This window comes from Azospirillum lipoferum 4B (assembly GCF_000283655.1).
Taxonomy (GTDB): Bacteria; Pseudomonadota; Alphaproteobacteria; order Azospirillales; family Azospirillaceae; genus Azospirillum; species Azospirillum lipoferum_C.
In genome coordinates this window covers 458,000-515,316 of record NC_016623.1, presented here as the reverse complement: position 1 = coordinate 515,316, position 57,317 = coordinate 458,000, and the positions used below count along the sequence as shown (strand labels likewise).

Here is a 57,317-nt window from a genome sequence, read left to right as displayed (position 1 = left end):
GCCTTGCCCTTCAGCCCTTCCAGCACCGCATGGGCGAAGATGCCGTTGCGGCCGTCATAGCTGTCCAGCGCCTCCTCCTGCTCCGACGAGGCGGCCAGCAGGTAGCGCTGCCCCATGTCCTGGTACAGCTTGTCGACCGTGCCCGCCGACACCGCGCCCGAATGGCAGGTGTCGAGCATCACCAGCACGTTGCGCGCCGAAATGGCGCTGACCAGCCGGTTCAGCTCCTTCTCCGACAGCCCCTGCTCGCCAATCGCCTGCGGCGTGGCGGCGGTCACGTTCTGGGTGATGAAGTGATAGAGCTTGACCGACGGGTCCTTCGGCGACGGCACGATCACGCCATGGCCGGCGAGGTAGAGGACGACGGTGTCCTCCTCCCGCGCGACGGCGGCGATGTCCTCCAGCCCGGCGATCACGGCGTCGCGGCTTGCCTCCTCGTCATAGAGCGCCTTCGACAGCGCCAGCGACTGTTCCCGGTCGTAGTCGGCGGGAACCCGGCCGCTCAGCGTCTCGGCGAAGGAGGAGGCGTCGGCGCGGGCGAAGCTCAGCTGCGTGCCCTCCGGCCGGTATTTGTCGATGCCGACGACGAAGGCGATCAGCCGCGGCTTGCCCGGTGCGGCGCGCTCGGTCTTGTCGGCCGCCGTCGTCGCGTCGGCGGTGGCCGCCGGCTTGGGCAGCACGAAATCGACCAGCGGCGACCGCTCATAGATCGCGTCGCTGCCGTTGAAGGCGCGGATCTGCACCCGGTTGCTGCCGGGATCCAGACGGACGGTGCTGACGCGCTCCTCCGTCGGCGGCTGGTCCTTGCCGGCGTCTTTCGGGGCATCGGCCGCCGCCGGCGCCGGATTGGCAGGCTGCGCGGCGGCGGCAGGTTCCTTGGCGCGGGCGAAGGCGCGGGACTTGTCCTGGCCGCTGACGTTGCGGCCATTGAGGAACAGGTCGACCGACCCGATGCCGCCGCCGGTGTCGGCCAGCCGGTAGCGCAGCCGCACCGCGCCGATGCCCTCCGGCAGCGTGACCGAAAGGCGCGGCTGTTCCGCCGCGACCTCCAGCTCCGGCGTCTGCGGCACCGGCTTGGCGGATGCCGCAGCGGGTGCAGCCGCCTGGACGGCCGGCGCCGGTTGCTTGGCGCGCGCGAAGGCGCGGCTGACCGGCGTCATGTCGAGCGGGTGGCAGGTTTCGGCGGCCGGCGGCGTCGGGACGGGAGCGGGAGTGGGAGCCGCCGACTCCGTGGCGCCGGTGCCAAGCGCCAGGCCGCGGCTGGCGGCGGGCACGGTGCAATAGTCCAGCAGGGTCACCTGCGGCCGGCTCTGGGTCAGCCGGCGGATGTCGCCGATGGCGGACAGGCGCGCGGCGATCTCGGCCTGACCGGTCTGCTGCAGCTTGGAGCGCACCAGTTCCGGGGCGTTGAACACGCGGTAGACCTGCTTGAACTCGACCCACTGGAGACCCTTCTTCTTCGGGTCGTTCAGGTGGAAGCCGACCAAGGTCTCTCCGCCGCTCTCGGAATGGTCGAAGAAGGCCTCCGGCGTCCACAGGACCCAGCGGCGGCCGTCGCGGTGCGGGAACAGCGCCGCCAGCTCCTCCAGCGGACGGGAACCGCCGGACAGCGCGTACCAGCGCAGCGTGCCGTCGCCCAGCGCCGCCACCGCGACGCTCCCGTCGGCCGACGCGACGACGCCCCACACCGCGGCCGGAACCTCGGCGCGGGCAAGCTCCGCCCCGGCGGAATCGAGCAGGCGCAGGCTGAACTCCCCGCCCAGCAGGACGCGGCGCTGCCGGCCCAGCACGGTGGCGCTGCGCGCCCATTCGCCGCTGTCCAGCTTCACCGGCTGGCCGTTGACCTTGGGGTTGGGGGTGTTGCGCCAGTCGGTGACGCCGATCCCGGGACCTTCCGCCGCCGGCCGGGCGAGGCCGGGCTGCGCATCCGGCGCCGGGGTCAGGCTGCGGGCCAGCACGTCGAAGCGCATCGGCCGCCGGCCGCCCTGCTCCATGCCGAATTCCAGCACCAGCCCGTCGTCGGACAGGCCGAAGCGGCCGAGATGGATGTCGCGATAGTCGGCGACGTCGCCCATGCGGGCGAACTGCAGCCGGCCGGCCGGGTCGATCACGCCCCATCCCGGATCGGCGGCGGCGAAGGCGACCCCGCCGCCCGGCAGGGCCAGCAGATGGGTCACGGAATCGCGCGCGGCAGGCGTGTCGGTGTAGGCACCCTTGCCGGCATCGGCCCAGCGCCGCACCACGTTGTGCTTGCCGTCCAGCGTCGCGGTGCCGGCGGCGACCAGCGCCGTCCCGTCCCAGGCGACCGCGGCGAAGCTGCCGCCGGTGACGCCGGTGGCCTTGGCGGTGTGGCGCGTCTTCAGGTCGGCGGCGGCCAGCACGTCGACCTGCGCCCGATCGGCATAGCCGACCGCCAGCAGCGCCCCGTCCGGCGAGAAGGCGACAGAATAGGGCAGGCCCTTGCCCGGCTTGCGCTTGGCCTTCGGCTTGAAGGCGGTATCGTAGACACGGACATTCCCGTCGAAGGACGCGGTGGCGAGCCGCCCGTCGGGCGCGAAGGCCAGCGCCGACACCCGCGCCTCATAGGCGGCGTCCTCGGCGACCAGCTTGAAGCTGGAACTGTCCCACACCCGGATGCCGGCGGTGCCGCCGAAGGCCCCGGCGACGAAGCGCCCGTCTGGCGAGAAGGCGAGGTCGTTCAGCACCTGCGGCTGTCCCGGAAGCCGGGCCTTCAGCCGCTGTGCCTTGACGTCGAACAGATAGAGCGTGACGCCGTCGCCCCAGCTCGCCCCGGTGTTGCCGGCGGCGACAGCCAGCGACCCGTCTGCCGACAGGGCCACGGCATAGAGCGCACCCTCGTCCCCCGCCTCCATCGGCACGCGCAGGACGCCCAGCGGCTCCCCGCCGTCGCGCGCCCACAGGCGCAGGGATTTGTCGTTGGACACGGTGGCGATCAGCCGGCCCTGCGCGTCGCTGGCCAGCCGGTTGACGCGGGCGGTGTGGCCGCCGGTCTCGATCCGCAGGAACGCCCCCGTGGACGCATCGGCCGCCAGAACCGGCCGGGCCGCGAACGTCACCGCCGCACCGCAGAGGAGTACGCCCAGCAGGACGACGGAAAGAGCGCCGCGCCGCAGGCGCGCGTTCAGGCGAGAGAGACAGCCGGCCATCATCCGTTCCGCTTGCACTGGTGTCGTCCGGCGGCGGTCCCGCGCATCCTCTGCGAAAGACCGCCGCCGGTCAGGTCATCCGACCGCACCGATCAGACGGCGTCCAGCGTCGCTTCCTTCTGGGCGATCTGCTGGATGCTGCCGGTGGTGGCGTTGATGCGCTCCGACGTCACGAACGCGGTGTTGGTGCGCTCGACCACCTGGGAGGCCGGGGTGGACGCGGTCTGCTTCGCCGGCTTCTTCTTGGTCTGCTCCTTGACGGCGGTCTTGGTGCGGATCTTCTCGGCGGATCCCGGCTCGATGCTGTCGGCGGCGACCAGATACTCGTCGCGGCGCTTGACGATGTTCTGGTTGATGCTGCTGGCGATGGCGTAATCCTTGTCCAGCTGGCTGCGGATCAGCGCCAGGCGCTGCTCGGCCTCCGGCTTGCCGATGCGCTTGGCCTTGTAGTCGGCCTTGACGCGGGCGATCTCGGCGCGGCGGCAGTTCACCAGCTGGTCCATCGCCACCTGGGTGCGGTTCAGGTTCTGGTTCTCGGTGTCCAGGTCGGTCATCACGCCCAGGATCGCCTGATCGCGGCCCTGCTGCATCTTGGAGTTCCAGTAGCCGCCCAGCGTGCCCAGCGCAGCACCGGCAGCGGCGCCGATCAGCGCGCTCTTCATGTTGCCGCCGGCGATGGCACCGGTCAGCGCGCCGACACCGGCGCCGATGGCGGCGCCCTTCAGCATGTCCTCGGCATAGTAGTTGCCGGTCGAATCGAGCGCGACGCGGTACTGGTAGCAGGCGTCGGTGCCATCGTTGGCGCCGATGCGATCCGTCTGCGTGGTCACGCAGCCGCTGAGCGCCATGGCGACGATGGTGAGCGAGACGAGGCTTGCCTTGGCACGGTTGCTTCGCATGACCTGGATTCCCGTTTGCATTTATGTTCAAGACATATTTCGATCGGATCCAGAACTCCGGGTCGTCCGGACCACCCCCTCAGTGGGCGCACCCCGCAGCCGATCAGGACCCGCCGCAACGCTGCCACAGCAACAACTGTAACGGAAGGGGGCATTACTACCAATTCGTGCGGCCTTTTATCCAATTTTTCGGCCTGTAGCCTTTGAGGCACGGCTACCCGGGAGAAATATGATGTTCGGAAGAATGCGGCACCGGATCGCCGCGATGGGGTTTGCCTGCCTGAGAGCGTGCCTGAGGGTCGGCCTGACTGCCGGTCTTGCCGCCGGGGCGACCCTGACCGCGACCGCAAGCCCGGCGCGGGCGGAGATCGCGGCGCTGGTGATCGGAATCGACCGCTACACGCGGATCAACCCGCTGCAGGGCGCCGTCAACGACGCCCGCGACATCGACGCCGCGCTGAAGGGCCTTGGCGTCAGGAAACGTCGCCTGTTCATCGACGGCGAGGCGGAGCGCAGCCGCATCATAACGGCCTGGCGGGAGCTGATCGCCGAGACCTCCCCCGACTCGACCCTGGTGCTGACCTTCGCCGGCCATGGCGCACAGCAACCGGAGCGTGTGCGCGGCAGCGAGGTCGACGGCATGGACGAGTTCCTGGTGCTGGCCGACTTCGCCCCGCGCGGCCCCGGCACCGCCCAGCGGCTGACCGACGACGAGATCGCCGTGCTGCTGAAGGAAGCCGCCCCGCGTCGGGTGATCTTCGTCTCCGATTCCTGCCATTCCGGCACCATGACCCGCGGCTTCGACGACCGCGCCGGCATGCTGGGCACGCGGGCGGCCAAGATCGACGGCGCGCCGGTCGACCGTATCGAGGACGACGCCCTGCCCCCGCCCACCCGCGCCGCGCTGCAGGCGGAAGCGGACGACCAGCCGCACGTCACCTTCTTCGCCGCCGTCGCCGAACATGAATTGGCGCCCGAGGTGATGATCGACCGCAAGCCGCGCGGCGCGCTGAGCTGGGCCTTCGCCAACGCGCTGCGCGGGCAGGCCGACCGCGACAACGACGGCATCGTCACCAAGGGGGAGCTTGAGACGCACATCCGCGGCGCCGTCCGCATGGCTCTGGAAGGCAAGCAGCACCCTCAGGTCCAGCCGCGCGGCCGTGGCGAGCTTCCGCTGATCGACCCGGTCGCCACCAGGCCGAAGCCGCCGTCCCTGCTGCCCGCCGCCGGCCCGGTCCCGCTGCGCATCCTGGCCAAGCCGGCGGCGGTGAAGACTCTGGCCGCCGGTCTTTCCGGCATCGAGATGGCCGGCAAGGACGATCCCGCCCTGGTCTGGGACAGCGCCACCGGCGATGTGGTGAGCACGATGGGCGACGTGCTGGCCAGCATCGCCGGCGACCCGATGGCGCCGGAAACCCGGCGGCGGGTGCAGGGGGTGGTCGACAAATGGTCGCTGGTGGTGCGGCTGAAGGCGGCGGCGCAGGACCGCTCGCTGGCCCTGGCGCTGGAGCCGGGCGACCGCAACTACCGCCAGGGCGAGACGGTCTCGCTCGACATCCGCGGCAACAGCGGCACCTATTTCACCCTGATCAATCTCGCCGCCGACGGGACGGTCAACTATCTCTATCCGCTGGCCGAGCGCAACGACCCGGCGCAGATCCCCAAGGGCGGCCCCTACCGGCTGGCCCTGACGGTGGAGCCGCCCTTCGGCGCCGACCATTTCCTCGCCATCGCCTCGACCAAGCCGATGGCGGCGCTGCAGCGGGACCTCGCGGCGCTCGACGGCAAGCCGGCCGCCGCCGAGGTCGCCACCCTGCTGACCCGCCACCTCACCGGCCAGCCGGTGGAGTTCGGCATCCACGGCGTCTACAGCACGGCGCGGTGAATCGGGAAAATGCGATGCGGTCCGGCCGGCTGCGAAAGCCCCTCTCCCCGCGCGGGAGAGGGGTTGGGGTGAGGGGTTGCAAACCCAATATTTCCAACGGTCTGCGACCGCCGCACCCCTTGTGTCTTTGAATTTTGCTAGAGAAGAAGCCCTGGGGGGTGGGGCATGCCCCACCCCCCAGGGTGGAGCGGCACCCGCTAACCCCTTGGCCCTGGCCGGCCGCGGATGAGCTTGGGACCGCTCCGCCGTCTTCCACGCCCGAACAGTTGCCTGGCACGACCGCCGAACAGGCAAGGAAGGGATCCGAAGAATGGCACTTCTTCTCATGTTTGTCGGCATCGATGTGAGCAAGGATGCTCTCGATGTCCATCTCCTGCCCGGCAACGCCTCCTGGCGTACGGACAACACCGAGCAGGGTTGGAAGCAGTTGATGACGTGGCTGGAACGCCACGGCGAGCCGGCCCAGATCACCGTCGCCCTGGAGGCCAGCGGCGGCTTCGAGAAGGGCTGCGCCCGCAAGTTCGCCGAGGCGGGCTATGCCGTCTCCATCCTCGATCCGGTGCGCGTGCGCCGCTTCGCCGAGGCCGCCGGTCAGTTCGCCAAGACCGACGCCATCGACGCCCGCGTCATCGCCCGCTTCGCCCAGACCTTCACCACCACCACGGCGGTCTTCGACCAAGCCACCGAGCGGCTGGCTGAGACTGTGCGCTGGCGCCGCCAGCTGATCGAGCAGAAGACCGCGCTGGACAATCAACTGCGTGGCTTGACCAGCACCTCCCTGCGCCGTGCCACGCGCGGTCTGCTGACCCGGCTCGAAACGCTGATCGAGCGGATCAGCGACGAGATCGCCAAGCAGATCCAGGCCAATCCGGCCTGGGCCGCGCTTATCGAGCCGATCCGCTCGATCAAGGGAGTCGGCCCGGTCACGGTCGCCACCCTGCTGGCGGAGTTGCCTGAACTGGGCAGGCTCGACCGGCGAAAAATCGCCGCGCTGGTTGGGGTGTGCCCCTACACCCGCCAAAGCGGCAAGAGCGACGCCAAGCGCTTGATCCGCGGAGGGCGCCTTGGCCTGCGCAACGCACTCTACATGGCCGCACTCACCGCCATGCGATACGATCCGACCCTCAAGGCCTTCTACGAGCGCCTCCGAGCCGCAGGAAAGCCGGGAAAGGTCGCCGTCGTCGCTGTCATCCACAAAATGCTGACAATCCTCAACGCTCGGGTCCGTGATGCCCTGGCAACCACTCCCAGCAACCCATGAACAAGACAGTTGCTCATCCCAACCCGCGGATCGGCAAAACGCCGTTGGCGTTTGGCCGATCCCGCCCCGCAAGGGGAGAAGGGCTTTCTCGCTGCCTTAATTCCTCTACCCCCGCAACGCCGCGCGGCGGTCCGCCCGCATCAGGGCGGCGCCGCGTTCGGCGATCATCACCGTCGGCGTGTTGGTGTTGCCCGAGGTCAGGGTCGGCATCACCGAGGCGTCGATCACCCGCAACCCGCTCACGCCCCGCACCCGCATCTCCGCATCGGTGACGGCGGTGGCGTCGTCCTTGCCGCCCATCCGGCAGGTGCCGACGGGATGGAAGATGGTGGTGCCGATGTCGCCCGCCGCGCGCGCCAGCTCCTCCTCGGTCTGGAAGCTGGGGCCGGGCTTGTATTCCTGCGGATGATAGGGGGCGAGCGCCGGCTGCGCGACGATGCGGCGGGTCAGCGCCAGCGCCTTCGCCGCCTTCGCCCGGTCGGCCGGATCGGACAGGTAGCAGGGGGCGATGGCCGGATTCTCGCGGTGGTCGGCCGCGGTGATCCGCGTCCAGCCGCGCGAGGCCGGGCGCAGGTCGCAGACGCTGGCGGTGAAGGCCGGGAAGCCGTGCAGCGGATCGCCGAACTTCTCCAGCGACAGCGGCTGCACATGGTATTCCAGGTCGGCCGTCTCCATCTCCGCCGAGGATTTGGCGAAGACGCCGAGCTGGCTGGGCGCCATGGTCAGCGGTCCCTTGCGGAACAGGGCATATTCCAGCCCCATCATCGCCTTGCCGAACAGGCTGCCGGCCCGCTTGTTCAGCGTCAGCACCCCATCGACCTTGTAGATCATGCGCAGCTGCAGATGGTCCTGCAGGTTGGCGCCGACGTCGGGCGCGTCCAGCACCACCGGAATCCCGAGTTTCTTCAGATGCTCCGCCGGCCCGATGCCGGAGCGCTGGAGAATCGCCGGGCTGCCGATGGCTCCCGCCGCCAGCACCGTCTCGATCCGTGAGGTCGCCCGCGCCGGCTCCCCCTTCACGGTGAAGCGGACTCCGGTGACGCGGCCGTCGGCGATCTCCACCTTGTCGATGGCCGCCTCGATGGCGAGCTTCAGGTTCGGCCGGTCGAGCGCCGGGCGCAGGAAGGCCTTGGCCGCGCTCCAGCGGATGCCGCCCTTCTGGTTCACCTCGAAGCTGCCGACGCCGAAATTGTCGCCGCGGTTGAAATCGTCGGAGCGCGGGATGCCGGCCTGCTGCGCCGCCTCGGCGAAGCGGTCCAGCAGGTCCCAGCGCAGCCGCTGCCGCTCCACCCGCCATTCGCCGCCGCTGCCATGCATCTCGTCGGCGCCGCGCCAGTAATCCTCGCTGCCCTTGAAGACCGGCAGCACCTCCTTCCAGCTCCAGCGGGAATCCCCGGTGATGGCGGCCCATTCGTCGTAATCGCGCGCCTGCCCGCGCATGGCGATCATGCCGTTGATCGACGAACAGCCGCCCAGCACCTTGCCGCGGGCATAGTGGATGCTCCGGCCGTTCAGCCCGGCCTCCGCCTCCGTCTTGAAACACCAGTCGGTGCGCGGATTGCCGATGCAGAACAGGTAGCCGGCCGGGATGTGCAGCCACACCCAATTGTCCTTGCCCCCGGCCTCCAGCAGCAGGACCGAGACGTCCGGATCGGCCGACAGCCGGTTTGCCAGCACGCAGCCGGCCGTACCGCCGCCGGCGATGATGTAGTCGAAGCTGCCGAAATCGAGCACGTCCGCCATCCGCTTCCCTCCCGGGGGATTTATCGATTTGTCAGACATATTAGATTGCTGACCGGACGAACGATCCAGCAAAATTTTGCCGCAGCGCTGTCGTTTCCTGTCGACCTGCGGCGTTGCCCCGTCAGTCCGCGGCTTTCCGCCGGCGCCGTTCATGGTCGGTCAGCAGATCGACGAAGGCGCGCACCTTGGTCGGACGGAATCGGGCGGCCGGAAAGACGGCATGGATCCCGCCCGACGGCAGGCTCCAGTCGGGGAGGATGTGAACCAGCCGGCCGGAGGCGAGGTCGTCCGCCACGCAATAATCCGGCAGGACCGACAGCCCCGCACCCTGGCGCACCGCCTCGCGGACGGCGAAGGTCGCATCCAGGGCGATGGCGGCCCGCAGCGCCACGCCGCGCCGTTCGCCGGCCGAGGACGGCGAGGCGGCGAACGTGAACTGCCAGTTCAGCGGGTCGCGCAGCGCCGCGTTGGCGACGAAGGGCAATGCGGCGATGGCATCCGGAGCGGCAGCGCGGTGCAGCCTTGCGGCCAGGGCGGGGGTGCCGACCAGCAACTGGCGGAAACTGCCGAATTGCCGGGCCTGCAGGCTGGTGTCGGCCAGCCAGCCGACGCGGATGGCCAGATCGAAATTGCCGGCGACGAGATCCAACGACTGGTCGGACAGGGCCATGTCGGCCCGGCAGGCCGGATGGGCGGCGGTGAAGGCGGCGATGGCCGGCACGACCACCGAGACGCCGTAATCGAACGGAGCCGTCAGCCGCAGCAGGCCGGACGGTGCCGCCGCGCTCTCCGCCAGTTCGGCGAAAGCGTCGTCGGCTTCGCGCAGGATCACCACGCAGCGCCGGTGAAACGCCATGCCGGCCTCGGTCGGCCGGACCTTGCGCGTGGTGCGGACCAGCAGGGTGGTCCCGACCTCCTCCTCCAGCCGGGCGACCTGCTGGCTGACCACCGCCTTGGTGATCCCCAGCCGTTCAGCCGCCGCGGTGAAGGAGCCGGTTTCGACCACCGCCGCGAAATAGGCGATGCGGTTCAGGTGTCTGGGATCGCTCATGGCCCGACCGGCCGGCTCCGATTGTTTGTCAACAGCATACGATATGTCCATTTCATGCCGTCTATACAGCACAATCGCCGCCGGATAGGGTCTGCTCATTCGATCAGCCTCAGCCGAGCGGGCAATCATGAGCCGGACCAGAACCGTCACCTATCTGTTCGACCCGCTGTGCGGCTGGTGCTACGGCGCCTCGCCGGCCGTCGCCCCGCTTGCGGCGGTCGCCGACCTTGCGCTGGAGCTGCTGCCGGTCGGGTTGTTTTCGGGAGCCGGAGCCCGGCCGATGGACGATGCTTTCGCCGCCCATGCCTGGGCGAACGACCAGCGCATCCAGGCGTTGACCGGCCAACCCTTCGGCGAGTTCTACCGCAGCCGCGTGCTCGCCGACCGGCAGCGCCGGCTCGACAGCGGGCCGGCGACGCTCGCCCTCGCCGCGGTGGCGATGACCGCGGCCGACCGGGAATTTCAGGCGCTCGCCGCCATCCAGTCCGCCCGCTATGCGGATGGCCGGGACATCACGGCGGTCGAGACGCTGGCCGACATCCTGGCCGGGCTTGGCCTCGACACGGCAGCGGCCCTGCTCGCCGAAGGGGCGGAGGAACTGACCGTCTTCGATGCCCTGCGGGTGGAGCGCGGCCGGCAGCTGATGGCCGCCTACCGGGCAAACGGGGTGCCGACCCTGCTGTATGACGACGGCACGCACCGCCGGAAGCTCGATTCCGAAATCCTCTTCTCCAAGCCCGGCAGGCTGGCGGCGCTGCTGCAGGCCCAATAGCCGCCGGAACACAGCCGCAAAACACCGAAGGACAATGACGATGATCAGCCGCAGGGACATCCTTGCCACCACGATGCACGCCCTGGCTCTGGGTGGCGTCGCAACCCTTCTCCCCTCCGCATCCGCTTTCGCCGCCGCCGGCGCTCCCCTCTCCTGGCGTCGCTTTCCCGCCGGCGAGGCCGGCTTCTTCCGGGCGCCGGTGCTGCTGTCGGGCAGCCGGGAGGCGATCCTGATCGATGGCGGCTTCACCCTGTCCGACGGCAAGGCGCTGGCCGAGGCGATCCAGGCCAGCGGCCGGACGCTGACCGCCATCTATGTCAGCCAGAGCGACCCCGACTATTATTTCGGCCTGGGTCCGGTCAAGGCCGCCTTCCCCTCCGCCCGCGTCATCGCCGCAACCGCGACCGTCGAGGCCATCAAGGGCAATGTCGAGAAGAAGCTGGCGGTCTGGGGGCCGAAGCTGAAGGAAAACGGTCCGCAGACCCTTGCCGACGTGGCGATGCCGGAGCCGTTCGACGGCCCCTCGCTGACGCTGGAGGGCCAGTCCATCGAGATCGTCGATGCGCAGGGGCTGGCCAACCGCCGCTATCTGTGGGTTCCGTCGCTGGGTGCGATCGTCGGCGGGGTGATGGTCTTCTCCGGCCTTCATGTCTGGACCGCCGACACCCCGACCGCCGAAGCGCGGGCCGCCTGGGTCCGCGCCCTGGACAACATGGCGGCGCGGAACCCCGCCCTGGTGGTCGCCGGCCATGCCGCGCCGGGCACCGGCACCGACCCGGCGGCCATCGCCTACACCAAGGCCTATCTGCTGGCCTTCGAGGAGGAACTGTCGAAGGCCAAGACCAGCGCCGACCTGATCGCCGCCATGAAGCGGCGCTACCCCGAGGCCGGGATGGGCATCGCGCTCGACATCGGCGCCAAGGTGGCGACCGGTGAGATGAAGTGGGGATGACGGAGCGGCCGGGACGGCGGGGGCCGGGCAGCCGGACCTCCCCCGCCGTCGCGGCGCCCCCTCACTTCCGGTTGACCAGCGCCACGCCGCAGACCGCCACCGCCATGCCGGCCAGCGCCACGATGCCCAGCTTCTCGCCGAACAGCATCCAGGCGATCAGGGCGGTGACCGGCGGGGTCAGGTAGAACAGGCTGGCGACCTTGGCCGCCGCACCGCGGCGGATCAGGGCGAACAGCAGGAAGATGGCGCCGACCGACAGGACGAAGCACAGCCACAGCAGGGCGAAGACGAACTCCCCCGTCCACTGCACCTGCATCGTCTCGGTCAGCGGGGCGGCGACCGCCAGGGCCAGGGCGGTCGCGCCATACTGGATGGCGGTGCCGCTGCGCAGGTCCATGCCGCCGCCATGGCGCTTCTGGTACAGGGTGCCCAGCGTAATGCCGACCAGCGCCACCAGGGCGTAGCCCAGCGGGACCAGATGCGCCGCATCGACCGACAGCTTCTCCCGCACCACCATCCCGACGCCGGCAAGACCCAGCAGCAGGCCGGCCCATTGCCGGCCGCTCACCCGCTCGCCCAGCAGCGGGCCGGACAGCGCGGCCGTCAGCAGCGGCTGGATTCCGACGACCAGCGCGGTGACCCCCGCCGGCAGGCCGCGCGCGATGGCGATGAAGATGCCGCTCAGATAGACCCCATGCACCAGCAGCCCGGCCAGCGCGATCCGCCCCGTGGTCGGCCAGTCCTTCGGCCAGGGCGCGCGGGTGGCCAGCGCCACCAGCGCCAGCACCGCCGCGACCAGCGCCAGCCGGATCAGCAGGAAGGTCAAAGGCTCCACATAGGGAAGCCCGTATTTCGCCCCGATGAAGCCGGTGCTCCACAGCAGCACGAAAAGACCCGGCATCAGGCGCAGCCAGGTCTGGCCGCCGCCCGTCGCGGTCTCGCCCATGAAAAATTTCCTTCCTGCGGTCAGCTCACCGCCGGGACGGCCGGGGACGACTTCGTCGGTTGCCGGCGCGCCTCGGCGACCGCCTGGATATGGGACTGCAGATTCGCGTCCTTCTGCACCAGCCGGCGGAAATCCTTCTCATCCAATACCAGCAATTGGCAATAGCCCAGCGCCCGCACGTCTGCATTGCGCCGTTGGCGGGTCAGCAGCGCCATCTCGCCGAAGAAGTCGCCGGTGCCCAGCGTCACCGGCTCCGCCAGATTGGGCACCAGCACCTCGACCGCGCCGGACGCGATGAAGAACATGGCGTCGCCGCGCTCGCCCTTGCGCACGATGGTCTCGCCCGGCAGGGCCAGCTGTGCCCGCAGCAGCGTGGCGATGGTCGTCACCCGCTCCGCCGGCAGGCCGGCGAACAGCGGCACCCGTCGCACCAGCTCCGCCACGTCGAAGCGGACATCCAGCTTCGGCAGGCGCTCCAGCACCCGGCGGCGCTGCTCCAGGTCGCGCTCCAGGTCGGTCAGCACCTCCTGGCTGATGATCGATTCGGCGTAGAGGGTCCGGTAGTCGGCCTGCTCCAGCCGCAGGGCGGCGCGGCCGACATAGCGGCTCTGCAGCACCACCGCATAGTCGGGATACTGCAGCTTCAGGGCCGACAGAGCCTGCTCGACGATGCCCAGCCGGCCGACCAGCATGCCTTCCAGCTCGAACGCCACCTCCTGCCCCAGCACGCGGGCCAGCCGGTCGCGGGTGAAGGCCAGCAGTTCGCGCAGGACGGTGCGCACGGCGACCAGCACCTCGAACCGCATCGACAGGCGCCGGGCCAGCGGGCGATGGATGCCGAAGCGGCGTTGCAGCCAGCTGGCTCCCCGCATCCAGGGCGAGAAGGCGATGAAGGGCTCCTCGAAGGCGCGGTAGCCGTTGCGGCCCTGGGCCTTGACGGCGTCCAGCAGCCGGCCGCTGCGCCCGGCGAGCAACTCCATCACCGCGCGCGACACCATCCCTTCGGAGAAGTGGGCGTAATAGAGCTCTTCCTCGCGATTCACCAGGATGACGAGACCGATGGTGATGCGGTCCTCATTGGACAGCTTCGTCTCGTCCCGGCTGTCCTGGTCGATCTTCTTCAGCCGCTCCTCGTAACGGGCGATCATCACGTCCTTGACGGCGCCGTCGACCTCATAGGTCTGGGCGACGGCAGCGACGCGGTCGCGGATGCTGTCGGTGGACAGCGCCAGCGCCCGGTTGCGCATGGCGCGCTCCACCGGCGTCAGCTCGTCCAGCTTCAGCACGCGGATCAGCCAGCGCAGCGTGGTGCCGTTGACGAACAGAGTGACGAAGACGAAGCCGGTGACCATCACCGCGACGAAGCTCTGGACACGGTCCGGCACCCGGAAATTCTCGGTCACCGCCAGCGCCAGCGTCAGCGACACCGCCCCGCGCAGGCCGCCCCACAGCATCACCGACTTGTAGGAGTTGCTGACCTTCTGCGCCAGACCGGCCCAGGACAGCACCGGCAGCAGGCCGAACAGCACCACCGCCCGCGCCGCGAAGGCGGCGGCGACCACCACCAGTACCAGCCCGACCTCCGCCCAGCCGGCATCGGCCATCAGCCGCGGCACCAGGATGGCGGTCAGCAGGAAGATCATCGAGTTGGCCCAGAAGCCCAGCTGCTGCCAGACATGCTCCATGGCGCCCCAGGTGGCGGGGGAGATGCGGGTGCGTCCGACCGACCCGATGACCAGGGCCGAGGCCACCACCGCCACCACGCCGGACGCCCCGACATAATGCTCGGCCAGCACATAGGACAGATAGGCCAGCGCCACCGTCAGCGTGATCTCCGCCATCGGCTGGTTGCGCATCGGCTCCACCAGCATGCAGACGATGCGGCCGCAGACATAGCCGGTGACGACGCCGCCGGCGAAGTCGCGCAGGAAGTCCAGCGCAGCCGCCCCCAGCCCGCCATGGGAGGTTCGCGTCAGCATCTCCAGCAGCAGGGTGAACAGGGCGATGGCCGCGGCGTCGTTCAGCAGGCTCTCGCCCTCGACCAGCGTGGTAAGCCGCCGCGGCGCGCCGAGGTCGCGGAAGATGCCGATCACCGCCGCCGGATCGGTGGAGGCGACGATGGCCCCCAGCAGCAGGCAGGCGACCAGCCCCAGCGAGGTGAACAGGCTGACCGCATAGCCGACGGCAAAGGTGCAGACGAAGACCGCCACCACCGCCATCAGCAGGATCGGCCCCAGATCGTCGAACAGCCGCCGCACATCGACCGCCAGCGCCGTTTCGAACAGCAGGATCGGCAGGAAGACATGCAGCAGGATGTCGGACGAGACGTCCAGCTCGGCCAGCGAGTTCAGGAAATCGTGGAACGGGTCCTTGCCCGGCCCGGCGAAGGTCTGGATCACCGCGCCCAGGGCCACGCCGACACCCGCCAGCAGCACCGTGTAGGGCACCTGGAAGCGCGCGGCCAGCGGCGGCAGGAAACTGACGAGGGCGAGAAGCCCGGCAACGCCGAGGACTTGGATGACGATGTCGTGCATGTTCCCACGGGGGCGGCGGCGGCGTGGGCTGCACGGTATCGCTGCACTGTGGCGGGAGCAAGACCGGGAACCACGGAGTCCTGCGGCAAAAATGGTCCCGGACCGCGAGCCCCTTGCATCGTTGGGACGGGACGGTCAGCGCGGCGGCGGCGCCGCGATCCCGCGCGACTGCAGATACTGCTGGCAGCGCCGCTGCCAGTCCGCAAGCGGCGAGGACGGGTCGAGGGCGGCGTGGAAGATGTAGTCGGCCGCCGCATCGTCCGACACCGGCGAGCGGTGCAGCGCGTCGGCGTTCCGGCCCAGCAGATAGGCGACGACATGGAACTGGTTCATGCGGGCCAGCACCAGCGTCACCGTGCTGCCGCTCTCGTCGGTCGCCTCGATGTCGGCGCCGGCATCCAGCAGCATGCGGACGGCATCGGCGTTGCGGCGCAGGCCGGCATTGACCAGCACCGGCTCGCCGATGGAATTGCGGGCGTTGGGATCGCCGCCGAAGGCAAGCAGCAGCCGCAGCCAGTCGGTATCGGTGCCCGACGCCACCATGGTCAGCGCCGATTCCCCGTCGCGGGCGCGGCGGTTGGGATCGGCCCCGGCCTCCAGCAGGGCCTTGGCCCCCGCCTTGCTGTTGTTGGCGATGGCGAACAGCAGCGGTGTCATCCCCTCCGTTCCGCCCGCGTTCGGATCGGCGCCCGCGGCGGCGAGCTGGCGCACGGCGGCGGCGTCCCCCCGTCCGGCGGCGTCGGCCAGCCTTGCCGTGGCGGCATCGGGGAAGAAGTGGCTGGCGGGCGGCAGAGCGGCCATGGCGGACCTCGCGGCGAAGGGGGTGGGAAGGAGCGTCCAGCCGGCTGCGGCCAGCGCCACCAGGATCAACAGCCGGCGGAGAAAGGTAATGCCGGGCTTGGGCGGAGGCACGGGAGCTGACCCTCGCCTGCCGGAAAAGCCCCTCTCCCCTTGCGGGAGAGGGGTTGGGGTGAGGGGTAGCAAGTCTGAGCTTCCACCGGCCTTCGGCCGGCTGCACCCCTCATCCCAACCCTTCTCCCACAAGGGGAGAAGGGCTTCATAGACGAAACGCCGCTGCTCCAAGCTCAAAGTTGATGATCCCTATTCATTGAGTGCCCCTCACCCTCACCGGTGCAGGGCTGCACGCAGCTGGCCCTCGTCCGCGCGCTTCTGCTTTTCCAGCGCGTTGATCGGATAGGCCATGCCGTGCTTGGTGACGGAATCGGCGGCGACGCCCTTGACATACTCCATGCCCTTCTTGCCCGCGGCGGCACCCTGGAAGGCGTTGCCATGCTCGTCCACCGCCTCCAGCGGCACAGTCCTGCCGATGCTGGTCGGCATCGGCCCGACGAGGTTCTGCGCGGTGGTCAGCACCTCGCCGCCGACCTGATAGTTGGTGACCTTGCCGGCATTGGCGCGCGATTTGCCGAAGGCGGCGACCGTATCGTCCTTCAGGCCGGCAGTGTTGAAGGTGGTGCAGGGCACGTCGGCCACCACGGCGCCGGCGGTCGCCAGCCCGCCGCCCAGCGAATGGCCGGCCATCTCCAGCCGCGGCCCGACCTTGCTCTTGACCTTCTGCGCCGCCTGGATCGCCCGCTCGTAATAGTCGGAGCGCAGGCCGATACCCTGCTGCAGGTTGTTGACCCAGTCCTCCTTGGCGGTGAAGGTGGTTCCCTTCGGCACCAGCACGACCTGCGGCGGGGATCCGAACACCTTGGGGTCCGCCACATACAGCTCCGCCCGGAAACCCGAGGCGGTGCCGGGGTTCAGGTCGCTGGGGACGAGGCCGTATTTGCGCAGCTCCGCCGGGTCGTCGCTCAGCCGGGTCCAGCCCGGCGGCGGGGTCTTGGGCGAGTCCGGCCCGTTCTCGTGGTGATAGACGTCAGCGGCCAGCCTTGCGCGCTCCACCGCCTTGTTGTCGCGGGCGAAGCGTTCCGTCACCTCCGGCAGGACCTTCTTCCCGCGCGCCTCCTCGATCAGCGCCTGCCGTTCGGCGACCCGCTTCGCCTTGGCGTCGATCTCCGCCTGGGAACAGGGGATGGTCGGGTTCTTGGCGGGAACGGGGGCGTTGCGGCGGAAACGATCCGCCAGATCGTCGGTCAACGTCTGGCCGGCGGCCTTAGCGCCGCGCTTGGCCGCTCCGCCGAAGTCGCCCTCCAGCACCGCCGCCCCGGTCTCCTTCAGGCCGGCCTTGACGGTGTCGGCCGCCATCCGGCCGCCGGTGCGCAGGGTCTGGTAGGTCGCCTTGGCCTTCGCCGTGGCGCTTCCGGCCATGTCGGCCAGCGTGGACAGGATCGCCATGGCGTCAGTCCCGCTGCGACAGGGCGGCGATCATGGCGTCGACCCACTCGGTCAGCCATTCCGCCTTGCGGTCGGCGGTCATCGCCGGGTCGGCCAGCACCTCGCGCGCCGCCGGGCTGTCCTCGTCGAAGCGGTCGCCGGCCAGCGCCGCGGCGACGATATAGCAGGCGACCTGCCAGCGCGTGGTCAGGCCATGCCCCTCGGCCCGCGCCAGCTGGTCCCGCCCGAACGCGAGGAAGCGGTCGGCCGGCACCGGGTCGGCATCCGGGAAGCGGTCGGCGAGGTAGCGATGCACCGCGCGGATCAGATCCTCTTCCCCCAGCCGGTCCATCTGGGCCTGCGACAGAACGAACACGGTGCACCCCGATCGATTGCGCTACCAGGGTATGATAGAGGTGCAATCATTGACAGAAAAGCGACAACGCCGGGTTTTCACGGCTGAGTTGGCTCGGGAGAGCACAACTGGACGGTCCGGTTCTGGAACCCGGGCACCCGGTCGACTACCATGGCGCCGGCTTTGCCCGAATCGGACATAGGGGACAGGGGAATGGGGACGGTCAGGGTCTTGCGGCCGGCATTTGCCGGATTGGCGTTGTTGCTGGCGCTGCCGATGGCGTTTGGCGGCGTGGCGGCGGCCACCGAACCGACCGCCGCCCCCACCACGTCGGAGGATTTCATCCGGGCCCTGCGGCCGGACACGCCGCCGTCCGACGAGATGCCAAACGAGAAGCCCAGAACCCGCGGCCTCGCGCTCGGCACCGGTGGCGCTGGCGAACCGCCGCCACCCCCGTCTCCATCGGCGCCCGCCCCCACCGCCATGAAGCCGAAGACGGCCCCGAGGATCAGCTTCCAGGTGGAGTTCGCCTTCAACTCGGCGGAACTGACACCGAAGGCCGCCGGCATCCTCGACGAGCTGGGCCGCGCCCTGACCTCTCCGGATCTGGCGGCCTACCGCTTCCAGCTGACCGGCCACACCGACGGCGTCGGCAATCCCGATTACAACCTCGCTTTGTCGAAGCGGCGGGCCGCGTCGGTGCGCGATTACCTGACCCGGAGATTCGGCGTGTCGTCCGGCCGGCTGGTGGCCATCGGCCGCGGATCGCAGCAGCTGCTCGACCCCGCCAACCCGGCCAGCGACGCCAACCGCCGGGTTGAGATCGTCAATCTCGGCTCCTGACCGCCGGGAACCCGGCAGCGGGGCAATGGCGGCTCAGCGCCAGCCGCCGTCGCGCGTCAGCCCGGCCAGGATGTCGCGCAGGATGGCGTGCGCCGCGCGGGCGGCGACCGGCATCGGCCGGCCGGCGGCATGGGCCAGCAGGATCGTCCGGTCGATCTGCGGATCGACGATGGGCAGCCCGGTCAGGCGATCCGCCACCGTGCCGTAGCGCGCCACCCGCTCCGACAGCACGGTATAGCCGCAGCCTTCCGCCACCAGCGCCTTGATCTGTTCCAGCGCGTCGATCTCCATGGCGACAGTGACGCGGGCGCGGGCCAGCACTGCCGCATGCTCCACCTCCTCGCGCACGCCATGCGGGCGGCCGGGCAGGATCAGCGGCAGGGCCAGCGCCTCGGCGAAGGGGATGGAGCGGCGCCCGCGCAGCAGCGGGTCGTCCGCCGGCCCGACCAGATGCAGGCTTTCCCGCGCCACCAGCTCCGTCTCCAGCCCGCCCATCTCCTCGGCACCGAACACCAGCGCCAGATCGAGCTGCCCCGACAGCACCCATTCCAGCATGTGGCCCGACAGCCCTTCCACCACCCGCAGCCGGATCTGCGGATGGGCGCGGCGCACCGCAAGCGCCAGCGGCACGGTCAGCACCGGCCCCAGCGAGGTCGGGATGCCGACCGTGGCCGGACCGGCGGGGACCGCCTCCACAGCACGCACTTCGTCGCGCAGCCCGTCCATCGACTCGATCAGCGCCGCCGCCCGCTGCGCCAGCCGCCGCCCGCTTTCGGTCGGCACCACGCCGCGCGCCGTGCGCAGCACCAGCTGGCAGCCGAAATCCTCCTCCATCCGCTTCAGATGCAGGCTGAGCGCCGGCTGCGCCACCCGCAACGCCTCCGCCGCGCGGGAGATCGAGCCATGCTCGACGATGCCGAGGAAATAGCGAAGCTGCCGCACATCCATGGCATCGATGTTCCGTTTGTCAACAATTCAGCATTTTAGATTGCGTGAAGCCGACATCATACCAGCATGGCGATATTGGCGAAACTGCATGCGTTACGACATTAGGGTCAGCAATGACCGGCGTCACGGCCGATAAGTGCTTTCATGAGTTTAATGGTTAACTCATCTGATCCGGCTTCCAAAGCTTCTTTTACCGCTTCTTCCGCAGCTTGTGATGCAAGGGAAATAAAACGGACAAGGTCATCAAAATGACAGGGTTCATCGTTGCCCGACATCTCTTTAATAATTGACTGTAACTCACGTGCAATTTCTTTTTGCTTCTCAATTAGCTCTTTCTGATGAGGATGCACGTCAATGGAGCCACTCCGAAGAAGGAGATCGGTGCAAACGGCCGCTACGGCTCGCCTTTCAAGCCGCGCCAGGGTCTGCACGATGTCTTGCATGCGCCACTGGTAATCGGCGACATCGTTCGTAGTCGGCAAAACGAGTTCTTTTTTCGTAGCTCCCTTACCAAGCGAATAGATTCGAGCATGCGGTCCGTATGGCCCGGCATCCTGCCAGCCATGTGCCTTCAGATAAGCCGCAACCCTCTCATGGGGAAGGTAACGCACGACCTGGGTTGTTCGCGCGCTGAATATTTCCTGGTTCAAGGCGTCCGTTGACATTTACGCCCCTTTCCGACTGTCACGGTCGGATTGCTCAAGGATGTTCAGGATAGCATGGTGATCGAATATGTTCTCCGGGGAAAAATGCACGGCGACGCTATCGGTAACGATGGCTGGAGCTCCCCGCATATCCTTCCAGAATGCGGCACGGCGCAAGAACAAGCCATCCTCGGTGACTGAGAGCCAAGATTCCCGCTCGACTGGCATGTCCAGCACGACAAGTAACATTGGGCAGGTTGCGTCCCTGCGCAAGAGGTCGTAGGTGCGACGGTCGAGCTGAAAAGAGAGCATCTTTCCCGCTCCGATCCGCGCCAATCTCGTCGTCGCTTTGGCCTGTACGGCAAGGCGGGCGGTGCCCGACCCCTGGATAGGCGAAACCCAGAAATCCAAGCCGTTCCGATCGACCGGTAGACTTAAGACCTGGCATCCCGCCCGTGCCGCGACGGCTGTCAGATAGGCGTAGGATAGACGCTCCTGAATATCGCTGTCCTTGGTGGTGACGATTTCCATGAAAGCAACCCAAAAGCCATGCCCACGTCTTTGATAATCGCTTCCATAGCATGTGTTGCAGCAAATGCGCATCCACTGAACCTGAAGTCTCCCCTCTTGATCGCCGCAATTCCGTTAACCATTTACCCATCAGGCACCGGGCGGTCGCGCATTTTGCGGACCGCGGAGGCGCCGTTCCGCGCCGGATGACTGGGCGGAAGACCTTGGAAACGGAGTGCCGGATGGACTTCGGTCAATTCACCGATCGTGCGCGCAGTGCCATTCAGGCCGCGCAGATCGCCGCCCTTGCCGAGCGGCATCAACAGCTTCTCCCCGAACATCTGCTGAAGGCGCTGATCGACGACGCCAGCGGCGTGGCGGCGCGTCTGGTGCGCGATACCGGCGGCGATCCCGACCTGCTGAAGTCCGCGACCGAGGAACAGCTGTCGCGCGCTCCGGTCCAGCCGGGTGCCAACGAAGGCCCGCAGCCGCTCTACATGTCGCCGGCGCTGGCCGCCGTGCTGCAGGGCGCCGTCGCCTCGGCGCGCAACGGCGGCGACCGCTTCGTCACCGCCGAACGGCTGCTGGAAAGCCTCGCCCGCCAGAGCGGCCCGCTGCGCGCCCTGTTCCGCCGCGCCGGCGTCGATGCCGACGCGCTGGCCGCCGCCGCCGATGCCCAGCGCAAGGACCATCCCGCCGACGCGGAGACCGAAACCACCTCCGGCGAGGCGCTGGCCCGCTACACCCGCGACCTGACGGAAGAGGCGCGGCAGGGCCGGCTCGACCCGGTGATCGGCCGTGACGACGAGATCCGCCGCACCATCCAGGTCCTGGCCCGCCGCACCAAGAACAACCCCGTGCTGATCGGCGAGCCCGGCGTCGGCAAGACCGCCGTGGTCGAGGGGCTGGCCCAGCGTCTGGCCTCCGGCGACGTGCCGGAAGGGCTGAAGGACCGGCGCGTCCTGGCGCTCGACCTCACCGCGCTGCTGGCCGGCGCCAAGTTCCGCGGCGAGTTCGAGGAGCGGCTGAAGTCGGTCCTGAGCGAGGTGCAGGAGGCCAACGGCCGCATCATCCTGTTCATCGACGAGCTGCACACCCTGATCGGCGCCGGCCGCACCGACGGGGCGATGGACGCCGCCAACATGCTGAAGCCCGCGCTGGCGCGCGGCGAGCTGCGCTGCGTCGGCGCCACCACGCCGGACGAGTACCGCAAATACATCGAGAAGGACGCGGCGCTCGCCCGTCGCTTCCAGCCGGTGACGGTTGACGAGCCGTCGGTGGACGACGCCGTGTCGATCCTGCGCGGCATCAAGGGCAAGTACGAGGTGCACCACGGCGTGCGCATCGCCGACGCGGCGGTGGTCGCGGCGGTCAACCTGTCGGCGCGCTACATCGGCGACCGCCGGCTGCCCGACAAGGCCATCGACCTCGTCGACGAGGCGGCGAGCCGCCTGCGCATGGCCATCGACAGCAAGCCGGAGGCGCTCGACGCCGTCGACCGCCGCGTCGCCCAGCTGAAGATCGAACGCGAGGCGCTGAAGGCCGAGCCGGACGCCGCCTCGCAGGAACGGCTGCACGTCCTGGAAGGCGAACTGGTCGAGGCGGAAGCCCGCCAGTCCTCGATGGAGGAGGAGTGGCGCGCCTCGCAGTCCCGCCGCACCGAGGGCCGCCGCCTGAAGGAGGAGCTTGACCAGGCCCGCACCAGGCTGGAGCGCGCCCAGCGCGACGGCGACTGGGCCAAGGCCGGCGAGCTGGCCTATGGCGTGGTGCCCGACCTGGAGAAGCGTCTGGCCGAGGCCGAATCGCGCGCCAGCACCGAGCGTGACGAGGTGACGGCCAAGGACATCGGCGCCGTCGTCACCCGCTGGACCGGCATCCCGGTCGAACGGATGCTGGAAGGCGAACGCCAGCGGCTGAAGGGCATGGAGGACAAGCTGGCGGAGCGCGTCGTCGGCCAGAAGGAGGCGGTGCGCGCGGTGTCCAAGGCGGTGCGGCGTGCCCGTGCCGGGCTGAAGGACCCCAGCCGGCCGACCGGTTCCTTCCTGTTCCTCGGCCCCACCGGCGTCGGCAAGACCGAGCTGGCCAAGGCGCTGGCCGCCTTCCTGTTCGACGACGAGACGGCGATCACCCGCCTCGACATGTCGGAGTATATGGAGAAGCACGCGGTCAGCCGCATGATCGGCTCGCCGCCGGGCTATGTCGGCTATGACGACGGCGGCTCGCTGGCCGAACGCATCCGGCGCCGGCCCTATCAGGTCGTGCTGCTGGACGAGGTGGAGAAGGCCCATCCCGACGTGCTGAACGTCCTGCTGCAGGCGCTCGACGATGGGCGGCTGACCGACGGGCAGGGCCGCACCGCCGATTTCCGCCACGCCATCCTCATCATGACCTCCAACCTGGGGGCCGAGGCGCTGAGCGCCTTGGGCGACGACGAGGACATGGCCGGCGTGACGGTGGAGGTGATGGACGCGGTGCGCAAGGCCTTCCGGCCGGAATTCCTCAACCGGTTGGACGATGTCCTGATCTTCCGCCGGCTGGGCCGGGACCAGATGTCGCGGATCGTCGATATCCAGCTGGCTCGCGTCAACGAGCGGCTGGCCGAGCGCGGCGTCACCCTGGCGGCGGACGCCGCAGCCAAGCGGCGGCTCGGCGATCTGGGCTGGGATCCGGCCTTCGGCGCCCGTCCGCTGAAGCGCGCCATCCAGGGCCTTGTCGAGGATCCCATCGCCGAGCGCCTGCTCGACGAGGAGGTGGAGGGCAAGACCACCATGACCCTGTCGGTCGTCGATGGCCGGCTGGCTCTGGACGGCGTCGTGGTCGAGGAGGACCGCGCCCACGGCTTCAAGGCGCCGGAGCGTCCGCCGCTGGGCTTCGCCCTGCCGCCGGTGGCAAGTTCCGCCAACGGACGGGAGGCATCGGTCCACTGACCGGTGGGTCGCGCATGGTTCCGCGATGATGGAAAAGGCTTCGGGCGCCCGGCGTCCGAAGCCTTTTTCCGTCAGGTTTTTATGTCCAGACAACCGGCGGTTATCAGGTCGGCGGATGGATCGTCACCATTTGGTCTTCAACTGCTTGGCGCCGTCGCTCGACCAGATGATGGCGATGGCGTCCACCACCAGGGCCGCATTCGCCTTCTCGTTCTGCTTCCAATCGCCGCACAGCATCATGATCGTCGCGATGGCGCACAGGCAGCCGCCGCGCGCACCTTCGATCAGGCTCCTGCAGTGATCTTCTTTCGGGCTCTTGTCGCGGCAGTATTTCCGGATAGACCAGATTCGGTCGGCGATCAGCGGAATGCCCACGGTGAAGATGCTGACGGCCTTGATTGCTTCGTTGTTCTCCTTGCGATTGATGACGTAGGTCAGGTTCTCCTTGCATTTGCCGCAGCTACAGGTGTAGCCGGACCGCTCCGTTGCGGCGTTGCGCAGGTCATGCAGGGCGAAGATGCCGTTGGCGTTGATCCCGACGGACAGCGCGCCGAGCCACGGCCCCAACGCAGCCCCCAGCGGAAACAGCGTGACGGAGCCGATCGCCACATTGACGGTCGTGGTCGCCACCCCGGTCATCGCCGTGACACCGTGTTGCAGGCCGGATTGCGCAACTCCGATCACGGCCATCTTGGAATATTTGATCAGCTTGGCGCGCGTCTCGCTGAAGGGCTCGAAATCCTTTTCCTTCGGCGCGTCGGCATCGAACATTTCCGCGAGTTCGAACAATTTTTTGGGAGGAGGAAGCGGCATCCCTGAAACCTTCGGATGAGAGGGTCGAAATGGCAGGACGGCGGAGCCATTACAGTCGAAAGCGATAGGCAGGCAACAATCAGGTGACAAGCGGTCGGCCCTCCGAAACGACGGCATCGGTCGTGCCAATTGTCTGCGGGTCTGCTACATCTCCGCACCGCAACATCGGGAGGCAGACATGGCCGCAACGATCCCATCCTATCTGTCGAACTTCTCGCTCGCCGGACAGGTGACGCTCGTCACCGGGTCGGGGCGCGGGCTGGGGCTGGAAATCGCGCGGGCGCTGGCCGGGTCGGGCGCGCATGTGCTGCTGAACGGCCGCGACGCCGCGACACTGGACGCCCGCGTCGAGGAGATACGGGCTGCCGGCGGGAGCGCGTCGGCTCTGGCCTTCGACGTGTCGGACCGGGCGGCGGTGCGCGATGCCTTCGCCCGGATCGACCGGGACCATGGGCGCCTCGACGTGCTGGTGCAGAATGTCGGGCAGCGCAACCGCAAGCCGCTGGCCGAGTTGACCGATGACGAGATCGTGGCTCTTCTCGACGTCGATCTCGCCTCCAGCCTGATCCTGGCGCGGGAGGCGGCGCGCCTGATGCTGCCGCGGGGCCGGGGCCGTCTGATCGCCATCACGTCGGTCGCCGGGCAGATCTCGCGGGCCAACGACAGCGTCTATGCCTCGGCGAAGGCGGGGCTGAACGGCATGGTGCGGGCATTGGCCGCCGAGTACGGTCCGCATGGCCTGACCAGCAACGCCATCGCACCCGGCTTTTTCGCAACCGAAACGAATGCGGCCATCGCCGCCGATCCCGAACGCGGGGCCTATTTCGCCAACCGCACGACGATGCGCCGCTGGGGCCGGCCGGAGGAGATCGCCGGGGCGGCGGTGTTCCTGGCGTCGGCCGCGGCGTCCTATGTCAACGGCCATGTCCTGGTCGTGGACGGCGGCGCCACCATCTTGATGTGAGCCGCCGGCCGATTGACACCGCCATGCTGACCATACCGATCTCCTGCGGCGACCCCGCCGCCCTGTTCCGCCCCTGGAGCGCCGAGCCCTGGGCCATGCTGCTCGACAGCGCGGCGCCCCATCCGCAGAACGGGCGCTTTTCCTATATCGTTGCAGAACCGTTCCAAACCGTCGAATCGATTGACGGACGGACGCTGGTCGATGGGGCGCCGGTGCCCGGCAGTCCCTTCGACGCGCTGGAACGGGCGCTGGCAGCATATCCCCTGCCCTCCGCCGGCCCGGTTCCCTTCACCGGAGGAGCGGTGGGCTTCGTTGGTTACGAGTCCGGAACGGCTTTGGAAGGGTTGCGCTCCCGCCATGGCAATCCGGGTGGACAGCCGGACATGGCCTTCGGCCTCTACGATGTCGTCGCCGCCTTCGACCGCGAAACGCGCAGCGCCTGGGTCATCGCTGCCCGGCCGGAGGCGGAGGAACGCGCCCGCCGCATGGCCGCGCGGCTATCCGTTCCACTACCGGAACAATCGGCCGGGCCGGCCCCGCTGCACTGGCGGTCGGAGCTGTCGCGTCCCGACTATCTCGACCGGGTCGGCCGGGTGCTGGAGTATATCCGGGCCGGCGACATCTATCAGGCGAACTTCACCCAGCGCTTCCTGGGCGATGTGGACCGGTCCATCGACGCCTATGCGCTGTATGAGCGCCTGCGCCGTCTCAGCCCGGCGCCCTTCGCCGCCTTCCTGAACTGCGGTCCCCGGCTGCGGCTGGCCGGCGCCTCGCCCGAGCGCTTCATCCGGCTGCGCGCCGACCGGACCATCGAGACGCGGCCGATCAAGGGCACCCGCCCGCGCCATGCCGATCCGGCGGCCGATGCCGCGGCCGCGGCAGAGCTGTCGGCCAGCATCAAGGACCGGGCGGAAAACCTGATGATCACCGACCTGCTGCGCAACGACCTGGCGCGCGTGTCGGAGGTCGGCAGCGTCAGGGTGCCGGTGCTGTTCGGGCTGGAGAGCTTCGCCAGCGTCCATCATCTGGTGTCGGTCGTCACCTCCCGCCTGCTGCCGGGGCTGGGGCCGGTCGATCTGCTGCGCGCCGCCTGCCCCGGCGGATCGATCACCGGCGCACCGAAGATCCGCGCCATGCAGATCATCGACGAGCTGGAGGTCGCCCGCCGCGGCGCCTATTGCGGCTCGGTGGCCTGGATCGGCTTCGACGGCGCCATGGACAGCAACATCGTCATCCGAACCCTGTCGGTGACGCAGAACCACGTCATCGCCCAGGCCGGCGGCGGCATCGTCGCCGATTCCGATCCGGCGGCGGAACATGAGGAAATGCTGGTCAAGGCCCGCGCCCAGCTGCGCGCCGCCGGCGATCCAGCGGTGGAGGGACTGCAATGACCATCTGGCTGAACGGCCAAATGCTGCCCGCCGCCGAGGCGCGGATCGACCCGGCCGACCGCGGCTTCACCCTTGGCGACGGCCTGTTCGAGACGATCCGCATCAAGGACGGCCAACCGCGCCACCTGCCCCGCCATCTCGCCCGGCTCACCGCCGGAACCGCCCTGCTGCGCCTGCCGCTGCCCTACGAGTCCGCGGCGCTGTCGGAGGCGATGGCGGCGCTGATCGCGGCGACCGGCACCAAGGACGGCGTGCTGCGCCTGACCCTGTCGCGCGGCACCGGCGCCCGCGGGGTTCTGCCGCCGCCCGATGCCCGTCCGACGGCGATGATGACGGTCGCTCCCGCCGCCCACATGACGGCGCCGGTCGCCGCCGTGATCGCCCGCAGCACTCGCCGCAACGAGCATTCGCCCTTGTCGCGGCTGAAATCGCTGAACTATCTGGATTCCATCCTGGCCCGGCAGGAGGCGGCGGAGCGCGGCGCCGACGAGGCGCTGCTGCTGAATTGCGCCGGCCGGCTGGCCGAATCCAGCATCGCCAACCTCTTCCTGTCGGTCGGCGGCCGGCTGCTGACCCCGCCGGTCGCCGACGGCGCCCTTCCCGGCATCCTCCGCGCCCTGATCCTGGAGCGCCATGGCGCGGAGGAAGCGCCGCTCACCCCCGACGACCTCGCCCGCGCCGACGAGGCGTTCCTGACCAACAGCCTGGGCCTGCGCCCGCTGCTGTCGGTGGACGGCGCTCCGGTCGGAAACGGCTCCGCCGGTCCGGTCCTCGCCCGGCTGCTGGCCGAACCGGACCTCTAAGCAATCGAGGGACTGTCATGATCGAAACGGTGAGCTATCCCGAACTGACCGCCATCGGCTTCATGGTCGAGGCAAGCCGGGAGGACCTGCCGGCGGCGGTATCGGCAGCGTGGGAGCGCCTGTTCGCCGCCGACAGCGGGGCGACCTCCTTCGCGGCGGTGTCGCTGCCGGAGGAGAACGGGCTGCAGCGCGAACTGGTGGGATTCCTGGCGGCCAAAGCCACGGAGATCCCGCCGGGCATGGTCCGCGTCGATCTCGATGCCGGCCGCTATCTGCGGCTCATCCAGGACGGCCCGGTCTCCGCCATCCCGGACGGCTTCGCCCGGCTGCATGCCCATGCCGAGGCGAACGGCCTGAAAGTGAGCGGCATCGCGCTCGACTTCGGCCACCGTCCGGGCTTGCCCAACGGCCGTCACGAACTGCATCTGGCGCTGACACCGCAACTGCTGGCGCTGGGGTGACGGCGTAAAGCCCTCTCCCGTCCCGGGAGAGGGAGGGGACCCACGAAGTGGGGAGGGTGAGGGGGATCGCGACAATCCCGAACCGCATGGCTCCGTGCCCAACCCCTCACCCTTCCCACCGCTTCGCGGCGGGCCCCTTCCCTCTCCCGGGACGGGAGAGGGAGAAGTAGCCCCACCCCCCCTACTTCAAAAACGGCAGGTTCAGCCCCTGCTCCTTGGCGCAACTGATCGCGATGTCATAGCCGGCGTCGGCATGGCGCATCACGCCGGTGGCCGGGTCGTTCCACAGCACGCGCTCCAGCCGCTTGGCGGCGGCGGCGCTGCCGTCGCAGACGATGACCATGCCCGAATGCTGCGAGAAGCCCATGCCGACGCCACCGCCATGGTGCAGGCTGACCCAGGTCGCGCCGCTGGCGGTGTTCAGCAGCGCGTTCAGCAGCGGCCAGTCCGACACGGCATCCGATCCGTCCTTCATCGCCTCCGTCTCGCGGTTCGGGCTGGCGACCGACCCGCTGTCGAGATGGTCGCGGCCGATGACGATGGGGGCCTTCAGCTCGCCCGACTTCACCATTTCGTTGAAGGCGAGGCCCAGCCGGTGGCGCTGCCCCAGCCCGACCCAGCAGATGCGCGCCGGCAGGCCCTGGAACTGGATGCGCTTGGCCGCCATGTCGAGCCAGTTGTGCAGGTGCGGATCGTCGGGGATCAGCTCCTTCACCTTGGCGTCGGTCTTGCGGATGTCCTCCGGATCGCCGGACAGCGCCGCCCAGCGGAACGGGCCGATGCCGCGGCAGAACAGGGGACGGATATAGGCGGGAACGAAGCCGGGGAAGTCGAAGGCGTTCTCCAGCCCCTCCTCCTTCGCCATCTGGCGGATGTTGTTGCCGTAATCGACGGTCGGAATGCCCATGGCGTGGAAGGCCAGCATCGCCTCCACCTGCACCCGCATCGACTTGCGCGCCGCGGCGGCCACCGCGGCCGGCCGGCTTTCGCGCGCGGTCTCCCACTCCTCCAGCGTCCAGCCCTGCGGCAGATAGCCGTTCACCGGATCATGGGCGGAGGTCTGGTCGGTGACGATGTGCGGCCGGGCCTTGATGTCGGTGGCGGCGCGGCGCGCCAGTTCGGGGAAGACGTCGGCGGCGTTGCCGAGCAGCCCGACGGAGATCGCCTCGCCCTTCGCACAGGCCTCGTCGATCCAGGCCAGCGCCTCGTCCAGGTCGGCGGTGTGGCGGTCGAGATAGCCGGTGCGGATGCGCATCTCGATGCTGCTCGGGCGGCATTCGACCGCCAGCATGCAGGCGCCGGCCATGGTGGCGGCCAGCGGCTGCGCCCCGCCCATGCCGCCCAGGCCGCCGGTCAGGATCCACTTGCCCTTCAGGTCGCCGTTGTAATGCTGGCGCCCGGCCTCGACGAAGGTCTCGTAGGTGCCCTGGACGATGCCCTGGCTGCCGATGTAGATCCACGACCCGGCGGTCATCTGGCCGTACATCGCCAGACCCTTGCGGTCCAGCTCGTTGAAATGCTCCCAGGTCGCCCAGCGCGGCACGAGGTTGGAGTTGGCGATCAGCACGCGCGGCGCATCGGCATGGGTGCGGAAGACGCCGACCGGCTTGCCGGATTGCACCAGCAGGGTCTCGTCGTCGTTCAGCGTCTTAAGCGCCGAGACGATGCGGTCGAAGCTTTCCCAATCGCGGGCGGCGCGGCCGATGCCGCCATAGACGACCAGCTCCTGCGGCCGCTCGGCGACATCGGGGTCGAGGTTGTTCATCAGCATGCGCATCGGCGCCTCGGCGAGCCAGCTCTTGCAGCTCAGTTCGGGGCCATGCGGGGCACGGATGACGCGCTGGTTGTCGAGGCGTGATGACATGGGTTGGTGGCTCCTGGTGGGAGGGGTCTTGGTATGCAAGGTATTTTTCCCCCTCCCCATCCCTCCCCCGCTCTCGGCCGGCCAACGGCCGGTCCGATCGCGGGAGAGGGGGTTAAGCGCGGGAGCGGCGGAGTTCCCTCTCCCGCCGGAAGGCGGGGGAGGGTTAGGGAGGGGGCGGCGGGCGAGAACCTCTAAGGCGGCGGCAACTGGAACCGCGCGCCCAGCCGATACCGGCTGCCGGGATGCACCAGCATCGCCACCGTCACCACCCTGCCCTTCACCCAGGTGCGGCGGGTCACGCGCAAACAGGGTTCGGTGACGGGGATGTCCAGCAACCGGGCGATCTCGGCCGTCGGCGACACCGCTTCGATGACGTGCTCGACCTGCGGCGAGGACTCCAGCCGGATCAGGTACTCGCCCGGCGTCTGGCGGGTGAAGTCCTGCTCCAGATAGTCGGGTGCCACCGCCGGGTTGACCCAGCGTTCCTCCAGCTGGACCGGCACGTCGCTCTCGCTGTGGACGACGATGGAATGGAACAGCTTCGCCCCCACCGGCAGGTTGAAGCGCCGCGCCAGCCCGGCATCGGCGGCAACCGCGAGCAATTGCTCCACCCGGCAGCAATGGACGTTGCCGCGCTCGGCGATCTCGTCGGCGATGCTGCGCAGTTCCACCACATCGGTGCTAGGCGGCCGTTCGGCGACGAAGGTGCCCAGCCCCTGCACGCGGGTCAGCAGCCCCTCGTCGGTCAGGTCGCGCAGCGCGCGGTGGACCGTCATGCGGCTGACCGAGAATTCCTCCAGCAGCTTGTGCTCCGACGGGATCTGGAAGCCCTCCGGCCAATCGCCCGAGCTGATCCGGCGGCGGATGGCCTCCTTGATCTGGGCATAGCGCGGCTGGGCGGTGGAAATGACGTCGCTCATGCGGCCTCCACACGCGGCTTGCGGACCACGCCGCCATTGACCACCGCCGTGCAGGGGTTCAGGCCGATGGCGTAGGCCAGTTCCGCCGGATGCCCGATGCGCCAGACCGCCAGATCCGCGCGCTTACCCGGCGCGATCACGCCACGGTCGGCCAGCCCCAGCGCCGTCGCCGCATGGCGGGTGACGCCGGCCAGCGCCTCCGCCGGAGTCAGCCGGAAGAAGGTGCAGCCCATCGACAGCATCAGCAGCAGCGAGGTCACCGGCGAGGTGCCGGGATTGTTGTCGGTGGACAGCGCCATCGCCACGCCATGGCGGCGCAGCAGCTCGATGGGCGGCAGCCTGGTCTCGCGCAACGCATAAAAGGCGCCGGGCAGCAGCACCGCGACCGTGCCGGCCTGCGCCATGGCGACGACGCCGTCCTCGTCCAGATGCTCGATATGGTCGGCCGACAGCCCGCCGAACTCCGCCACCAGCCGGGCGCCGCCGAGGTTGCTCAGCTGTTCGGCATGCAGCTTCACCGGCAGGCCGAGCCGCTTCGCCGCCTCGAACACCCGGCGGGTCTGGGCGACGGAAAAGCCGATGCCCTCGCAGAACGCATCCACCGCATCGGCCAGCCCGGCTTCGGCAATGGCCGGCAGCGTCTCCGTGCAGATGCGGTCGATGTAGCCGTCCGGGTCTGTCTTGAACTCCGGCGGCAGGGCGTGGGCGCCGAGATAGGTGGTGCGCACCTCCACCGGGCGGACCTGGGCCAGCCGGCGGGCGACGCAGAGCATGCGCGTCTCGGTCTCGGTGTCGAGACCATAGCCGGACTTCACCTCCACCGTCGTCACACCTTCGGCCAGCAGGCTGTCCAGCCGCGGCAGGGTGGCGGCCAGGAGCTCGTCCTCGCTGGCGGCGCGGGTGGCGGTGACGGTGGACAGGATGCCGCCGCCGGCCCGCGCGATCTCCTCATAGCTGGCGCCGTTCAGCCGCATCTCGAACTCGCGGGCGCGGTTGCTGCCATGGACGAGATGGGTGTGGCAATCGATCAGGCCGGGGGTCATCCAGCCGCCCTGCCCCGAATGGACCTGGGTCGCCAGTGCGTCCGGCGCGTCGGTCAGGTCGGCGCGCCGGCCGACGAAGGCGATGCGGCCGTCCTTGATGCCCACCGCGGCGTCGGCAATGGCGCCGTAGCCGTCGGCGTCGTTCATCGTCGCGACGGACAGGTCGATCCACAGGGAATCCCACGGCGCGCTGGTCGGCATCGGTTCGGCTCCTTCCCAAAATTCCCTCTCCCGCCCCGGGAGAGGGAAGGGGCCCATGGCGCAAGCCATGGGAAGGGTGAGGGGTGATCCAAGGAACCATGCGCTCCTGGATTCTCGCCCTCCCCCTCACCCTCCCCGCCTCCGGCGGGTCCCCTCCCTCTCCCGGGGCGGGAGAGGGAAAAGTTTGCACAGCAACCCTCTTGGCAGCCGGTTGCCTATACTTGTATAGTGTTGTCTATAATAGCGAGGGCGCCCCCATGAGCAACCTGTTTTTTGCCTCGGCGCTGCTGCCGGACGGCTGGGCGGAGAATGTGCTGGTCACGGTGGACGAGCGCGGCCGGATCGTCTCGGCGACGCCCAATACCGCCTGCCCCACCGATGCGGAGCGTTTCGCCGGGGCGGCGGTCGCCGGCATCGCCAATTTGCATTCCCACGCCCACCAGCGCGCCATCGCCGGCATGGGGGAGTCCTCCGGCGAGGGATCGGACAGCTTCTGGAGCTGGCGCGAGGTGATGTATCGCGCGCTCGACCGCATGGGGCCGGAGGATTTCGAGGCGGTCGCCGCCCAGCTCTATGTGGAGACGCTGAAGGCCGGCTTCACCGCCATCGCCGAATTCCATTACCTGCACCATGACCGCGACGGGCGCGCCTACGCCGACCCGGCGGAGATGAGCCACCGCGCCGTCGCCGCCGCGCGGACCGCCGGGCTGCCGATCACGCTGCTGCCGGTGCTCTACAACGCTTCGGGCTTCGGCGGTACGCCGCCGACCGCCGGACAGCGCCGCTTCATCCATGACGGGGCAGGGTTCGCCCGGCTGACCGCGGCCCTGCACAACGCCTATGGCAAATCCTCCGACGTGCGCCTCGGCATCGCCCCGCATTCCCTGCGCGCCGTCCCGGATGCCTTGCTGACGGAAACCGTCGCCGCCCACCCGCATGGCCCGATCCACATCCACATCGCCGAGCAGCGCCGGGAGGTGGAGGACTGCCTCGCCCACCATGGCCGCCGCCCGGTGGAACATCTGCTGGAGACCCAGCCGGTCGATGGCCGCTGGTGCCTGATCCACGCCACCCATATGACCGAGGCCGAGGTGACGGGCGTCGCCGCCAGCGGTGCCGTCGCCGGCCTGTGCCCGACGACCGAGGCCAACCTCGGCGACGGCTTCTTCGCTGCCGAATCCTTCATGGGCCAGGGCGGGCGCTGGGGCATTGGCTCCGACAGCCACATCTCCGTCAGTCCGGTGGAGGATCTGCGCTGGCTGGAATATGGCTCGCGGCTGACCAGCGGCCGGCGCACCGTGCTGGCCGGCGGCCCCCGCCGCTCCACCGCCCGGCGGCTGGTGGAGGACGCCCAGGCCGGCGGCGCGCAGGCGACCGGATTCGAGGCCGGACGCATCGCCGCCGGTCTCCGCGCCGACCTCGTCGTGCTCGACACCGACCACCCGCTGCTGGCCGCGCGAAAGGGCGATGCGCTGCTGGACGGCTGGATCTTCGCCGGCAACGCTCCCCTCGTGCGCGATGTGCTGATCGCCGGACGCGCAATCGTCCGCGACCGCCGTCACCCGCGCGAGGAGGAGATCGCCGACCGCTTCAAGAAAACCCTTGGGAGACTTCTGGGATGAGCGAGAGCATCACTCTGGTTCCGGGCGCGCTGTCGCTCGACACGCTGCGCAGCATCTATCGCGGCCGTCCGGCCCTGACGCTCGACCCGGCGGCCTATCCGCGGATGGAGCGCTCGCGCGCCCTGATCGACCGGATCGCCGGCGGCGACGAGGCAGTCTACGGCGTCAACACCGGTTTCGGCAAGCTGGCCCACACCCACATCGCCGCCTCGGATCTGGAGACGCTCCAGCGCAACCTGATCCTGTCGCACGCCACCGGCGTCGGCGCCCCGCTGGCCGATGGCGTCGTCCGGCTGATCCTGGTGATCAAGGCGGTCAGCCTTGCGGTCGGCGCGTCGGGCGTGCGACCGGCGCTGGTCGATGCCCTGCTCAAGCTCTATCAGGCCGACGTGCTGCCGGTGGTGCCGGGCAAGGGCTCCGTCGGCGCGTCGGGCGATCTGGCGCCGCTGGCCCATCTGTGCGGCGTGCTGCTCGGCATCGGCCATGTCCGGGTGAAGGGCGAGACGCTGCCGGCGGAAGAGGGGCTGCGCATCGCTGGCCTGCCGGTGTTCGACCTGAAGGCAAAGGAAGGTCTGGCGCTGATCAACGGCACCCAGGTCTCGACCGGTCTGGCGCTCGCCGGCCTGTTCGAGATCGAGCGCACCTTCAAGGCGGCGCTGGTCGCCGGCTCCCTGTCGGTCGAGGCCGTCATGGGCAGCCACCGCCCCTTCGATGCCCGCATCAGCGCCCTGCGCGGCCAGCCCGGCCAGATCGCCGTCGCCGCAGCCTTCCGCGAGGTGCTGGCCGGCAGCGAACTGAACGCCAGCCACCAGGGGCCCGACTGCCACCGGGTGCAGGATCCCTACAGCCTGCGCTGCCAGCCGCAGGTGATGGGCGCCGTTCTGGATCAGATGCGGCAGGCCGCCCGCACGCTGGTGATCGAGGCCAACGGCGTCACCGACAACCCGCTGGTTCTGGTCGACACCGACGAGGTGCTGTCCGGCGGCAACTTCCATGCGGAGCCGGTGGCGATGGCCGCCGACCAGCTCGCCATCGCCGCCTCGGAGATCGGTGCCTTGGCCGAGCGTCGCATCGCCATGCTGATCGACACCACCATCAGCGGCCTGCCGCCCTTCCTGGTCGCGGAGCCCGGCCTGAATTCCGGCTTCATGATCGCCCATGTCACCGCCGCCGCCCTGGCGTCGGAGAACAAGACGCTTGCCCACCCCGCCAGCGTTGACAGCCTGCCGACCTCCGCCAACCAGGAGGACCATGTCAGCATGGCGACCTTCGCGGCGCGCCGCCTGGGCGACATCGCCGGCAATGTTGCCGACATCGTCGGCATAGAGCTTTTGGCCGCGATTCAGGGGCTGGAGTTCCATCGCCCGCTGAAGACCACCGACCGGCTGGAGCAGGCGATCGCCACCATCCGCGCCGAGGTGCCGCGTTACGAGGTCGACCGCTACTTCGCCCCGGATCTGGCCGCCATCGGCGCCCTGGTGCGCAACGGCGCGCTCGACCATCTGATGCCGGTATCCCTGGAGACGGCACAATGACCGCCCCCACATTCGATCTGGTGAGAGGCGACGGGCCGCTGGTCATAAGCATGCCCCATTGCGGCACCGCCCTCTCCCCCGGTCTGGCCGACCGCCTGACCGACGAGGCGCTGACCCTGCGCGACACCGACTGGCACATCCCGCGCCTGTACGGCTTCGCGACCGGCCTGGGGGCGACGATGCTCAGCGCCCGCTATTCCCGCTACGTCGTCGACCTCAACCGCTCCTCGACCGGCGAGAGCCTCTATCCCGGACAGGCGACCACCGGCCTGTGCCCCGACATCCTGTTCGACGGCACGCCGCTCTACCGCGATGGACAGGCGCCCGACGCGGCGGAGGTGGCGCAGCGGGTGGAGACCTACTGGCGTCCCTACCACGATGCGCTTGCTGCGGAGCTGGCGCGGGTGAAGGCGCGGCACGGTTTCGCCCTGCTCTATGACGCCCATTCGATCCGCAGCCATGTGCCGCGCCTGTTCGACGGACGACTGCCCGACCTGAACCTCGGCACCGCCCGCGGCACCAGCGCCGACCCGCAGCTCGCCGCCCGCGTCGCCGCGGCGATGGAGAGTGCCGCGGCGGCGGAGGGCATGAGCTGCGTCACCAACGGCCGCTTCGTCGGCGGCCACATCACCCGCGCCTACGGCCAGCCGGCCGATGGCATCCACGCCATCCAGATGGAGCTGGCGCAGGACCGCTACATGGACGAGGAAGCGCCGCCCTTCGCCTACCGCCCGGACCGGGCTGAAAAGCTGCAGCGGGTGCTGGCGGCACTGCTTGACGCCTTCACCGGCTGGCGGCCGGCGCAGGGCTGACCTTCAGCGGGGGCGCGGAACCGCCCCCGCACGCCCCGCGTTCCCCTGCGGCGCCCATGCTGGGGCGCAGAATGCAGAAACGGCTATCGCGTTTGAGGTTCGAGCGACAAAGGTCCATTTCGGATGCCCTTCTCCCCTTGCGGGAGAAGGGTTGGGATGAGGGGTGCGGCGGCCGTAGGCCGTGGAAATCGATGGCTTGCGACCCCTCACCCCAACCCCTCTCCCGCAAGGGGAGAGGGGCTTTGTCGGCAAGCGACGTTCAAATGCGGTTGCCCTGAGAATGCAGGGGACCGGCCTTGAGCGATGCGACCGACAGCGACATCACCCACAGCAACATCACCGACCAGCGCGGCATCGAGAATCCGGGTGGCGGCTTCGGCTATGGCGGGCGCGCCGCCCCCACCATCCTCCAACCCGCCTTGACCGCGGTCGATACGCTGGATGCCCAGGTCCACGACATCGTCACCTGCGATCCCGGCCCGGTCAGCCGGGCGCTGGCAACCGCGGGCCATTACGCCATAAAGCGCCATGTGCTGATCCCCGGCTTCGCCATAGCCGGCATCGTCGGCCTGCTGACCGGACAGGCGGATCTGCGCCGCGCCGGCAGCGTCGGTGTTGCCGGTCTGGTGGCAACGGCGACCGCCAGTCGCTCGATCAAGCGTTATGTCAAGCGCCGCCGTCCCGACGAATGCGCCCCGCGGCGCAAGCCGGGTTGGCGGATCAGCGCTCGCTCGCTGCCCTCGGGCCATGCCGCCAGTGCCTTCGCAGCAGCGACCGCCCTGGCCGCGGTCAGCCGGTCGCCGGCACAAAGCCTGTTGATCTATGGAACCGCGGCGGCGCTTGCCGGCGGGCGGGTGGTCCGGCACCGCCATTGGGCGTCGGACGTGCTGGCCGGCGCCTTGCTGGGCACCGCCATCACGCTGCTGGCTCGGCGACTCCTGCCGCGCTGATCCGTTATTTCTTCGGCAGCGGCAGGGAGGCCTGTTCGGTCCTGGACGGGTCGGCCAGACGCTTGGCGCGCTTGTTGCGCACCTCCGCCGCCTCGCCGGCCTTCAGCGGCACGAAGCCGTCCGGACGCATGGCGTTGCCGACGATCTGCTTCAGCAGGTCGATGTTGGTGGTCTGCACGCGGCGGCCGCGGCGGACCTGATCCAGGAACTTCTGCGACGGCGTCAGCACATAATCGATGGCGTCGATGCGCTTGCCGACCTTGGTGTATTCCTTGTCGGCGACGTCGAGGATCCCCTCGTCCACCAGCGCGTCGACGGCGGAGGTCACCACGCGGAGCGTGTCGCGGCGGCGCGACCACTCGTTCATGCCGCTGTTCTTGATGATTTCGTCGGCGCTGATCGACACCGGCTTCGCATCGTCGTCGGCGGTGTCGTATTCGATGGACAGGCGGTTGTAGAGCCAGCGCGACACCGGCGACTTCAGCTTCATCAGCCAGGCGTAGGAAACCGGCTTGAACTCCAGGTCGCGGATGGCGGCGGAGACCAGCGGGTTGAATTCCAGATAGGTCTCCTCGACCCCGCCATCCTCATCGACCAGATCGGGGCGGGAGCGGATGGCCAGCACCGGGAAGGCGGTGGATTCCAGCAAATTCTGTCCGCGGCTCTTCTTCCCCGGCTCCGCGCTGCCGCCGGTGGAGATGATGATGCGCGACCGCGCCAGGATGGTCAGGGATTCGCGGATGTCCTGGATCGACAGAGTGTGGTTGACCGCCCGCAATTCCCGCTGGATCTCGTACAGGCTGAAGCGCATCTGCACCTTGTCGCGGTTCTCGCCGGTCAGCGACAGGCGCGAGCGGTCCATGGCGAGGCGGCGCACCACCTGCTCCACCACCTGCTCGCGCTCCGACGGGAAGATCTCGACTTCCACCAGATCCGGGCCGCTGCCGGGGGCGCGGTCGTCCTTCTTCGCGGTGCTCAGCCGGTCGATACGGGCGGGCTGGACGGTCAGGCGATAGTTGCGGCCGCGGAAGGCGAACTCGCGCCGCACCGACTTGATGAAACTGTCCTTGGTGACCAGCTCGCCCTTGTCCTTCGCCACCTTTTCCTTGTCGTTGTCGCGGGAGACGAACACGAACCGCGGCGCCAGATCGTAGAGCGCGATCAGGTGCGATTGCGAACGGTCTTCCAGCTCGAACAGGATGAGCTGCGCGGCGCTGGTCGGGGCCATCTTGGTCATGAACGTCTCCGAAGGTCGGGAGTAACCATGGCGCGCGGAGCCCCCCGGCGCAACAGAACCGAAGGAAATTACCGCCTCCGGGGTGGAGCAACAGCCCGCGCACATGGTGCGACAGCCCGCGGTGATGGAGCAACGGCCCGCGACCATGGAGCCATAGCCCGCGATTGCCGCCTTTGCCCCGGCTTCCCAAGGCACCGAACCGCGACTCCCTGAAGAATCGGAGAGAATCGGCCGCGGCACGGCAGGGGAGAACCGCGGGCTACCGCTCCATGACCGCGGAACACCACCCTCGGCGCCGTCTCCGGACCGCCCCATCTCTCCCGGTCATCCCGGCCGGCGGGGAAACGCGGGCTATCGCTCCAGGCACCGCCGGGGAGAAGCCTGAAATCGCTCCGAAGACAGACGGGAACCGGCCCGGCAATCGCGGGCAAGGGCTCCATATCCGCGGCCTGAAGCGCCAGGATTCCGATTCGGGCTGGCATCGCGGGCTATGGCTCCATGGTCGCGGGCCGGGGCTTCACGGTCGCGGGCTATCGCTGACCATCCGCGGGCTGCTGCTCTATGGAGTGCGAGCCCGCGATTCGACTCTGCCGCGGACCGCTTCGAATCCTCCCTGCCAATCATGCCATCCACCCGCCACCGCAGCCCGTCCGGCCGCCGGCACGGAGGAGTATCGCCACAGATGACCGACCATAGCGCAAACCCCAACCGCTGGGGCCGGATTCCGGCCTGGTGGCTGGATCACCCCGATCTCGATGCCGACGGCCTCGCCGTGCTGGCCGCTCTCAGCACCTATGCCGATGACATGGGCGTCTGCTGGCCCTCGCAAGCGACGCTGGCGGGAAAGCTGAAACGCAGCCGGCCGACCGTCAACCGCATCCTGGGCCGCCTGGAAGCGCTGGGGCTGGTGACCATCGAACACCGCCGGTCGGCCAGCGGCGGCCGTCTCAGCTGCCGTTACCGGCTGGCGCTGACCGTGACCGGCAGCGTCGGGGAGGGTGCAGCGGTGGACAGCCCCGCTGACTCATCGACGGACTCCCCCTGTCCAGCGGCGAGTCACGAACAGCCTGAACCTGAACAGATTCCGGACACGCCCCACCGGCGGGCGGGCGGAAGGCAGGCAATCGGCGGAAAACCGGCCGCGGCGCACCCTGTTGCCGAACAGGTCGGCGAAGACTGGACCCCATCCGCCGCGGATCGCCAATGGGCGGCGGCCCGCTTTCCCGCCGTCGATCTCGACCGCCATGCCGAGCGCTTCGTCCAGCAATGCCGCGCCCATGGCTACCGCTACCGCGACATCGCCGCCGCGTGGCGGTCCTGGTTGCTGCAGGACATGGCCCGTATGGCGCAACAGCCCGCGGAACCCTCCCGCAATCCGGAGGGCGGGGCAAACCGCACCCGGACCGGCCATTCCAAAGCCAACCGTCCTGCCAACCGACAGGCCGCGGATGCCGAACAACGCCTGTCGGCCTGGGCCAGCGTCGCCGCCCGGTTGAACGGTCAGGCCGGTACCGCCGCTGGCGCCACCAACCCTTGGGGAGTGGGCGCATGAGCAACCTTCACCCGTTCCCCGCCTCGCCGGCCTCATCGCCCAGCCTGCCGCTTCCCTTCGACCCGGCCATGGCGCCGGCCCTGCGCAGCCGGATGCTGCGCGAGGCTCTGCCCGACCCCTTGCGGCAACTGCTCGACCGCGGGCAAGTCGGCCGTCACAGCCGCTTCACCGATGACGGCTTCGCCGACGTGGTGGAGGATTGGACGCCGCCGGCCGGAGTGACTCCGCGCCATGCCGCTCTTGCCCGCCGCGCCCTTGCTGAGATCGACCAAGCCATCCTCGCGCCTGCGCCGGCCAACCATCTGCTGGGCCGGGTGCTGGCACTGCTGAGCCATTTCCCGGCCAAGGCCACGACGCCCGAGGTGGAGCAATTGCTCGCGATGGACTGGGCTGACGATCTGGGAGAGTTCCCGTCCTGGGCAATCGATCAGGCGGCCAGGGTCTGGCGCCGCACCCGCAAATGGCGGCCCAGCATCGCCGAGATCCGTGCCCTGTGCGAGGAGGCCTGTGCCGCCGAACGGGCTTTGGCCGAACGCCTGCGCGCCATCGCCATCGCCGGCGAGCGAACCGCCGAAACCGGTGGAGGTACAGCGGTGCGGCCTGTGCTGGCCTCGACCCTGCGCCGCATGCGATGATAACCGAACTTCAGTCTTATGATACACTGGCCTGTGGCCGTTGCGACACCCTGCACCGGGGTTGCGAAGCTAAGACATGTCTTAGATTTGCGCCACGTCCGCGCTTTGCTAAAAGGGGGCCACAGCCGATGGCGAAAAGGGACATGAGATGACCAACGACACGGGGCACGGACCGGTGAAGCGCTTGCTGGTCAATGGCCCGAAGGGCGGAATCGGCAAGACGACGCTCAGCCGCAACATCGCGGTGGCGGCGGCGCTCGACGGCTGCACGGTCGCGACGCTCGATCTCGACCCCCAGCGCAGCCTGACCAAATGGTTCGCCAAGCGTCCGGACGGAATGGCGACCATCACCCATTTCGAAGCGGGCATGACACCCGGCGACATCCGCGCCGCCCTGGACGGCATCGACGGCTACGACCTGCTGGTGATCGACACCCCGCCGTCGATCGAGGACCATCCGGAGGAGTTCAAGCTGCTGGCCCTGTCCTCCGACCTGATCGTGGTGCCGACCGGGCAGAGCGACGACGACCTCGACTCCGTCCGGCCCTGGATGCGCTTCGTCCGCCGCTATGGCAAGAACGCGGCCTTCGTGATGAACCGCGTCAAGCCGCGCACACGCGGTTTCACCGAGGCGCAGCGCAAGCTGCTGGGCGACGGCCGGATCTGTCCGGTCGAGGTGCCGGACTACGAGGACATCCAGTTCACCGCCAGCCGCGGCATCGGCCTTTTGGAGCTGAAGGGCGGCAAGGGGGCCGAGCATGTCGCCGGCGTCTGGGCCTTCGTCCGTCACGAACTGGAGCTGGCGCAATGAGCGGGTTCAAGCAGGTTTCCAAGGCGCAGGCCCGCCGCCACATCGCGGTGGATGAGCGGATCGAGCGCATGGCGGAGGCGACCGTCGATCTCGTCCACCGTGAGGAATTCGTGCAGGAGATCTCCACCCTGTGGCGCAGCGCCCAGGAGAAGTTCCTGCTGATCGGCCGCTATCTGGTCCAGGCCCGCATGCGCCTGCCCCATGGCGAGTTCCAGGCGATGGTCGAGAATGAGCTGCCCTTCGGCTATCAGGTCGCCTACCAGCTGCGCATGGTGGCGGAGGCGGTGGACAGCGGACGCCTTCCAGGTTCCAAGCTGCCGCCCAGCTACGCCACGGTCTACCAGCTCGCCACCCTGACCAGCGAACAGCTCCGGCTGGCCGACCAGCGCAACCTGATCCGTCCCGACGTCACCCGGCCGGAGATCGTCCGCTTCAAGCGCGACCTGCGCAGCAAGGCCATCGATCACGTCAGCCGCCGCGAGGTGCTGGAGGCCGAACGCCAGCGGCTGCGCGAGCGGCTGATCGCCGTGGAAGCCGAACTGGCATCGCTGGACGACCAGGAGGACTGAAGCAACGTCATTCCGGCCGGCTGCTTCCTCTGCCCTGCCGGCCCGGAACGCTGTATCCTCCCCGCATCTTAAGTCCTGGACGACCGACTTGCGGGAGACGCCATGCCGAGCATCGATCTGAACTGCGACATGGGCGAGGGCTATGGCGCCTGGGCGATGGGTGACGACCGCGCGATGCTCGACATCGTGACCTCGGCCAACATCGCCTGCGGCTTCCATGCCGGCGATCCCACCATCATGGCCGACACCGCCCGGCTGGCCGGTGAGAAGGGCGTGCGCATCGGCGCCCATCCTGGTTTCGAGGACCGCTCCGGCTTCGGCCGTCGCGTCATCCGTGGCATCACCGCCACGGAGGTGGAGCGGCTGGTCGCTTATCAGGTCGGCGCGCTCCAGGCCTGCGCCGCCCTGTCGGGCCAGCGTGTGACCCATGTGAAGCCGCACGGCGCCCTCTACAACATGGCGGCGGTCGAGCCGGATCTGGCCGACGCCATCGCCCGTGCCGTCAAGGCGGTGGACCCCGCCCTGCTGTTCGTCGTTCCGCCCTTGAGCGCCATGGACCGCGCCGGCCAGGACGCCGGCTTGCGGGTTGCCCGCGAGGCCTTCGCCGACCGCACCTATGAGGATGACGGCACCCTGACCCCGCGGACCGTTTCGGGATCGGTGATCCACGACCCGGATCTGGCCGCCGCACGCGTGGTTCGGATGGTGCTCGACGGTGCCGTGGAAAGCCGCCATGGCACGCGCCTGCCCATCGTTGCCGATACCATCTGCGTCCACGGCGACACCCCCACCGCCGTCGCCATGGCCGCCGCCGTCCGCCGGGCGCTGGAACAGGCAGGGGTGACGGTGAAGGCCGTGGCCTGAAGCTGGAGCGCGGCCGGTCGGTGAAAGATCGGCCGCCATCCCAGTCCATTCTTTCAAATACGCTATCCTGGGTTTTGCGATCTCGCGCATTCCGCGAATCCGTCCGCATCTCTGCGCCCCAGCAAACAAAGTCCCGGTCACAGTTTTGTCGGAATTTTAGGCGAACATGTCTCAAACACGAAAGGATACACAGGGCCGCATCGACGAAATGGACAGTCGACCCCCGGCCAACCAGCACAGGTCTTGCCCATGCAACGACGAATTTCCATGCCAGTTCTGGCGGCAGTGGCGATTTTTTCGACCGGCGAGGCATCTGCTGAGATTCTCTACCAAAAGGGTAGTGTTGCGGATCGGCGTCATTTTTTGCAGGTCGATGTCTCCTGGGGCGCGCTGGAGATCGGGCAGGCCGATGGCGCCCGCAACCGCCTGGTGGGAACCACGGCGATGCCGGCCACGGCAGGGGCCGGAAGCCGCACGGCCAAGCTGACCTACTACACCCCGCCGCTGCGCGGGTTCGAGCTTGGCGCCAGCTACACGCCGCTGCCGCGCGGCAACGCCGACCTGCCCGACCCGCGCGAGGCGCTGCATCTGGTGGAGGCGGCGCTGCGCAAGACCCTGCAAATCGGCGGGATCAATGCCCGGCTGACCGCCGGCACCAGCCGGGCGCGGGTGCGCCGAGACAGCCGCCGCCTGCCGCGCCAATCCTGGATCGTCGGCAGCCAGTTCACCTGGCAGAGCGTGACCTTCGACGGCGACCTGCGCCAGCAGGAGGAGGCGGACGGCGTGGCCTTCCGCAGCCTGAATGCCGGGCTGGCCTATGGCCGGGGCGACATGACGCTGTCCTTCCGCGTGCGCCGGTCGGCGTCGGAGGGGGCGGTGGCCAACGAACGCTATCTTGCCGACCTGACCTATCGAATCACGCCGCGCTGGCAGGTGATGGCCGACACCAATTTCGACAGTGGCCCGGAAAGCATGGGCGCGGTGGTAAGGCTGGGCGCCCGGCTGCGGTTCTGACCCGCTCAGTCCGTCAACAGGCCCACCAGCCGCTCGGCCGCCGCGTCGACCTCCGCCACGGTGGTGCCGCGGCCGAGCCCAAAGCGCAGGCTGGCATGGGCATCGGCGGCGGACAGGCCCAGCGCCAGCAGGACATGCGACGGCTCCCCCGCTCCGCTGTGGCAGGCGGAGCCGGTGGCGACCGCCAGATCCGGCAGATCCAGCAGCCGGTCGGCGGCGTCGATGCCGGGAATGGTGACGTTCAGGCAGCCGGCCAGCCCCTCTCCGCCCTCTGCGGCGCCGTTCCGGCGGATGCCCGGCAAGCGCTCGCGCAGCTGCCGCCACAGCCGGTCGCGCAACTCCGCGATCCGGCGCGCATCCTCCTCCCGTCGCTCCCGCGCCAGCCGGCAGGCGGCACCCAGCCCGACGCAGAGCGGCGTCGGCAGGGTGCCGCCCCGCATCCCGCGCTGTTGCCCGCCGCCGGCCGAGGCCGGAACCGGCCGGAAAGGCCGGCGTACGATCAGCGCCCCGATCCCCATCGGCCCATACAGCTTGTGCCCCGACAGGCTCAGCCCGTGCAGTCCCAGCGCTGCCATGTCGAGCATGCGTGTACTCAGCGCCTGCACCGCATCGCTGTGCATCGGCGCGCCATGGCGGGCGGCGACCGCCGACAGCTCCGCCAGCGGCTGGACCGTCCCCACCTCGTTGTTCGCGGCCATCACCGATACCAGCGCCGCTCCGGGCAGTTCCGCCAGTGCCCGTTCCAGCCCGGCCGGATCGACCCGCCCGGCCCCGTCCACCGGCAGCATGACGACCGGATGGCCGCGCCGCCGCAGCTCCGGCAGGCAGCCGAGCACGCTGGCATGCTCCACCGCCGAGACGACGCAGCCACCCCCCGGCGGCACCCCGCCCAGCAGGGCCAGCGTATTCGCCTCCGTCGCGCCGGAGGTGAAGGCCACCTCGCCCGGCTGCGCGCCGACCAGGGCGGCGACCTCTGCCCGCGCCTGCTCGATGGCGTCGGCGGCCCGCCAGCCGGCGGCATGGGCGGCATGCGGGTTGCCGGCGGCCTCCTGCCGCATCCAGGGCAGCATCGCCTCCAGCACCAGCGGGTCGAGCGGCGTCGAGGCCAGATGGTCGAGATAGATCATGGCGCAGTATCGCGCCATCCGCCGCGGAAGGGGAGGGGGTGCTACTGCGACGGCTGCTCCGGCCGCTCCGGCCGTTCCGCCGACTGGGCGCCGCCGCTGCCGCTGACGCGCCAGATGGCGTTGCCGACATCGTCGGCGACCAGCAGGGCGCCCTTGTTGTCCAGGATGACGCCGACCGGGCGGCCCTGCGCCTCGCCGTCCTGGTTGAGGAAGCCGGTCAGCACGTCCACCGGCTCGCCCGCCGGCTTGCCGTCGCGGAAGGGCACGAAGATCACCTTGTAGCCGCTGGGCGGCTCGCGGTTCCATGAACCGTGCTGGCCGATGAAGACGCCCTGCTGCAGCGATTGCGGCAGTTCGCCCTCCCGCGAGAAGGCGAGCCCCAGCGAGGCGGTGTGCGGACCCAGCGCATAGTCGGGCGGGATCGCCTTGGCGACCAGATCCGGGCGCTGCGGCTCCACCCGCCGGTCGACATGCTGCCCGTAATAGCTGTAGGGCCAGCCGTAGAAGCCGCCGTCCTTAACAGAAGTCATGTAGTCGGGGACAAGGTCGCTGCCGATCTCGTCGCGCTCGTTGACCGCGGTCCACAGGGCGCCGCTCGTCGGCTCCCAGTCCAGCCCGTTGGGGTTGCGCAGGCCGGAGGCGAAGATGCGGTGCGACCGCGTCTTCAGGTCGATCTCCCAGATGGCGGCGCGGCCTTCCTCCGCCTCCATCCCATTCTCGGCCACATTGCTGTTTGAACCTGTGGTTGCATACAGCTTGGTGCCGTCGCGGCTGGCGACGATGTTCTTGGTCCAATGGTGGTTGATCGGCCCCCCCGGCAAATCGACGATCTTCTCCGGCTGGGCGGTGATGCGGGTGTTGCCCGGCTTGTAGGGCACCTTCACCACCGCGTCGGTGTTGGCGATGTAGAGGTCGCCGCCGACCAGCGCCATGCCGAAGGGGGAGTTCAGCCCCTCCAGGAAAGGTTCGCGGACATCGGCCTTGCCGTCGCCGTCGCTGTCGCGCAGCAGGGTGATGCGGTTGGCGCTGGGGGTCTTGGCGCCGGCCTTGTCCATCACCAGCCCCATGACCCAGCCCTTGATGCCCTTGCCGTCCTCCGGCTTGGGCGGGGCGTTGGTCTCTGCCACCAGCACGTCGCCGTTGGGCAGAGCCAGCATCCAGCGCGGATGGTCCAGCCCGGTGGCGAAGGCGGTGACGCTCAAACCCTCTGCCGCCGCCGGCTGCGCTCCCTGCGGCCAGCCGACGGCGTCGGCGATGTTCACCGTCGGGATCAGCGAGGATGTCGGTTCCGGCAGGGTCGGGTTGGGGCCGGTGCCGGCCGACACCGGCAGGCTCGCCTGATCGCCGCAGCCGGCGAGCGACAGGACCGCGACCGTGGCGGAAAGCATGAAGGCAAGCCGAGAGGAACTACGCATGCGCCGGAATCCCGCATCTGTGGGCGTGGAGGGGGTATCCACGCTCAACGTCCGGGCAGGCGGGATAGTTCCGGCTTGGCTATCGGCCCCGACCCGTCAGCCCCCGCAACTCCGCGGCCAGGGCGGCGGCCAGCTTTCCGCCGTCGCACAGCGGTCCACCGGCCATGCGGGCGCGCAGGCTGCGGCGCAGATCCGCCAGCCGCTGCGGGTCGGAGGCCAGGGCGACGGCACGCTCCACATAATCGGCCGGGTCGGTGGCGATGCAGCCCTCCACCCCCGCCACCGTCAGGAAGGCCAGCGAATGGCGGCTGGAGAAGGTCTCTCCCGGCAGGGTGACGACCGGCACGCCCATCCACAGCGTCTCCAGCGTCGTGGTGCTGCCGGAGAAGGGGAAGGGGTCGAGCGCCACGTCCACCGAGGCGCACCGGCGCATATGGTCCAGGCTGCTGCTGGCGCCGACCATCGTCACCCGGTCCGGCTCGATGCCGGCGGCGGCCAGCCGGTCGCGCCACAGCGCCGCGGTGGCGGGGCAGGACAGCGCCTTGGTCTTCATCAGCAGGCGCGAGCCCGGCATCCGCCCCAGGATCGCCGCCCAGGCGGCCAGCACCCCGTCGTTCAGCTTGGTCAGGATGTTGAAGCTGCCGAAGTTGACCGGCCCGCCCGACAGGCTGGGCGGCGGCGTCAGCGGCAGGATATCCTCGCCGCCCGGCGGGTCGTAGGCGATGAAGGCGTCGGGCATGCGCAGCACCCGCTCCGCATAGAAGCCCTCCATGCCGTCCGGCACGTGGTGACGGTCAGCGACCAGCGCATCCATCGCCGCCAGCCCGGTCGTCGCCATGTAACCGGACCATGCGACCTGCACCGGCGCCGGCTTGCGCGCGAACACGCCGGGCCGGCCGCGGGCATTGTGTCCGGCGAGGTCGATCAGCACGTCGGGCCGGTCATGGCGGATCTGGGTCGCGATCTCGGCATCGGTCAGCCCGGCCACCGGCGTCCAGCGCGTCGCCGCCTTGCGGAAGCGTTCGGTCACGTCGTCGGCTTCCGTCTGGTTGGCGTAGAGCAGCAGGCGGACGTCATGCTCCGGCAGCGCCTCCACCGTGCGCAGCGCGAACAGGCCGGCGGGGTGGCGGCGGAAGTCGCCGGACAGGATGGCGACGGTCAGCGGTCCCTTTCCCGCAGCAGCCCCCGCCCCAGAGGCCCCGCGGCCGGGCTTGACCCAGCGCCCGCGGTGCGGTGCGCCATGGACCCTATCCCAGTCCCGGTGCGCCTCCAGCACCGCCGCCGCCGTCACCCCCGGCCGGAACAGCTGGAGATAGGCGAGGTTGGAGCGCACGTCGGCCAGACCGGGATCGAGCGCCAGCGCCCGCCGGTTCCCGGCCTCCGCCGCGTCGAGCAGCCCCTGGCCCTGCCGCACCAGCGCCAGATTGGCATGCGCCTCCGCCAGCGCCGGGTTCCAGGCCAGCGCCGCCGCATAGGCGTCGGCCGCGGCCCCCAGCCGGTCGGCGCGCTGGCGCACCTCCCCCAGCCGCAGCAGCGTGTCGGACAGCTCGGGCCGGGACGCCACGGCATGCCGGGCCGCCCGCTCCGCCCCGTCGCGGTCGCCCAGCGCCAGCTTGGCCGCCGCGAGGTTGGCCAGCGCCGCCGCATGGTCGGGGCGCAGCGCCAGCGCGCGGGCCAGCGCCGTCGCCGCCTCCTGCGGCCGGCCCAGCGACAGCAGCAGCCCGCCCCGGTTGGCATGCGCCTCGACGAAGCCGGAATCGTCGGCGATGGCCGCGCGGTAGGCGGCGTCGGCATCGGCCCGGCGGCCCAGCGCCGCCAGCACGTTGCCCAGGTTGAAACGGGCGCGGGCATAGCCGGGTCGCCGGGCCGCCGCCTGCCGGAAGGCGGTCGCCGCCTCTTCCAGCCTTCCCAACGCCTCCAGCGCGTTGCCCATGTTGTAGAGCGCCTGGGCGAAGTCCGGCCGCAGGCGGATCGCCTGCCGGTGGGCGGCCACCGCCTCCTCCAGCCGGCCGAGCGCCTTCAGCGCGCTGCCCAGATTGTCGTGATAGTCGGCGACCCGGTGGTTGTGCTGGATGGCGCCGCGGATCAGCTGGACCGCCCGCTCCGGCTGGCCCGACTGCAGATGGACCACGCCCAGCAGATGGGCGGCGTCGGCATGGCCGGGCATGGCGTCCAGCACGGCATGGTACATGGCCGCCGCCTCGTTCAGCCGGCCCGCCTGATGATGCGCCACCGCGGCAGCCATCGCTTCCTGGATCGTCGCCATGCCGACCGTCATACCGGTTGCCGGGGGCCCGCGCCAGCGGTTTCCCATCCACTGGCGCCGGAGCGACGGCTTTCAACACTTGACCCGGCGGGCCGGGGCGGTCAGCTTGCCGGCCGTATACAGCTCCGGCCGAACTCCATGAACCGACTGCAACGGTACCTGTTCCGCAACCTGCTGATCGCCACCCTCTATTCGACGGCGGGCCTGACGCTGACCATCTGGCTCAGCCAGTCGCTGCGCCTGATCGAGATCGTGGTCAGCGCCGGCGCGCCGATGGGCATGTTCCTGTGGCTGCTGCTGCTGACGGTGCCGACCTTTCTCGGCGTCGTCCTGCCGCTGGCGCTGGTCGGTGCGATCCTGTTCACCTACAACAAGATGGCGACCGACAGCGAGCTGGTGGTGATGCGCGCGGCCGGCGTCGGCCCGCTGTCGCTGTCGCAGCCGGCGCTGGTGCTGGCGGTCGGGGTGATGGCCGTGGTCCTCACCCTGAATGTCTGGATCACCCCCGCCGCCCATCGCGAACTGGTGCGGATGGAATACACGGTGCGCAGCGACTATTCGCAGCTGTTCCTGCGCGAAGGCGTGTTCAACGAGGTCGGCGACCATTTCAGCGTCTTCCTGCGCGACCGCGACGCCGACGGCAACCTGCACAAGGTGCTGATCCATGACGGGCGCCAGCCGGACAAGCCGATCACGATCATGGGCGACCGCGCGGTGATGCAGACCGGGCCGGAGGGCACGCGCTTTGTCGTCTATGACGGCAACCGGCAGGAGCTGGACCGCAAGACCAACCGGCTGTCGCAGCTGTTCTTCGAACGCTACGCCGTGGACCTGAAGGCGGTGGCGCCGCAGGCGGCGGAACGCTGGCCCGACGCCCGCGAGCGCAGCACGGCGGAGCTGATGTCGGGCGACGTGCCGGCGCAGGACGACCGCATGCGCCGCGGCCTGATCGCGGAGCTGCACCACCGCTTCTCCTCGCCGCTGCTGGCCCTGACCTATGCCCTGGTGGCGCTGTCGGCGCTGCTGTCGGGCGAGTTCAACCGGCGCGGCCAGTCCTCCCGCGTGACCATCGCCGTGCTGCTGGTGATGGGGCTGCAGGCGGGGGCGCTGGGCCTGACCAGCCTCGCCGGCAAGGCGACCGTCTTCGTGCCGCTGATGTACGCCATGCCGCTTGTCATGCTGCTGCCGGCGCTGTGGGTGATGTCGCGCGGGCTGATGCTGCGGCCGGGGCGCCGGCATTCCGCCGGGGACACCGCCGGGGACAAGGCTGGAGACGCCGCCGGGCGCGCGTCATGAGCCGCATCCTGTTCATCACCTCCAACCGGCTGGGCGACGCGGTGCTGTCCACCGGGCTTCTCGACCACCTGACCCGGGCCTATCCGGACGCGCGGCTGACCATCGCCTGCGGGCCGCTGCCGGCGCCGCTGTTCCGCTCCGTGCCGGGGCTGGAGCGGCTGATTCCGCTGGCGAAGCGCTCCTACGCCCGGCACTGGCTGCGGCTGTGGCTGGATTGCGTCGGCACGCGCTGGGATCTGGTGGTCGATCTGCGCAACTCGGCGGTCGGGCGGCTGGTGCCGGCCCGCCGGCGGGTCTTCCACGCCAAGCCGCCCCGCCCGATGCACAAGGTGGAGGAGAATGCCGCCCTGCTCGGCCTGTCGCCGCCGCCGGCCCCGCGCCTGTGGATCGACGATGCGGCGCGGCGGCAGGCCGACGCCCTGATCCCGGCCGGAACCGGGCCGTTCCTGGCGGTCGGGCCGACCGCCAACTGGCTGGGCAAGGAATGGCCGGCCGACCGCTTCGCCCGGCTGGCCCAGCGATTGACAGGGCAGGGGGGCGCGCTGCAGGGCGCCCGCGTGGCCGTGCTGGCCGCCGGGCCGGAGCGCGAGCGGGCGCGGCCCGTGCTCGACGCGCTGGGCGACCGCGCCATCGACCTGACCGGCCGCACCGACCCGATGGCGGCGGCGGCCTGCCTGGAGCGCGCCGCCCTCTATGTCGGCAACGACAGCGGGCTGATGCACATCGCGGCGGCGGCCGGCGTGCCGACGGTCGGCCTGTTCGGTCCCGGCTATCCCGCCATCTACGGTCCGTGGGGGCCGCGCGGGCGGGTGGTGGTCAGCGAGGTTCCCCAGGCGGATCTGCTGGCCCGCGTCGCCGCCGATCCCAATGCCCGCGGCCTGATGGACGGCATCGCCGAGGACCGGGTGGCGCAGGTCGCCGACATGCTCCTGGCTGAATCGCCAAGCCTCTGTGACCAGTTTGCGGCGAACCCTGACTCCGCAGCCGAGCTACCCCCGTTGCGTTGACAAATCCAGCTGGATAACCGACACTTCGGCGACTATGCATAGGGGCAACTCCGCCCCACCGGATGGGTTTACCCCCGAGGGTTTGGAATGAAGCCGACTCCCACCTACGCCAACAAGCCGACCTCGGACAATCCGCGCGACGTCGAGGCTTGGGCCCTGGCGGAAGCGGCGCGCCGCATCATCGCCGCCAGCCATGCCAAGGACGAAAAGGCCTTCCGCGAGGCTCTTCAGCTGAACCAGCGCCTGTGGACCATCTTCCAGGCGGCGATCACCGAAGAGGATTGCGGCCATCCGCCGGAGGTCCGCACGAACATCGCGGCCCTGTCGCTGCTGGTCGACCGCGAAACGACCAACCGTCTGATCGACCTGGATTTCGGCAAGATCGACACGCTGGTCAACATCAACCGCAACGTCGCCAGCGGCCTGACCGCCCAGGGCCAGTTCATCGCCGCCCAGCAGGCGACCCAGCCGCATGCTGGCACGCCGCAGGCCGCCGCCCCGCAGGCTCCGGCCGCTCCCCAGGCGGGCGCTCCGGCACCGGGGCAGCCGCCCGCCGGCATGCGTCCTGCCGTGCCGCCGCGGCCGATGACCACCCCCGACGCCGCCCCGGTCAACCGCGAGTCCCTGCGCATCTCGATCTGAGCAGTATCGCATTCGACAAAGAAAAGGCCGACGCTCCCGTGGGGCGCCGGCCCTTTCTTTGCCCTCACTCCGCCGGAACCTCGCGTTCCAGTTCCTCCAGCCAGATGCGGGCGTTGCCGTCGGACGGCGCGCGCCAGTCGCCGCGCGGCGACAGGGACCCGCCGGCCGTCACCTTCGGCCCGTTCGGCATGGCCGAGCGCTTGAACTGGCTGAAGCCGAAGAAGCGGCGCAGGAACACGCGCAGCCAGTCGCGGATCTCCGCCGGGCTGTAGGCGCGGCGCTTCTCCAGCGGATAACCCTCCGGCCAGTCGCCCTTTTCGACGTCGGCCCAGGCATGGCGGGCCAGGAAGGCGATCTTCGACGGGCGGAAGCCATAGCGCAGCACGTAGAACAGGTTGAAGTCCTGCAGATCATACGGCCCGACCACGGATTCGGAGCTCTGCAGCGCCTTGTCCGACCCGGCCGGCACCAGTTCCGGCGAAATTTCCGTCTTCAGGATGGCGTCCAGCGTCTCCGACACCTCCTGCTGGAACTGACCGGTGCGGCCGACCCAGCGGATCAGGTGCTGGATCAGCGTCTTCGGCACGCCGGCATTGACATTGTAGTGGGACATCTGGTCGCCGACGCCATAGGTACACCAGCCCAGCGCCAGTTCCGACAAATCGCCGGTGCCCAGAACGATGCCGTTGTGGTGGTTGGCGAGCCGGAACAGGTAATCGGTGCGCAGGCCCGCCTGCACATTCTCGAAGGTGATGTCATACACCGCCTCGCCGCGGGCGAAGGGGTGGTCCATGTCCTTCAGCATCTGGTTGGCGGCCGGCCGGATGTCCAGCTCCTGCGCCGTCACCCCCAGCGCCGTCATCAGCCGCCACGCATTCGACTTGGTGCCCTCGCTGGTGCCGAAGCCGGGCATGGTGTAGGCGAGGATGCCGCTGCGCGGCAGGCCCAGCCGGTCCATGGCGCGGGCGGCGACGATCAGGGCGTGGGTGCTGTCCAGCCCGCCCGACACGCCGATCACCAGCTTCCCGATGCCCGTCGCGCGCAGCCGCTGTACCAGCCCGGCGACCTGGATGTTGTAGGCCTCGTAGCAGTCCTGCTCCAGCCGTTCGGTGCTGGCCGGGACGAAGGGCAGGCGCGGCACCACGCGCAGCAGCCCGACATCCTCCTCCGTTGCATCCAGCCGGAAGGCGACGGTGCGGAAGCCGCCGGCGGCGGAGCCGTGCAGGCGCCGGTTGTCGTCGAAGGTGCCCTGGCGCAGCCGTTCCTGCCGCAGCAGGTCCAAATCCACGTCGGCCACCGCCATCTGGGCGCCGTCGGGGAAGCGGTCGGTCTCCGCCAGCATCTCGCCATTCTCGAAGATCGAGGTCTGGCCGTCCCAGGCGAGATCGGTGGTCGATTCCCCCGTCCCGGCCGACGAATAGAGATAGGCCGCCAGACAGCGCGCCGACTGCGATTTCGCCAGAAGCCGGCGGGTGTCGGACTTGCCGATGGTGATGTTGCTGGCCGACAGGTTGGCCAGAACGGTGGCGCCGGCAAGCGCCGCCATTGTGCTGGGCGGGGCGGGAACCCACAGGTCCTCGCAGATCTCGGCATGCACGACCAGCCCCGGCTGATCCTCGGCCGAGAACAGCAGGTCGGGGCCGAAGGGGGCGGTCAGGTCGCCGATGCGGATCGTCCCGCCATCCGTGCCGGTGCCGGAGGCGAACTGCCGCCGTTCGTAGAATTCCCGGTAGTTGGGCAGATGCTGCTTCGGCACCACGCCCAGCAGCTCGCCGCGGTGGATCGCCACCGCCGTGTTGTAGAGCCGCCCGTCATACAGCAGCGGCGCGCCGACCAGCAGCAGCGGCATCAGCCCGGCCGAGGCCTGCACCAGATCAAGGATCGCCTGCTCCACCGCGTCGATCAGCGGGTCCTGCATCAGCAGATCGTCGATGGCATAGCCGGACAGCGCCAGCTCCGGGAACAGCGCGACCGCCACCGACTTGTCGTGGCAGGCGCGCGCCGCCTCCAGGATGGCCGCGGCGTTGGCCGCCGGGTCCGCCGGGGTGCAGCGCGTCGTGCAGGCGGCCACCCGCGCGAACCCGTGCCGATAGATCGAGGTGAAGCTCATGACCCGTCCCTGCTGCCCTGCCTGTCCCTGCTGCACCACGATAGGGTGCCGGGGAAGGAACCATAGCAGGAAATTCGCCCGCGTCAGTCCTGACGGAACCCGGTGAAGCGCGTGAAGGCTTCCGCCGGCTCGCGTTCGGTCGGAAAGTTGTTCTCCGGCGCCGACCAGTCGGCGTGGCCCAGCGCCATGCCGCTGGCGATGATCTCGGTGTCGGGCAGCCCCAGATGGCGGGCGGTGATGGCGTGGCGGTAGCAGAAGGCCGCCTGCGGGCAGGTCTCCAGCCCGAAGCCGCGGGCGACGATCATGACATTCTGCATGAACATGCCGAGGTCGAGCCAGGCGCCCTTGCCCATGTCGCGGTCGATGGTGAAGAACAGCCCGACCGGCGCCCCGAAGAACAGCCAGTTGCGGCCATGCTGCCGCGCCATGCGCTCGCGGTCGCCCTTGCCGATGCCGAGCGAGCCGTAGAGCGCCCACCCCACCGTCCGCCGCCGGCCCAGATAGGGCTCCCGCCAGCTTTCCGGGTAATAGGGATATTCCGGCACCTCCGGCTCCCCCGCCTCATGGGCGGCCAGCAGCTCGGCCGACAGGGCGGCGCGCGCCTCCCCGGCGATGGCGTGGACCTTCCAGGGCTGGATATTGGACCCGCTCGGCGCCCGCGCGGCGAGGTCGAGGATGCGCAGCACCGTCTCCCGCTCCACCGGCTTGGGCAAGAAGGCACGGACGCTGCGCCGGCCGGCGACGGCGTCGAGGACCGAAAGGGCAGGGGCGGAGAGGGCAGGGGCGTCGCTCATCCCGCCACCTCCACCGCCGGCTCGTGCCGGACCGGGAAGTTGACCGAGCGGGCGATGAAGCACTTCTCCGCCGCGTCGTGATGCAGGGCCAGCGCCGTCGCGGCGTCCGATCCCGGCGCCAGCGTCACCCGCGGCCGCAGCACGACGCTGCTGAACTGCCCGCCGCCGTCCGCCCCCTCCTCCATCACCCCTTCGGCCTCGTCGGCATAGGCGGTGACGGCGATTCCGGCGCTGGCGCAGAGATGCAGGTACCACAGCTGGTGGCAGGCCGACAGCGAGGCGACGAGCAGGTCCTCCGGGTTCCAGCGCGCCGGATCGCCGCGGAAGGCCGGGTCGGAGGAGCCGGGGATCGCCGGCTTGGCCCCGGCGCCGATGCTGTGGTCGCGGCTGTAGGCCCGGTAGCCCGACGTGCCGGTGCCGAGATTGCCGGTCCATTCGACCCGCACGGCATAGCGGTGTTCCCTGTGCGCCATCCTTCCCTCTCCTTCGCCGTCTATTGCATCACCATCATCAGAAGCGCCGGCAGCGCCACGAAGGCCATGGCGGTGGAGCCCAGCACCATGCCCGCCACATCCTCCGGCGAATTGTCGTAGCGCAGAGCCCACAGGTAGTTAAAGACCGCCACCGGCATCGAACTCTGCACCAGAACCACGCCGCGCGTCGCCCCGGTCAGCCCCATCGCCCAGGCCACCAGCAGCCCCATGGCGAAGCCGGCGGACAGCCGGAAGGCCGACATCGACAGCGCCCGCACCGCCCCCGACAGCTGCAGCTTCGACAGCGCCACCCCCAGCGAGAACAGCATCAGCGGCACCGCGCAATTGCCCAGCAGCGTGGTGGTGTTGCCGATCCAGGCGGGCAGGGGAAGCTCCGCCAGCTGGATCGCCACGGCGAGCGCCACCGCATAGATCGTCGGCGTGCGCACCATCTGCCCCAGGTCGAAGCGCCCCGCCGCCAGTGCCGGCCCCAGCGTGAACTGCCCCACCGACATCACCGCATAGAACAGCACGGCAAGGCCGAGCCCCGCCTCGCCGAAGGCGAAGAGGCACAGCGGCAGCCCCAGATTTCCCGCATTGGGAAAGGCCATCGCCGGCACATAGACCCGGAGCGGCAGCCGCGCCGCCAGCAGCACCGGCACCGACGCCAGCGCGGTCAGCGCCATGCAGGCGGCGGCGGCGGCCGCCATCTCCGCCATCGCGTCGGGCGACAGCCGCAGCCGGGTCAGCGCCGAGAACACCAGGCAGGGCGACGATACGTTGACCGCGAAGGCGGTGATGAAGGCGCTGTCGTAGGGAAGCCGGGCGCGCGTCCAGCCATAACCCAGCGCCGCCACCACGAAGACGGGGGCCAGCACGGCGAAGGCATCGGACAGAAGGGCGAGGGTGGGCATGCAACCGCTGGGCAGGTGAACGGCCCGCCACGATGACGGCATTCCGATCCTGCGTCATCCCCCCAGGCCCGTTCGAGCCCAAGCTTCGGCGCAGACCAGCCGCGCGCCGGAGGCAATCGCCGGAGCCTCCCTCCGATTCGCAGGCGCCTTCGATGGCGCACTGCGCGTCCATGGCGCCATACGCCTGCAGCGTGACTGCAACGCCATCGTATGGACTGCATTTTCGTAATGTTTATCAAAAGCGAGTAACGATTTGTAACGAAGCTTGAGCCAGAAGGGGGCAGCCACTATGGTGCCATGGCCTCAATCTGCGGACCAGTATGACGAATTTGTCCGGCGCCAAGACTGTTGTTCGTCCTCTGAACAACAAGGCGCAGCAATCCAGACGACAGCCGAACCTGAACAGCCGCCGGTTATCGCTGCGTTCTGTTCTGCTCTGGATTCTTTTGTTGCTGTCGGCCGGTTTGTTTCTTGCGCTCGCGGCTCTGCCCGTCGGACGATTTGCCAGCGCCGCGATTTCGGTCGGCGTCGTGGCGGCGGCCTTCGTGCTGGGGCGCTTCGCCCGGCGATTCTGGCATGCCCGCACGCTGACCGTGCTGCTGCTGGCCTTCGTCACCTTCCGCTATTTCTTCTGGCGGCTGACCGGCACGCTGCCGCCGGTCGACGATCTGGTGAACTTCATTCCCGGCGTCACCCTCTTCGCGGCCGAAGCGCTGTCCTTCGTGCTGTTCCTGACCTCGCTGTTCGTCATCATCGATCCCATCGCCCGCGAACCGTCGGAACCGACGGGCGATCCCGCCTTCTGGCCCAGCGTCGACGTCTACATCCCCTCCTACAACGAGGAGCCGGAACTGCTGGAGACGACGCTGGCCGCTGCGGTCTGCATCGACTACCCGCGCGACAAGCTGCGCGTCTATCTGCTGGACGACGGCGGCACCGACCAGAAGCTGGCCCACAGCAACCCGGAGCAGGCCGCGGCGGCCAAGCAGCGGCGCGAGACGCTGACCGCGCTGTGCGAAAGGCTGCAGGTCACCTACATGACCCGGCCGCGCAACGAGCATGCGAAGGCCGGCAACATCAACCACGCCTTCCAGAAGACGTCGGGCGACCTCGTGCTGATCCTGGACGCCGACCATGTGCCGACGGTGGGCATCCTCAAGGCGACGGTGGGATTCTTCCAGCAGGACACCGGGCTGTTCCTGGTGCAGACCCCGCATTTCTTCGTCAATCCCGACCCGGTCGAATACAACCTCGGCACCTTCGAACGGATGCCGAGCGAGAACGAGATGTTCTACTACTCGATCCAGCCGGGGCTCGACCGCTGGAACGGCTCCTTCTTCTGCGGGTCCGCCGCCATCCTGCGCCGCGCGGCGCTGGAGGAGGTCGGCGGCTTCAGCGGCGACACGGTGACGGAGGATTGCGAGACCGCGCTGGAGCTGCATTCGCGCGGCTGGCGCAGCGTCTATCTGCCGCGCCCGCTGATCGCCGGGCTGCA

48 protein-coding genes (2 of these 48 running past the window's edge) are annotated in these 57,317 nt (G+C 69.5%); 24 read left to right on the top strand and 24 right to left on the bottom strand.

Going from position 1 to position 57,317, the window contains the following annotated elements; all coding sequences use genetic code 11:
• Together AZOLI_RS23690 and AZOLI_RS23685 are read right to left on the bottom strand one after the other, a co-directional pair.
• Positions 1-3,170 carry the 5' portion of a caspase family protein gene (locus AZOLI_RS23690; RefSeq protein ID WP_044552882.1) on the bottom strand. The gene continues 172 nt to the left of window position 1, outside the view, so the window shows 3,170 of its 3,342 coding nt (coding positions 1-3,170); the start codon lies at positions 3,168-3,170; its stop codon lies off the left edge, out of view.
• Positions 3,171-3,259: 89 nt separating this feature from the next.
• On the bottom strand, positions 3,260-4,066 hold the full coding sequence (locus tag AZOLI_RS23685; RefSeq protein WP_014249732.1) for a YMGG-like glycine zipper-containing protein: 807 nt from the start codon (positions 4,064-4,066) through the stop codon (positions 3,260-3,262).
• A gap of 229 nt (positions 4,067-4,295) precedes the next feature.
• Between AZOLI_RS23685 and AZOLI_RS33670 the strand changes: the two genes are divergently transcribed.
• Positions 4,296-5,951, top strand: a complete 1,656-nt coding sequence (locus tag AZOLI_RS33670; protein WP_162488395.1) for a caspase family protein — start codon at positions 4,296-4,298, stop codon at positions 5,949-5,951.
• Positions 5,952-6,276: 325 nt separating this feature from the next.
• On the top strand, positions 6,277-7,212 hold the full coding sequence (locus tag AZOLI_RS23675) for an IS110-like element ISAli16 family transposase (protein ID WP_014249730.1): 936 nt from the start codon (positions 6,277-6,279) through the stop codon (positions 7,210-7,212).
• Positions 7,213-7,317: 105 nt separating this feature from the next.
• On the opposite strand, the gene AZOLI_RS23670 is transcribed toward AZOLI_RS23675, so the two are convergent.
• On the bottom strand, positions 7,318-8,955 hold the full coding sequence (locus tag AZOLI_RS23670) for a GMC family oxidoreductase (RefSeq protein WP_014249729.1): 1,638 nt from the start codon (positions 8,953-8,955) through the stop codon (positions 7,318-7,320).
• A 121-nt stretch (positions 8,956-9,076) separates the two neighbouring features.
• The gene (locus tag AZOLI_RS23665; protein WP_014249728.1) at positions 9,077-10,006 is read right to left on the bottom strand and encodes a LysR family transcriptional regulator; all 930 of its coding nucleotides are present in this window, start codon (positions 10,004-10,006) and stop codon (positions 9,077-9,079) included.
• Between the two features lie 127 nt (positions 10,007-10,133).
• Here AZOLI_RS23665 and AZOLI_RS23660 point away from each other — a divergent pair, with 127 nt between their 5' ends.
• Both AZOLI_RS23660 and AZOLI_RS23655 read left to right on the top strand, forming a co-directional pair.
• The gene (locus tag AZOLI_RS23660) at positions 10,134-10,778 is read left to right on the top strand and encodes a DsbA family protein (protein WP_014249727.1); all 645 of its coding nucleotides are present in this window, start codon (positions 10,134-10,136) and stop codon (positions 10,776-10,778) included.
• A gap of 40 nt (positions 10,779-10,818) precedes the next feature.
• A complete protein-coding gene (locus tag AZOLI_RS23655; RefSeq protein ID WP_014249726.1) occupies positions 10,819-11,730 on the top strand; it encodes an MBL fold metallo-hydrolase in 912 nt (303 codons plus the stop codon).
• Positions 11,731-11,791: 61 nt separating this feature from the next.
• Here AZOLI_RS23655 and AZOLI_RS23650 read toward each other — a convergent pair whose 3' ends face one another.
• The 5 genes from AZOLI_RS23650 to AZOLI_RS23630 all read right to left on the bottom strand — a co-directional run bounded on the left by AZOLI_RS23650 (position 11,792) and on the right by AZOLI_RS23630 (position 17,866).
• The gene (locus tag AZOLI_RS23650) at positions 11,792-12,676 is read right to left on the bottom strand and encodes a DMT family transporter (RefSeq protein ID WP_014249725.1); all 885 of its coding nucleotides are present in this window, start codon (positions 12,674-12,676) and stop codon (positions 11,792-11,794) included.
• Positions 12,677-12,696: 20 nt separating this feature from the next.
• Positions 12,697-15,210: a cation:proton antiporter gene (locus AZOLI_RS23645; protein ID WP_014249724.1), complete on the bottom strand. Its 2,514-nt coding sequence runs from the start codon at positions 15,208-15,210 to the stop codon at positions 12,697-12,699.
• A 135-nt stretch (positions 15,211-15,345) separates the two neighbouring features.
• Positions 15,346-16,122: an ankyrin repeat domain-containing protein gene (locus tag AZOLI_RS23640; RefSeq protein ID WP_044552873.1), complete on the bottom strand. Its 777-nt coding sequence runs from the start codon at positions 16,120-16,122 to the stop codon at positions 15,346-15,348.
• A gap of 213 nt (positions 16,123-16,335) precedes the next feature.
• Complete coding sequence (locus tag AZOLI_RS30530) at positions 16,336-17,511, bottom strand: putative Phospholipase A(1) (protein WP_014249722.1); 1,176 nt, start codon at positions 17,509-17,511, stop codon at positions 16,336-16,338.
• Between the two features lie 4 nt (positions 17,512-17,515).
• Positions 17,516-17,866 (bottom strand): hypothetical protein, encoded by a 351-nt coding sequence (locus tag AZOLI_RS23630; protein ID WP_014249721.1) that lies wholly within the window; start codon positions 17,864-17,866, stop codon positions 17,516-17,518.
• 192 nt (positions 17,867-18,058) lie between these two features.
• On the opposite strand from AZOLI_RS23630, the gene AZOLI_RS23625 reads away from it, so the two are divergent.
• Positions 18,059-18,688 carry an OmpA family protein gene (locus AZOLI_RS23625; RefSeq protein ID WP_044552872.1) on the top strand — a complete coding sequence of 210 codons (630 nt, stop codon included), beginning with the start codon at positions 18,059-18,061 and terminating at the stop codon, positions 18,686-18,688.
• Between the two features lie 33 nt (positions 18,689-18,721).
• On the opposite strand, the gene AZOLI_RS23620 is transcribed toward AZOLI_RS23625, so the two are convergent.
• The 3 genes from AZOLI_RS23620 to AZOLI_RS23615 form a co-directional block, all read right to left on the bottom strand.
• Positions 18,722-19,636: a LysR family transcriptional regulator gene (locus tag AZOLI_RS23620; RefSeq protein WP_014249719.1), complete on the bottom strand. Its 915-nt coding sequence runs from the start codon at positions 19,634-19,636 to the stop codon at positions 18,722-18,724.
• Positions 19,637-19,743: 107 nt separating this feature from the next.
• On the bottom strand, positions 19,744-20,301 hold the full coding sequence (locus AZOLI_RS31655) for a hypothetical protein (protein ID WP_014249718.1): 558 nt from the start codon (positions 20,299-20,301) through the stop codon (positions 19,744-19,746).
• Complete coding sequence (locus AZOLI_RS23615) at positions 20,302-20,811, bottom strand: DUF4365 domain-containing protein (protein WP_044552870.1); 510 nt, start codon at positions 20,809-20,811, stop codon at positions 20,302-20,304.
• Positions 20,812-21,032: 221 nt separating this feature from the next.
• Between AZOLI_RS23615 and clpB the strand changes: the two genes are divergently transcribed.
• The gene (gene clpB / locus AZOLI_RS23610; protein ID WP_014249716.1) at positions 21,033-23,717 is read left to right on the top strand and encodes an ATP-dependent chaperone ClpB; all 2,685 of its coding nucleotides are present in this window, start codon (positions 21,033-21,035) and stop codon (positions 23,715-23,717) included.
• 123 nt (positions 23,718-23,840) lie between these two features.
• Here the strand turns inward: clpB and AZOLI_RS23605 are convergent, their stop codons facing one another.
• Positions 23,841-24,620: a hypothetical protein gene (locus AZOLI_RS23605; protein WP_162488394.1), complete on the bottom strand. Its 780-nt coding sequence runs from the start codon at positions 24,618-24,620 to the stop codon at positions 23,841-23,843.
• Between the two features lie 88 nt (positions 24,621-24,708).
• Here AZOLI_RS23605 and AZOLI_RS23600 point away from each other — a divergent pair, with 88 nt between their 5' ends.
• Genes AZOLI_RS23600 through AZOLI_RS23585 form a run of 4 tightly spaced genes read left to right on the top strand, consistent with a single transcriptional unit; the run spans position 24,709 to position 28,149 of the window.
• The gene (locus tag AZOLI_RS23600; protein ID WP_014249714.1) at positions 24,709-25,494 is read left to right on the top strand and encodes an SDR family oxidoreductase; all 786 of its coding nucleotides are present in this window, start codon (positions 24,709-24,711) and stop codon (positions 25,492-25,494) included.
• A 23-nt stretch (positions 25,495-25,517) separates the two neighbouring features.
• Positions 25,518-26,885, top strand: a complete 1,368-nt coding sequence (pabB, locus tag AZOLI_RS23595) for an aminodeoxychorismate synthase component I (protein ID WP_044552865.1) — start codon at positions 25,518-25,520, stop codon at positions 26,883-26,885.
• Positions 26,882-27,688 (top strand): aminotransferase class IV, encoded by an 807-nt coding sequence (locus AZOLI_RS23590; RefSeq protein WP_014249712.1) that lies wholly within the window; start codon positions 26,882-26,884, stop codon positions 27,686-27,688. Before pabB ends, AZOLI_RS23590 begins: the two co-directional genes overlap by 4 nt.
• A 17-nt stretch (positions 27,689-27,705) precedes the next feature.
• Entirely contained in the window at positions 27,706-28,149 is a 444-nt protein-coding gene (locus AZOLI_RS23585) for a hypothetical protein (RefSeq protein WP_014249711.1), read from the top strand.
• 181 nt (positions 28,150-28,330) lie between these two features.
• Here AZOLI_RS23585 and hutU read toward each other — a convergent pair whose 3' ends face one another.
• From hutU to hutI, 3 genes are all read right to left on the bottom strand, one after another.
• On the bottom strand, positions 28,331-30,013 hold the full coding sequence (gene hutU / locus AZOLI_RS23580; RefSeq protein ID WP_014249710.1) for a urocanate hydratase: 1,683 nt from the start codon (positions 30,011-30,013) through the stop codon (positions 28,331-28,333).
• A gap of 191 nt (positions 30,014-30,204) precedes the next feature.
• A complete protein-coding gene (hutC, locus tag AZOLI_RS23575; protein ID WP_014249709.1) occupies positions 30,205-30,933 on the bottom strand; it encodes a histidine utilization repressor in 729 nt (242 codons plus the stop codon).
• Positions 30,930-32,177 (bottom strand): imidazolonepropionase, encoded by a 1,248-nt coding sequence (hutI, locus tag AZOLI_RS23570; RefSeq protein ID WP_014249708.1) that lies wholly within the window; start codon positions 32,175-32,177, stop codon positions 30,930-30,932. Before hutI ends, hutC begins: the two co-directional genes overlap by 4 nt.
• 257 nt (positions 32,178-32,434) lie before the next feature.
• On the opposite strand from hutI, the gene AZOLI_RS23565 reads away from it, so the two are divergent.
• From AZOLI_RS23565 to AZOLI_RS23550, 4 genes are all read left to right on the top strand, one after another.
• Complete coding sequence (locus tag AZOLI_RS23565; protein ID WP_014249707.1) at positions 32,435-33,799, top strand: formimidoylglutamate deiminase; 1,365 nt, start codon at positions 32,435-32,437, stop codon at positions 33,797-33,799.
• A complete protein-coding gene (gene hutH, locus AZOLI_RS23560; RefSeq protein WP_014249706.1) occupies positions 33,796-35,334 on the top strand; it encodes a histidine ammonia-lyase in 1,539 nt (512 codons plus the stop codon). Before AZOLI_RS23565 ends, hutH begins: the two co-directional genes overlap by 4 nt.
• Positions 35,331-36,146 (top strand): N-formylglutamate deformylase, encoded by an 816-nt coding sequence (gene hutG, locus AZOLI_RS23555; RefSeq protein WP_014249705.1) that lies wholly within the window; start codon positions 35,331-35,333, stop codon positions 36,144-36,146. The genes hutH and hutG overlap by 4 nt, the downstream gene beginning before the upstream one ends.
• A 296-nt stretch (positions 36,147-36,442) precedes the next feature.
• Entirely contained in the window at positions 36,443-37,096 is a 654-nt protein-coding gene (locus tag AZOLI_RS23550; RefSeq protein ID WP_014249704.1) for a phosphatase PAP2 family protein, read from the top strand.
• Between the two features lie 4 nt (positions 37,097-37,100).
• Here the strand turns inward: AZOLI_RS23550 and AZOLI_RS23545 are convergent, their stop codons facing one another.
• Positions 37,101-38,333 carry a hypothetical protein gene (locus tag AZOLI_RS23545; RefSeq protein ID WP_014249703.1) on the bottom strand — a complete coding sequence of 411 codons (1,233 nt, stop codon included), beginning with the start codon at positions 38,331-38,333 and terminating at the stop codon, positions 37,101-37,103.
• 682 nt (positions 38,334-39,015) lie between these two features.
• On the opposite strand from AZOLI_RS23545, the gene AZOLI_RS23540 reads away from it, so the two are divergent.
• The 6 genes from AZOLI_RS23540 (at position 39,016) to AZOLI_RS23515 (ending at position 43,778) form a co-directional block, all read left to right on the top strand.
• The gene (locus AZOLI_RS23540) at positions 39,016-39,885 is read left to right on the top strand and encodes a helix-turn-helix domain-containing protein (protein WP_014249701.1); all 870 of its coding nucleotides are present in this window, start codon (positions 39,016-39,018) and stop codon (positions 39,883-39,885) included.
• Entirely contained in the window at positions 39,882-40,520 is a 639-nt protein-coding gene (locus AZOLI_RS23535) for a hypothetical protein (protein ID WP_014249700.1), read from the top strand. The genes AZOLI_RS23540 and AZOLI_RS23535 overlap by 4 nt, the downstream gene beginning before the upstream one ends.
• Positions 40,521-40,668: 148 nt before the next feature.
• Positions 40,669-41,331: a ParA family protein gene (locus AZOLI_RS23530; protein WP_014249699.1), complete on the top strand. Its 663-nt coding sequence runs from the start codon at positions 40,669-40,671 to the stop codon at positions 41,329-41,331.
• Positions 41,328-41,900 carry a hypothetical protein gene (locus AZOLI_RS23525; protein WP_014249698.1) on the top strand — a complete coding sequence of 191 codons (573 nt, stop codon included), beginning with the start codon at positions 41,328-41,330 and terminating at the stop codon, positions 41,898-41,900. Before AZOLI_RS23530 ends, AZOLI_RS23525 begins: the two co-directional genes overlap by 4 nt.
• A gap of 102 nt (positions 41,901-42,002) precedes the next feature.
• Positions 42,003-42,764, top strand: a complete 762-nt coding sequence (locus AZOLI_RS23520) for a LamB/YcsF family protein (RefSeq protein ID WP_014249697.1) — start codon at positions 42,003-42,005, stop codon at positions 42,762-42,764.
• Positions 42,765-43,013: 249 nt separating this feature from the next.
• On the top strand, positions 43,014-43,778 hold the full coding sequence (locus tag AZOLI_RS23515) for a porin (RefSeq protein ID WP_343206324.1): 765 nt from the start codon (positions 43,014-43,016) through the stop codon (positions 43,776-43,778).
• Between the two features lie 5 nt (positions 43,779-43,783).
• Here the strand turns inward: AZOLI_RS23515 and AZOLI_RS23510 are convergent, their stop codons facing one another.
• From AZOLI_RS23510 to AZOLI_RS23500, 3 genes are all read right to left on the bottom strand, one after another.
• The gene (locus AZOLI_RS23510) at positions 43,784-44,905 is read right to left on the bottom strand and encodes a cysteine desulfurase family protein (RefSeq protein WP_014249695.1); all 1,122 of its coding nucleotides are present in this window, start codon (positions 44,903-44,905) and stop codon (positions 43,784-43,786) included.
• 41 nt (positions 44,906-44,946) lie between these two features.
• A complete protein-coding gene (locus tag AZOLI_RS23505; RefSeq protein WP_014249694.1) occupies positions 44,947-46,293 on the bottom strand; it encodes a PQQ-dependent sugar dehydrogenase in 1,347 nt (448 codons plus the stop codon).
• Between the two features lie 106 nt (positions 46,294-46,399).
• Entirely contained in the window at positions 46,400-48,586 is a 2,187-nt protein-coding gene (locus tag AZOLI_RS23500) for an O-linked N-acetylglucosamine transferase family protein (protein ID WP_162488392.1), read from the bottom strand.
• A 138-nt stretch (positions 48,587-48,724) separates the two neighbouring features.
• On the opposite strand from AZOLI_RS23500, the gene lptF reads away from it, so the two are divergent.
• The 3 genes from lptF (at position 48,725) to AZOLI_RS23485 (ending at position 51,531) form a co-directional block, all read left to right on the top strand.
• The gene (gene lptF / locus AZOLI_RS23495; protein WP_014249692.1) at positions 48,725-49,882 is read left to right on the top strand and encodes an LPS export ABC transporter permease LptF; all 1,158 of its coding nucleotides are present in this window, start codon (positions 48,725-48,727) and stop codon (positions 49,880-49,882) included.
• Positions 49,879-50,889 carry a glycosyltransferase family 9 protein gene (locus tag AZOLI_RS23490; protein WP_014249691.1) on the top strand — a complete coding sequence of 337 codons (1,011 nt, stop codon included), beginning with the start codon at positions 49,879-49,881 and terminating at the stop codon, positions 50,887-50,889. Before lptF ends, AZOLI_RS23490 begins: the two co-directional genes overlap by 4 nt.
• 87 nt (positions 50,890-50,976) lie before the next feature.
• On the top strand, positions 50,977-51,531 hold the full coding sequence (locus tag AZOLI_RS23485; protein ID WP_014249690.1) for a flagellar biosynthesis regulator FlaF: 555 nt from the start codon (positions 50,977-50,979) through the stop codon (positions 51,529-51,531).
• Between the two features lie 64 nt (positions 51,532-51,595).
• Here the strand turns inward: AZOLI_RS23485 and AZOLI_RS23480 are convergent, their stop codons facing one another.
• From AZOLI_RS23480 to AZOLI_RS23465, 4 genes are all read right to left on the bottom strand, one after another.
• Positions 51,596-53,641: an NAD(+) synthase gene (locus AZOLI_RS23480; protein WP_014249689.1), complete on the bottom strand. Its 2,046-nt coding sequence runs from the start codon at positions 53,639-53,641 to the stop codon at positions 51,596-51,598.
• 83 nt (positions 53,642-53,724) lie between these two features.
• Entirely contained in the window at positions 53,725-54,435 is a 711-nt protein-coding gene (locus AZOLI_RS23475; protein WP_014249688.1) for a nitroreductase, read from the bottom strand.
• Positions 54,432-54,908: an OsmC family protein gene (locus tag AZOLI_RS23470; RefSeq protein ID WP_014249687.1), complete on the bottom strand. Its 477-nt coding sequence runs from the start codon at positions 54,906-54,908 to the stop codon at positions 54,432-54,434. Before AZOLI_RS23470 ends, AZOLI_RS23475 begins: the two co-directional genes overlap by 4 nt.
• 20 nt (positions 54,909-54,928) lie before the next feature.
• A complete protein-coding gene (locus AZOLI_RS23465) occupies positions 54,929-55,822 on the bottom strand; it encodes an AEC family transporter (protein ID WP_014249686.1) in 894 nt (297 codons plus the stop codon).
• A gap of 320 nt (positions 55,823-56,142) precedes the next feature.
• Here AZOLI_RS23465 and bcsA point away from each other — a divergent pair, with 320 nt between their 5' ends.
• Positions 56,143-57,317: the 5' portion of a UDP-forming cellulose synthase catalytic subunit gene (gene bcsA, locus AZOLI_RS23460; RefSeq protein WP_014249685.1), read on the top strand. Its footprint extends 1,111 nt past the window's final position; the window shows 1,175 of its 2,286 coding nt (coding positions 1-1,175); its start codon is at positions 56,143-56,145; its stop codon lies off the right edge, out of view.

Coding starts and splice junctions, on each gene's coding strand:
- AZOLI_RS23645 (WP_014249724.1), bottom strand. CDS start 15,210: ATGCACGACATCGTCATCCAAGTCCTCGGCGTTGCCGGGCTTCTCGCC.
- AZOLI_RS31655 (WP_014249718.1), bottom strand. CDS start 20,301: ATGTCAACGGACGCCTTGAACCAGGAAATATTCAGCGCGCGAACAACC.
- AZOLI_RS23685 (WP_014249732.1), bottom strand. CDS start 4,066: ATGCGAAGCAACCGTGCCAAGGCAAGCCTCGTCTCGCTCACCATCGTC.
- AZOLI_RS23565 (WP_014249707.1), top strand. CDS start 32,435: ATGAGCAACCTGTTTTTTGCCTCGGCGCTGCTGCCGGACGGCTGGGCG.
- AZOLI_RS23525 (WP_014249698.1), top strand. CDS start 41,328: ATGAGCGGGTTCAAGCAGGTTTCCAAGGCGCAGGCCCGCCGCCACATC.
- AZOLI_RS23480 (WP_014249689.1), bottom strand. CDS start 53,641: ATGAGCTTCACCTCGATCTATCGGCACGGGTTCGCGCGGGTGGCCGCC.
- AZOLI_RS23470 (WP_014249687.1), bottom strand. CDS start 54,908: ATGGCGCACAGGGAACACCGCTATGCCGTGCGGGTCGAATGGACCGGC.
- AZOLI_RS23465 (WP_014249686.1), bottom strand. CDS start 55,822: ATGCCCACCCTCGCCCTTCTGTCCGATGCCTTCGCCGTGCTGGCCCCC.
- AZOLI_RS23675 (WP_014249730.1), top strand. CDS start 6,277: ATGTTTGTCGGCATCGATGTGAGCAAGGATGCTCTCGATGTCCATCTC.
- AZOLI_RS23510 (WP_014249695.1), bottom strand. CDS start 44,905: ATGATCTATCTCGACCATCTGGCCTCGACGCCGCTCGACCCGCTGGTG.
- AZOLI_RS23515 (WP_343206324.1), top strand. CDS start 43,014: ATGCAACGACGAATTTCCATGCCAGTTCTGGCGGCAGTGGCGATTTTT.
- hutH (WP_014249706.1), top strand. CDS start 33,796: ATGAGCGAGAGCATCACTCTGGTTCCGGGCGCGCTGTCGCTCGACACG.
- AZOLI_RS23475 (WP_014249688.1), bottom strand. CDS start 54,435: ATGAGCGACGCCCCTGCCCTCTCCGCCCCTGCCCTTTCGGTCCTCGAC.
- AZOLI_RS23490 (WP_014249691.1), top strand. CDS start 49,879: ATGAGCCGCATCCTGTTCATCACCTCCAACCGGCTGGGCGACGCGGTG.
- AZOLI_RS23625 (WP_044552872.1), top strand. CDS start 18,059: ATGGGGACGGTCAGGGTCTTGCGGCCGGCATTTGCCGGATTGGCGTTG.
- AZOLI_RS23530 (WP_014249699.1), top strand. CDS start 40,669: ATGACCAACGACACGGGGCACGGACCGGTGAAGCGCTTGCTGGTCAAT.
- AZOLI_RS23650 (WP_014249725.1), bottom strand. CDS start 12,676: ATGGGCGAGACCGCGACGGGCGGCGGCCAGACCTGGCTGCGCCTGATG.
- AZOLI_RS23500 (WP_162488392.1), bottom strand. CDS start 48,586: ATGGCGACGATCCAGGAAGCGATGGCTGCCGCGGTGGCGCATCATCAG.
- AZOLI_RS23585 (WP_014249711.1), top strand. CDS start 27,706: ATGATCGAAACGGTGAGCTATCCCGAACTGACCGCCATCGGCTTCATG.
- hutI (WP_014249708.1), bottom strand. CDS start 32,177: ATGCCGACCAGCGCGCCGTGGGATTCCCTGTGGATCGACCTGTCCGTC.
- lptF (WP_014249692.1), top strand. CDS start 48,725: ATGAACCGACTGCAACGGTACCTGTTCCGCAACCTGCTGATCGCCACC.
- AZOLI_RS23620 (WP_014249719.1), bottom strand. CDS start 19,636: ATGGATGTGCGGCAGCTTCGCTATTTCCTCGGCATCGTCGAGCATGGC.
- AZOLI_RS23545 (WP_014249703.1), bottom strand. CDS start 38,333: ATGACCAAGATGGCCCCGACCAGCGCCGCGCAGCTCATCCTGTTCGAG.
- hutG (WP_014249705.1), top strand. CDS start 35,331: ATGACCGCCCCCACATTCGATCTGGTGAGAGGCGACGGGCCGCTGGTC.
- AZOLI_RS23485 (WP_014249690.1), top strand. CDS start 50,977: ATGAAGCCGACTCCCACCTACGCCAACAAGCCGACCTCGGACAATCCG.
- AZOLI_RS23505 (WP_014249694.1), bottom strand. CDS start 46,293: ATGCTTTCCGCCACGGTCGCGGTCCTGTCGCTCGCCGGCTGCGGCGAT.
- AZOLI_RS23540 (WP_014249701.1), top strand. CDS start 39,016: ATGACCGACCATAGCGCAAACCCCAACCGCTGGGGCCGGATTCCGGCC.
- AZOLI_RS23600 (WP_014249714.1), top strand. CDS start 24,709: ATGGCCGCAACGATCCCATCCTATCTGTCGAACTTCTCGCTCGCCGGA.
- clpB (WP_014249716.1), top strand. CDS start 21,033: ATGGACTTCGGTCAATTCACCGATCGTGCGCGCAGTGCCATTCAGGCC.
- hutU (WP_014249710.1), bottom strand. CDS start 30,013: ATGTCATCACGCCTCGACAACCAGCGCGTCATCCGTGCCCCGCATGGC.
- AZOLI_RS23670 (WP_014249729.1), bottom strand. CDS start 8,955: ATGGCGGACGTGCTCGATTTCGGCAGCTTCGACTACATCATCGCCGGC.
- AZOLI_RS23520 (WP_014249697.1), top strand. CDS start 42,003: ATGCCGAGCATCGATCTGAACTGCGACATGGGCGAGGGCTATGGCGCC.
- AZOLI_RS23535 (WP_014249700.1), top strand. CDS start 39,882: ATGAGCAACCTTCACCCGTTCCCCGCCTCGCCGGCCTCATCGCCCAGC.
- hutC (WP_014249709.1), bottom strand. CDS start 30,933: ATGAGCGACGTCATTTCCACCGCCCAGCCGCGCTATGCCCAGATCAAG.
- AZOLI_RS23590 (WP_014249712.1), top strand. CDS start 26,882: ATGACCATCTGGCTGAACGGCCAAATGCTGCCCGCCGCCGAGGCGCGG.
- AZOLI_RS23660 (WP_014249727.1), top strand. CDS start 10,134: ATGAGCCGGACCAGAACCGTCACCTATCTGTTCGACCCGCTGTGCGGC.
- AZOLI_RS23665 (WP_014249728.1), bottom strand. CDS start 10,006: ATGAGCGATCCCAGACACCTGAACCGCATCGCCTATTTCGCGGCGGTG.
- pabB (WP_044552865.1), top strand. CDS start 25,518: ATGCTGACCATACCGATCTCCTGCGGCGACCCCGCCGCCCTGTTCCGC.
- AZOLI_RS30530 (WP_014249722.1), bottom strand. CDS start 17,511: ATGGCGATCCTGTCCACGCTGGCCGACATGGCCGGAAGCGCCACGGCG.
- AZOLI_RS23615 (WP_044552870.1), bottom strand. CDS start 20,811: ATGGAAATCGTCACCACCAAGGACAGCGATATTCAGGAGCGTCTATCC.
- AZOLI_RS33670 (WP_162488395.1), top strand. CDS start 4,296: ATGATGTTCGGAAGAATGCGGCACCGGATCGCCGCGATGGGGTTTGCC.
- AZOLI_RS23655 (WP_014249726.1), top strand. CDS start 10,819: ATGATCAGCCGCAGGGACATCCTTGCCACCACGATGCACGCCCTGGCT.